Source organism: Duganella sp. GW821-FHT07F09, assembly GCF_059418705.1.
Genome location: NZ_JBWKQJ010000021.1, coordinates 1 through 57671, shown reverse-complemented (window position 1 = coordinate 57671; position 57671 = coordinate 1). Strand labels below are relative to the sequence as shown.

Sequence of the window (57671 nt, the reverse complement as noted above, 5' to 3'; positions counted from 1 at the left end):
GCGACAGCAGCGGCGGCGTCGCCCCGGGGATCGAATGGAGCCGCTGGCCGTGGCGCCCGCCCTGCGGCAGCGAGTCAAGCAGGCCCCGGGTATAGGGGTGCCGCGGCGCGCCGATCACCCGCGCCACCGGGCCGCGCTCGATGACGCGCCCCGCGTACATCACGCACAGCTCGTCGGCCAGGTCCTTGGCCACGCTGATGTCGTGCGTGATCCAGATCAGCGCCGTGCCGCTCTCGCGCGCCAGCTGCTTCATCTCGTACAGGATCTGCGCCTGGATCGTCACGTCGAGCGCCGTGGTCGGCTCGTCGGCGATGATCAGGTCCGGGCGGTTGATGATGGCGTTGGCGATCGCCACCCGCTGGCGCATGCCGCCCGACAGCTCGTGCGGATAGGCGCGCATGCGCTCCTCCGGCGCCGGGATGCCGACCCGTTTGAGCGCCGCGCACACCTGCCGCTCGATCTCCGCGCGCCCGGCCTTGCGGTGGATGGCGATCGTCTCGCCCAGCTGCGCGCCCACCCGCATGACCGGATTGAGCGACATCATCGGGTCCTGGAACACCATCGCGATGCGGTCGCCGCGCAGCGCGTTCCAGCGCCGCGCCGGGGCTTGGCGCAGGTCCTCGCCGTTGAAGCGGATCTCGCCGCCGGTGACGCGGCCCGGCTTGTCGATCAGGTTCATCAACGAAAACGCCGTGACCGACTTGCCCGACCCCGATTCGCCCACGATGCCCAGCACCTTGCCGCACTCGAGCGTGAACGAGACCCGGTCGAGCGCCTTGGCCACGCCGGCCTCGGTGTGGAATTCGGTGACCAGGTTCTTCACTTCCAACAATGCCATCATCGCCTCCTTTATGCGTCCAGCTTGGGATTGAGCACCACGCGCAACTGGTCGCCCACCAGGCTCACCGACACCACCAGCAACACCAGCGCGATCCCGGGAAACAGGCTGATCCAGTATTGGTTCGACAGCATGTAGTCGAAGCCGTTGGAGATCAGCAGGCCCAGCGAGGGCTTGGTCTGCGGCAGGCCGATGCCCAGGAAGCTCATCGTCGCCTCCAGCGTGATGGCGTTGGCCATCTGGTTGGTGGTGGTGACGATCAGCGGCGCCATGCAGTTGGGCAGCACGTGGCCGAACATGATGCGCCGCGCCGGCAGCCCCTGGCCCAGCGCCGCCTCGATGTATTCCTTGCCGCGCTCGACGAGCGCGGCGCCGCGCACGTTGCGCGCGAAGATCGCCCATTGCACCAGCACCAGCGCCATCAGCGTCTTGTCCACGCCCTGCCCCAGCACCGCCAGCAGCACCAGCGCGATCAGGATGGTGGGCACGCTGAGCTGGACGTCGACGACGCGCATCAGCAGGGCGTCGACCTTGCCGCCGAAATAGGCCGACGCCAGCCCGACGCAGGTGCCCAGGACCAGCGCCACCAGCGCGCTGGCCACGCCGATGCCCAGGCTGATGCGCAGCCCGTACAGGATCGCGCTCAACAGGTCGCGCCCGGCGCCGTCGGTGCCCAGCGCATACGTCATCGCCCCATCCGTGCTGGCCGCGCCGGGGGCGCGCTCGGCCTCCATGATCGACACCTTGGCCAGGTCGTACGGATCATGCGGCGCGATCAGCGGCGCCGCCAGCGCGGCCAGCGCCAGCACCAGCAGCAGCAACGCCGCCAGCGTGCCCACCCGGCTTTTGAAAAACCGCCGCCACAACAGCCGCAGCGGCGTCTCCACAGGGACCGCCGGCCCCGCCTCCGGCGGCACGGCCGCCCCCTTCGCCTGCTCCTGCAATGCGCGCGTATCGATATCGTTCATGATCATTTTTTTCTCCGCCCGGAGCCAGCTCCGGCCTTTCCCGCCCACGCGACCCGCCGCCGGCGCTTCCTGTTTCTTCCTGTCTTCCGGCCACGCCAGGCCACTCTCGCGCGCCGCTACGCCGCCTTGATCCGCAACCGCGGGTCCAGCACCAGGTACAGCACGTCGACCGCGAAGTTGATCACCACATACAGCAGCAGCACCACCATCAGGTACGCCACCACCACCGGCCGGTCCAGCTGCAGCACCGAGTCGATGATCAGCTTGCCCATGCCCGGCCAGGCGAAAATGGTTTCCGTGATCAACGAGAACGCGATCAGGTGGCCGAACTCGATGCCCATGACGGTGACGATCGGGATCATGACGTTGGGCGCGATATGGCGCAGCATCAGCCGCGCCGCGCCCACGCCCTTGGCGCGGGCGAACTTGACGTATTCCTGCACCGCCACCTCGCGCGTGCCGGCCTCGGTCATGCGCATGACCAGCGCCACGTTGTGCAGCGCCAGCGTGCAGGCCGGCAGCAACATGAACTTGGCGCCCTCCCAGCTCAGGAAGCTGACCTCCACGCCCAGCAGCGGAGTGGTGGCGCCGCGCCCGCCCGAGGGCAGCCAGCCCAGGTTCACCGAGAACACCAGGATCAGGATCAGCCCCAGCCAGAACACCGGAATGGTCACGCCCAGCACCGAGAACGCCATCGCGCCCTTGTGCAGCCAGCTGCCCGGACGCAGCCCCGACCACATGCCCAGCGGGATGCCGATCAGCCCCGACAGCAGCAGCGCCGCCACCGCCAGCTCCAGCGTGGCCGGCATGCGCTCGAAGATCAGGCCGATGGCCGAACGGCCGAACGCGAAGGAATTGCCCAGGTCGCCCTGCAGCGCGTGGCTCAGGAAGCGGCCGTACTGCCGGTACACCGGCAGGTCCAGCCCGAGCGCGTGCGAGGCGCGCTGGATCTCCTCGTACGAGGCGTCCGGCGCGACCAGCAAATGGATCGGATTGCCGACCAGGTTGATCCCGACGAACGCCAGGATCGACATCACAAACACCACCAGCACGCTTTGCAGCGCACGCCTCACCAGCATCTCAACCATCGCCACGCTCCGCCCGTCGACACCCATATCCCCGGACCGATCCCTGCTCCAGGGGAAAGCGCCCGCGCCCATCACACTCCGATCTTCCCGATCTATCGTGTATCAATGGTCGATACTATATATTATAGAACGATACGATGGCAAAAAAACTTAGGGGAACCTCGAATTACCGATGATCTCGGCCACGCACCGGGCATGCAGCGGCCCGAAGAGCGCCGGCGGCGCCAATCAGGTTGATGGCGGTTGTTTTGCGGTCAAGATCCCGGGCGTCAGAACGCCACGCCCCCCGCTCGCCTTCGACTAGACAAAGCGGCGCAAATTGCAAGTCGCCGCCTTCCAGTTCCGATGCAGCGCGGCGAGCGCCAGCGTCTATCGCAGCGGGGATCGGCGGCCACGTGTCGCTGCACATAGCCGCCACAAGATCTCACGGCCGCAAGCTCCGGCGTCATGTCATGAGAATGTCATGGAACAAGTTGGTTTCGTCATGATACTCATACTCGGGTTTGGCGAGATTGACGGTAAAACCGGCGCGCCGGCCTGTCCACAGGCCGGCGCAGCGGCGCAAAAAATCTCGAAAGGAACAGATAATATATGCATCATCTTAAAATCGGATCGGGCTCCTTCGATCCCGGGATGGAATCGCCGGTCCCGCCCACCCAAAAACCAGGCGCTCAAACCGTCTTTCCGACCTCTTCCAGCGGTACGGTTCGCCGTCCAGAAAATGCCGCACGCAGTTATGTGCTGGCGACATTGGAGCAACCGGCGCCGCATACATCCCGTCGCACCAAGCCCATACTGGCCAACGGCGTGAACTTGTGCCGGGAAACCGGCCGCATGCTTGGCACGGCGCGCCTGAGTGTCGATATACCGACGGTGATCGCCACCACCTATGGCGCCCGTATAACACATGACACCGCTGAAAACCTCGCCGCCAACCTGACGCTGGACCTCAACCTGATGTTCGAGGAAAAGTTGCAGCATGCGATAGAAAACGAGCCCTATTTCACGGCGGAGCTCAAGAAAGGAATCGAACTCATACACACGCAGCTCGGTATCGAATCCGTGATTGTCGATGAAAACCATCCGCTGGGCACCGAGCACCGCAATAAACGTATCGAATTTCTGTTCGATAAACTCAAGAATTACTACCCCGAACGGGCGCTCCGGACACTCATCGATCAGCAAGATGGAAGCGACGCGACCATCCAGAACTTCATCGCGAAACATCCGCTTGCGGACGAAGACGCCGACGAGAACGACAAAGCCAAAATCATCGGTTACGTGAAGCTGATCAAGCAACTGTTCGGCCAGCACCCCTATTTCGGCGGCTCGGTGGAGTACAAACAGGGAATCGACGACAGCATGGAATACTGGATTTACCACATGAGCACGCTAACCCGGGACCCGGACCGCTCAATTCCAGTTGGCAAAAATGGCTTCGGCCACCTGTTGCTCAAACCTCTGGCCGACTACGCGACAGCGGAGACCGGCATGATACCGCTAATGAACCAACGCAATCTAGGCACCGGCGTGGCCGAGGCGGAGTGGCGCGAGCTGTCGAAAGCGATGAAGAAATCGCTGAAAAACGGGGTAACCCGGTTTCGCGAACACCGCCTTCCGTATCGTCCAGAAAAACACATCCAGGACGAGAATTACAGCCAGAAGTTCGAGGCGTTGATGACCAAGGCTGCGCGCGCGCAAGGCAAACCGCAAGACCAGCTTGCCACCGAAGACATCTGGAACGCCGCCAACGAGGACGAACGCAAATTCCTGTACGGCGATATCGCCGAGATTCCCTGGTCCGACGCCCACCTGCACGGCGGGAAGAGTTTCGAACAGACGTACAACACCGACATCAATGCAGAGGAACTGGACTACCGCCATCCGCTCGTGACCAGGCAAAAGGATGTGGGATTGATGAACGTCGTTGGCGTACTAGGCAACATCCTGGAAAAACCCGAGGTCGCCTGCGACAAGTACATCAACGAAGTCCGCCGCAAGCTGAACATCCCCATGGGACAAAAGAATTTTCATATCCGCGACCTCGAATTCGGCATCGACTACTCTTCCGAGCTCCTGAAAAATGACTTCATCAGCAAGCAGCAAGCCTGGTATGACAACGCGTATGACAACCAGAAACCGATCATCGGCGGCATGAGCGGACACACGCTGGGCTACCTCAATCTGTATCGCTCGGCGGTAGACAAATGGACCTGGCAGGATCCGGGCAACAAGGAAGCGCTGGCGGCGTTTCCTTCGCTGGAGACCTTCCGCGGCATCATGTTGGCGGCGCTGGTCGGCAATAAACGTCACCACAGTTACGACGAAGTCATGGCGGCCAGCGTCGGGGCGAAATGCGCCGTCGACCACGGTCCGGGCTTGGCCTACAACGATCATGTCGGTTACCGCGACATCCTCGAGTCCACCGATCCGGTGTTGAGGCAATGCGCCCGGCGTGCCGCCTCGGAACTGGAAGAAAGTTATTTGTCGCTGAACTATGACACCGTCCTGAGCGCCATCGAGTTAAATCGTCCAGGCCTTCGTGCGGATCTCGAAGCGCCGATCAAAGGCTATTCCGAGGCCTTGTCCAGCGGCGATGCCGCGAAGGTCATTGCCGCCAAAAAGAACATCACCGAAGTGCTTGAGCAAAAACTCGGCAACGACTGATCCGCCCCGCTTGCCGATCAGGCCACACCGTGCGCCTTGCCGCCTGTGCCCGCCGTTCACCACGCCAGGCACAAGCGGACCCGACCGGATTTTTTTTCGCCCTTTTAAAAGTCGGTCTTCATGTTATTCCCATACGTGGAGGCTATAGATCCCAGAGAAATATCATGCACACCACTTTTCCTGTTTTACCCAATGCAGCCAGCTTGGCACTCGACAGCATCCACCCACCGATAGCTTCTCCGGAACATCAAGCGGGTGCCCATACACTGATAGACATCGATCCCGGCCCTCCCCCATCGCCTGTACAGCGCCGGGGAAGCAGCCCGATGCAACGGCAATTTCAGGAGGACAGGAAAGCCAAACTCAACAAAACACACCACGACATAATAATGCACACCAGCCATCGTCCGATTTCAGATGAGAATATGGCGCAAATTCGGGAAATCAACCAGTTGCTGCTCAAGCTGGACGTAACGACCCGAAGCAAGGAGGCGCTGCAATTCGTGGACCAGATCTTCGCGGCGCTTGGCGTCGATCCGAAAGCCGCGGCCAAGGAGCTAGCGCGAGAGTCGCTCACGCTCCAGGGCGCCGGCGCCGTCAACAACGCGATCGGCCTTGCGCCGACCTTGTACGGCGCCTTGGGGCCACACAGCAACGCCGCCGTCGTGTCTTTCGTGTGGTCGCTGCTGGCCCAGGTGTATCAACCCTATCTGGGTGTCCAGGTCTTTAACGCTGCTTTTTACCGCTTCGACTTTGCGCGCGATGCCGGGATTCCGGGACGAAGCAGGCAGCTGGAAAGCGCACAAACCCTTACGGCGACATCCGCCGAACTGATTGCCACCAGCAGGAATCTGAAGGAAGCGCTGGCAGAGACGGAGAAAACGCCCTTACCGCCGGAAGCCCGGGCGCAACTGGCACTGGCGCTGGCCGCCAGTGAAGAGGCGCAGGAGCAGCGCTACCGGCGCGAAGCGCATGACGATAGTTTCGACCACGGACGCTGGGCGCAATCGACGCTCTCGGCGATGAGGCAGGTCTTGCTGAATTTGACCCAGTATATCGCTTTTGCGCAAAACGAAAATTGCAAAGGGGGGAAATACGCATTCTATGTCCAGATGGGAACGACAGCCGTGGTGCAATTGCTGCAACTCGCCGCCGCGCCGATGGACCGGATGCGGGAGGGCCGATTGATTATGGCCGCGAACATTTCCTGTGGCCCCGTCCAAACCAAGGACGACATTCGCGACATGTTCAGGGCGCGGTATGTCCAGCAAATGTGGCTGATTAACGATGGCATTGAGAACCGTTGCGACGCCGAGCTTGAAAAACTCGCGAAACAGTTCAATGTCGGCGCCAAAACGATCAAGCAGTTTGACGCGGCAGGCGGTTTCAATCAGGCCAAGTTCTGCCAACCGCTTGACGCCGAGGCGCGGCAGCGCTGGGATGAGTTCAAGACCGGCTGCGAGGGGGCCGCCTTGGCGGGTTGCCAGGGCGCATTGCAAGAACTAGGGAAACTCGTGGTATTGGATGAGTTGCAAAAACTGCTGACGCTGGAGGGGGCCGCGGACCACGGCGCGCTTGCCGCCGAACATGACAACACGCTGGCGTCATTGCAAAAGAAATACGAGACCGACGCGCCGTATGAACAACTGCGCGACGCCTTGGGGCTGGACTCGCTTGACGCGGCGAAAACGCTTCGGGCAGGAGCGCTTCCGGTCCCGCTGGCCGATCAATTGACCGATCTGCAAGAAAAGTACGAGACCCGCGAGCTGCTGGGGCCGGATGATTTCGTCGATGTGACGAGGGAACAGATGCTGGAGTGGACCGACATGGCGCGCGCCGAAGGCGCTGAACTGACGCCGCTCGAACTGGCGGTGCGCACGCGTCTGGAGTCGAAAGCCAGAGGCAGCACGCTGAATATCGACGGCTGGAGGAATCCGCCCGAGTCGCGAAGCGGCGAGGAAGCCCAGGAAAACCGGGTGCGCCGAGACAAATCGCTGACCCCGTACGAGCATGCCCTGTTACAGACGCTCCGTGTGCGGCCGCACCTCGACGCGGCAGCCTCCGAAGAAGCGGGCCGGCCCACCACCAATCACGACCTGGCAGCCGAGAAACTGACCCAAGACCCGCAATCGCCGGCACAGGTGCAGGACCTGCTCAGGAACCTCCGGCACCATCAATTGGATAAGATCCTCTTGCCCTTCGACTACACGCGCCTGACCCCTGAGACGACGCAGTCCATCGCCAACGTGTTCCTGAATGAAAAAAGCCAGTTCGGCAATACGAAGGACGCGGTCGCGACGCGCTGGAAGATGCCGGGCTATACCGTCCCCGCACTCGTGGTGCAAATCGCGCGCGCCACCTTCATGGGGGTCGGCGGCACCGGTTTCTTTTTCCTGCTGCAGGCGGGAGCGGGCCTGGTTCGCCAAGCGAACCCCGAAACGTTCACCTGCACCCCCGGCAAGGGGCCGAACAACCATTCACTGACCTTCTCCTACGCGATGATGGGCACATCCACCCTCGCGCTCGGATTCGCACTGCTCGCCGCCTGGGGCGGGCCGCAAGCCGTCAACACGGCGCGCGTGCGGCGGGAATTTTTTACCAGGAAAGAAGGAAGGCCTTCATTTGTCGAAATGTTCAAAGAGCATTATCTTTATTCCGCCCGCAGGGCCGTCACCGACTATGCCGGAGCGCGGCTCTTCACCGGTCCGGGTATCAAGGCCGAGGCGAAAAGGCTGATCGCGCAAGCGCACACCCGTCTTAACGCGCTGGCCAACGTCGCGGTCCCGTTGTCGGGGGAGCCCGCCAACACCGCACCGATGACGGCGTAGCAACGACGACCGCGGAGCCGGACGGTCATACCGGTTCCGCTGCAAAACAACACCACCGGGGAAATCGCACAATGAACCATAAAGCTACTTTTGAAACTTTCGTCCACGCGCTGAGCCAGGAGATGGGCATGGAACTGGACCCCTCGCCAGGCCTGCTGAGGTTGGACTTGAACGGGGTGCCGTTCATGCTCGCGCATGATCCCGCGCAATGGGGGGAAGAAAACGTGGCCGTCGCCTGCGATTTCGGCGCGGTCCCGCAAGAGAACCGATGCGCCATCCTGGAGGCACTGCTGGCCGCCAACCGCGACATGCACGGGCTGCACTCCCCCGTCTTCACGATGGATCCCGACTCGGGTCATGTCCTTTCCATGTCGGCGCTGCCGCTGGAGGGGCTGGATCCGGGACAGGCGATGCTAACCATGATGAAGCACGTGGCCGTGGTCGACTGCTGGAGGCAGACGTATTTTCTGCCACCCGAAGCAGCCTGACATCGGCCGTGCGGACCGTCACCCCCGCGATGCCGATGCCGGAACGTCCATCGCTTCCGTCAGGAGCGTCACCGTGTCGGTCTCTGTGCGGTTGTCGGTGACGGCGACATAAAAGCGCTCGCCTCCCGGCATCACGCGCACCACCACGTGGCCATCATGACTGCGCAGGCGCTTCGTCAGCCGGCCGTTGGCCAGCAGGTTCTCGCGCATGACCGTGGTGGCGAACACGTCGCGCGGCCCCGGATACAGACGCTCGCTGAACATGCGTTCAAGTTGCAACACGTCCGGATGCGCGATGTGCCAGGACGGGATGACCCAGACGCGCGGCCGCAGGGTGCGGACGATGTCGCCGTTCAGGCCGTCGAACATGCCGTGGTGGTCGGCGGTCGCCACCGTCGCGGCGCCCGCCGCGCGCGTGGCCGGACCCAGCATGTCCTGCCAGGGCAAGGCGCCGTCGTTCGTATAGCTGGTCAGGTCGCCGGCCGTGAAATAGCTGAACGGTCCGTAGGCGATACGGAGCGCCAGCGAACACTGGTTCTCGGTTGGCCAGTCGCCGCGGGGGATGGATGCCAGGTCGGGGAATACCGCGCGCGACGATTCCCCCTGTCCGGTCCAGACCTCGCCGTTGGCCGCGACGTTGCGCACCGCGAAGCGGTGCGGCGTCGTTCGGTGGCCCCGGGCGGCGATCTGCCCCGCGCTGCCGACCTGGAAGCGTTCCACGGCCAGGCCGGCGCGGCACCGCGCCTCGACGAACGCGCGGTAGTTGTCGGCGAAAGGCGCGGCGAAACGCTGCGGAAAGTCGTAGTCCGGGAAGCCGCGGTCGATCAGCGTGTGGATCGGCATCAGTTCCGCCACGTCGGTCATGCCGCCGAGCCGGTACGAGCCCCGCACCGACAGTGGCGACTCCGCGTCGACGTCACCGATATGGTCGGGATGCAGGTGGGTCGCGAGCATGTAGTCCAGTTCGCCCTCGAGGTCCGCACGCGTCAACTGGCGGCGCACGTACCGCGCGATCCATTCGCCCGGACGACGGCTGGCGTCGGGGCGCGGCGCCACCGAGACATCCAGCCGGTTCAGCGAGGCACCGGCATCGATTTGCAGGCTGGTGCCGTCGGGCAGCAGCACGAACGTCGCATTGCCGCGTCCGGTTGCGATGTGGTGGATGTCCAGCCAACCCGGCTGCCAAGGGGCCAGCGGCCGGCCCGCGCGGTCTGGCATAGGCCTGTCGCCCTGGGTCGGGGCGGCCAGGGCCAGGCCGGCCGGCAATGCCAGCAGGGCGCCCAGCAGCAGGCGCCGCGTTTCGTTCGGCGCGGCCATCAGAAGCTCGCCCTCAGGCTCAGGCCGAAAGTGCGCGGTTCGCCGACATAACGAGCGCGCACGACCTGGGTTGAACGGGTCAGCAAATACGTGGTGTCGTTGGCGTTCTTGACCCACGCCATCAGCCGCCAACCGCGGTCGGGGGCTTCCAGTCCGGCCGACAGATTGGCCAGGCCATAGCCGGGCAGCTGGAGGTTGGGGTCATTGGCCGCGCCCGTGTTGTAGCTATCCTTCCACGCGTAGCTGGCCGCGCCCACCAGGTAGCCGTAGGAGACGGGATAGCTGAAGTTCGCCGCCACGCCAACCTGTCGGCGCGGCGAGTTCGACAACGGATTGCCGCTGTTGTTGACCGTGCCAACCACAAAGCGGTCGTAGCGGCCGTCCAGATAAGCGGCGTTGGCTGACAGGTCGAGCCAGCTTGCGGCCTTGTACGCGAGTTCCAATTCGCCGCCATCGACATTGGCCTTGGCGGCGTTGACGATGGTGAGAATGCCGGTCAGCGTATTGTTAACCAACTCCTGCTTATTGCGGTACTTCATGCGAAATGCCGCGGCGTTGAATCGCAGGCGGTTTTGCAGCCACTGCGATTTCAGGCCGAGTTCGAAGTTGTTCACCGTCTCGGGGTCGAAGGGGGTGCGGAAGGCCGCGGCGCTGGACGCGTCGGCGTTGTAGCCGCCGCTGGTGAAGCCGCGCGCCGCGCTCAAATAGGCCATGAGATTGGCGCGCGGTGTCCAGCTTAGTACCGCGCGCGGGGTAACTTCGTTCCAGTCGTGCGACAAACCGGTAACGCCGAAGCTGTTCGACGCGCGCAGCCGGTCGGTGCGCGCCAGGCTGGCGTCCTTGCTGTCGCGCGTGTAGCGCGCGCCCAACGTCAGGTCGAACGCCGCGGGAAGATGCAGGACGCCGTCGGCAAACACGGCGAGGCTGCGCGTGTCGACCGTTTGTTCGGCCAGCGTGGCGCCGGTCAGGGCGCCGGTCCGCGCCGCCAATCCGCACGTGCCGAGCTGGCGGTTGCCGTCCTCGTCCGCATAGTACAGGCCGGCCACGAAATCGCCGCCCGCCCATTTGGGGCTGGCATAGCGCAGCTCTTGCGAGAAAGTGGCGATCTGGTCGGCGTCGCGCGTGACGCTCTGGCTACCGCTGGTCAGGAAGGTATAGCTGGCGCCGACGCCTGAATAATCCTCACCGCTTTGCGATCTGCGATAAGCGCTGATCGAAGTGATTTCACCGGCCGGCAGGCGCCAGACCAGCTTGCCGGACACGCCCGAGATGATGCGTGCGTAGCGCTGGTCGATGCCGAGTTCCGACGTGCGCGCATTGCCATCGTTGCCCAAGGTGTCCGAGGACAGCGTGCGGCCGCCGTTGCGGTCATCGCTGTAATCGGCGCCCACGGTTACCGCCAGTGCCGGGGTGATGCGCATGTAGCCCTGCACGCGGAAGTTCTTGCTGTCGATGTCATCCTGCTCGCGACCGGTCAGGCGGTCGCGGCCAAGGCCGTCGCGCTCGCGCAGCGAGGCCGACAGCTTGATGGCGGCCTGCTCGCCGATCGGCATGTTGATCAGGCCCTTGGCTTGCCGTTCGCCATGGTTGCCGGCGGTGAGTTCGGCTTCGGCCGCGAAGTCCTTGGGATCGGGCTGGCGCGTATTGATGACGATGGCCCCACCGGTGACGTTGCGTCCGAACAGCGTGCCTTGCGGTCCTTTGAGGACGGCGATCGATTCGAGATCGAACAGTTCGAAGCTTGCTGCGCTGTTGCGGGGAATGAAGACATCGTCGACGAAGATGCCAACCGGTTTGTTCACGCCGATCTGGGAAAAGGTATTGCTGATGCCGCGGATGGCGATCGTCGGATTGGCCTGGCTGAAGGCGGAGACCAGCAGCCCCGGGGTCAGGCGCGCGACGTCCTGCAAGTTCTGCACCCGGTGCGCGTCCAGGGTCTTGGCCGACAGCGCCGTCATCGCAATCGGCACCGCCTGGGCGGACTGGGCCCGCTTCTGCGCGGTCACCGTGACCGTTGTCAGTTCCGTGTCGGAAGCTTGCGCGGATGCGCCGGGCTGCGCTGCTCGAAAGATGAGCACCGCGCCGCTGCCGTCCTTGCGCACGGCCAATCCCGTCCCGGCCAGCAAAGCGTCCAGCGCCCGGGCGGCATCCAACTGGCCGTTGGCGCCCGGAGTGGTGCGCTCGCGCACGTCATCCGCGCGGTACAGCAGTTGCACGCCGGTCTGCGCCGCGTATTGGTCGAGTGCCGTTTTCAGGTCGCCGGCCGGGATGTGCATGGTTGGGGCCTGGGCGTGAAGCGTGCCGCAGAATATCGAGGCGCACAGCGCGCCGAACAGTTTTGGATTCGCCATCGTCGTTTTTCCTTGCTTATGGGGGGCCTTACGGCTTGATTGGTGACTGCTGCCATGTAAGACGCTTGGACGGGAAAAATCCGGTACGCTGTCGAAAAAAAAATCAGCGCGAGATGACGATATCCTTGCCTTGCGGACGCGCGCGCAGCGCAAAGCCCTTTTCGAGCAGGCGCACGAAGCCGTCGACGTTGGTCGGGGCGAAGCTGCCGCCGATCGCGATGCCCGCCACGCTTGGATCGGCCAAGATGAGACGCCGTTCATTGTAGCGATTGAATTCCGCGGCCGCCTCGGCGAGCGTAGTCTGGTCAAATACGATGCGCCCCTCGCGCCAGGCGAGGCGCCGCCCGGTCTGCGCGTCGGTGTGCTCCGCGCGGACGATGCGGCCGTCCTGCGCCACCGCCTCCTCATTGCGCGCCAGTTCGACCGAGGAGCCATGCCCCGCCAGCCTGACGCGCCCCTGGGCGACCAGCACGCGCACGCCGGCGCCCACACGGCGCACCGTGAAACGGGTGCCTAGCACCGTCACGCGGTTATCGCCGGCCACCACGACAAACGGATGGGCGGGGTCATGGACAATGTCGAAATACGCTTCACCACGATCGAGCAAGACGGTGCGGGCCGATGCCGCCGGCGCGCGCAAGCGACTATCCGTGTTGAGCGTAACGCGCGAGCCGTCGCTGAGCGCGACGATGCGGTTTTCTCCGACGCGCGTTTCGTACGGCGCCTGGTCGCGCCCCGCCATCCAGGCCAGTTGCGCGCCCAATGCGACGGCCATCGCGATACCGGCCGCGATCCGCCACGATGAAAAGCGCGGCCATGTCCTCGGCGGCCGGGCCTTCCCGACACTCCGCGCGGCCAACGCATCCGCCTGTTGCCACGCGGCGCGCAGGCGCAGGTACGCGACACGATGGCGGGTATCGGCGTTTAGCCAGGCGTCGAAGTCCCGCTGCAGGGCGATAGTCAAGGCGCCGTCGTCCTGACGTGCCAACCATTGGGCGGCTTCCACCCCCACCGTTTCCGCGTCTCTCCCGCTTTCTCTCATGTCCTTACCTGCCTTGTTTGCGCAACTTGCGTTCCAACTTGACGATGCCAGCCCCGATGCCGCGGGCGCCCAAGGCATCGGCCAGGGCGCGCATGCCTTTGGCGATCTGCTTTTCCACCGTATCTTCCGCGATTCCCATCTCTGCCGCAACCTCGCGCTGGGACAGGCCATCCACCTTGCGCAGCACGACGACTTGCCGGCACCGCGGCGGCAGGGCTTCCAGCGCCTCGACCAGCACCCCCAACTCCATTCTGCCGCTCGCATGCCGCTCCGGCGTCAGTTCGTCGATGGCGAGGTGCTCCAGTTCCGCGTACGCGTCGATCGACACGACCTGGCTCCTGCGGGCCCGGTCGATTAATAAATTACGGGCGGTGGTCATGACGAAGGCGGCTGGATGCTCGGGCAGTCCCAAGCGCGCCGCGTCGTACACGCGTGCGTAAACTTCCTGGCGCAGGTCGGCCCATTCGTCGGCATCGCGCCAGTTGCGTCGAAGGTAGCCCATCAGGACGGGCTCGATAGGGAGGATCTCGCGGATGAACAAATCGTCCAGGTTGTTGGGCATGCGGTTTAGGTATGGACGAATGGCGGAAAGAAATCCGGTATCACGACGGGCAAGGCAATCGGTTAGTGTATCAATCGTACGTGACACGATCATGACACGCCCTGGCTGTATGCGGGCGCTTCGGCGCCAGCTGACGGCCAACGCTCTCCGGCGCCATTTCAACGCGCTTTTGCCACTTTCGCGTCCAGAACGCCATCGCAGAGCGATACCGGTCAGCAGCAGGATACGTGCCAGCGCTTGCCGCCACGTTCGAAATGCATGGGCCGGAGGCGATGACAGCCGCCGCACCAAATAAAGCCGTCGTTGCGCCCGCGTGGTGCAAACGGCAGATACCCAAATGTGCGACAGAACAGATTCCATATGGCAATATTACTTAATTGTCATTTCCGTTCCGCCAGCGTGTGGCCATGCCGTTGATGGAACCGGACGCCAACCCACCTCACTTACTATCGAACTTCCGCATCGATCCGGTGTTTCAATCGGACCGCGCCGCAATGCCCGTCCACGTCGCCACGCCGCGTGATCCATGTGCGGAAGTTTTCACGCCGGCCACGCGCTTGGCACATCGTCCACCCGGAACCATGCGGCGAGCCGCTTATGGCCAGCACGTTCCCGCACGCATTCCAATCTCGCCAGACGGCATGGGCCGATGAATGAGAGGAATGGCGTGCCAACACAGAATTCAAGGAAACAGAACATGATCAACATCCCGTCTACCCAACCGCTCCCTGCGCCATATGGCGAGGATCAACTGGCGCTGCCGCTGCTGCAGAAAAAAGAGCCGCCATCGGCATCCGATCCGGCCGCGGCGGCCTCCGCCGCAAGCACGGAGACCTAATCCGGCACCCGCGCCATGACGCCCAACCGTATCCACGCGGATCGCACCAGGCTGCTGCAAACGCTGACCGGCGAAAATGCCGCGACGGGCGCGAGCCCGGAGATCGAGGAGCACGACGCGCCGCCGCCCGCCAGCCCTCGGTCCGGCGGCGACGCCGGCGGTTCCAGCGCCGCCCATGCATGGCCGGAGCTGCGGTGCACGCTCATGATCTCCCCGCATACCGGCGAAGTGGCGTGGGCCGGCGCGGACGCGGACCGCCAAAGCGCGCGGCGCGAGGACGCGGCGGCGCTGGGCGGCCTGTTCGCGGAACTCAACGGCAGCGCGGCCTTCAGGGAAAACATGAAAGCAATCGCGGCGCGGCTGCCCGAGGGCCAGCGCTTCGAGATCGCCTACCAGATGGGGGAATCGATGGATCGGCTGTACAACACGCTCCGTTCCCGCTTCGCCGTCGAGACAGCACATTTGTGGAAGGACGCGGATCATGCCGCGCAACGGCGTCATGCCGCGCCGACGGACCTGGAGGCGCGGGAGGACGACTATGTCGAGCACGACCTGAAAGGAATGAGCGTCCTGAGCACTGCGCTGTGCGGTATCGCCAAACAGGGGCGCGCCTGGGATGAAAAAACCGGCGGCCGCGACTATGCCAGCATGACCGAAGTCACGGCCGATATCGCCATCAGCGTGCCGCTCGACAAGGGCGATGCCGGCATCGGACAACCGGCCACCGAGGCGCCACGGGCGGCGCACGAGATCCAGGCGGCGATGGCGGAGGAATTGCGACACGACAGCCATGCCGCGTTTCGCGCCGGCCAGGCCAACATCCATGCCCGTTACCAGGCCGGGAACATCGAGCTTAACTGGGGGGCGCTGGCCGGCAGCATGATCGGTGGCGGCGTCTATTCGCTTGGCATGATGATGTTGAACAATCAGATCAACCGGAGCATGATTCCGGACGAGCTGCGGAAAGAACTCGGATTGGACGAACAATCCGAAATCCGGAAGTTGTTCGGCGATGTGTCGGAAGACTTGCTGTCGGTGGCCACCCCATGGCAAAAATTCCTGATGACGTTCAATCCCAGCTGGCAACTCGGCAGTTGGGAAATTTTCGACAACGTGATCCTGGACGCGGTATTGGGCGGAGACGAAGAGGAAGAGGCCGACGACGCGGCGTCGACGCATGCCGACGCCCCATCCGTTGCGGGCGGGGACGACCCGGCCCAACGTTCGTGGACGGCCGCGTTGTGGCAAGCCCAGGAAAAAACGCGCGCCGCGCTGTCGGAGTTGTCGGTCGAGAAGGTGAGATCCGGACTGACGTCGGCGGCCCTGGGCGTGTCGAAAATGGCGGAACAGATGGTGTCGTCGGCGCTCTTCGCGGTGCCGGCCGGCGTGATCTCGGGCGCGTTTTCCTGGCCCGACAAAGCCATCGAAATCTGGAAACCGGGTCCGTCCGGCGTACCGTTCAAGGCCGGCTTCAAGCTTGCGGTGACCTCGCCCATGTCCAGCCTGGCTTGCAGTTCGGGCTTCTTCCTGAAAATGGGCGAAGTCGCGGCCGAAACGGAGGCTGCCGTCTTGCAGGCGTTGGAGGACAAGCGCTTGGCGTGGCCGCAACACAATCCGTTCGACGCCTCCCGGGAATTCGACCCGGGCGACCTGGAGCAGGTAAAGCGGGCCGTCTGGGACATGACGCAAGACCAGTTGAACAATGAACCGGATTCCCTGGCGGTGCGCTTGTCGGTGCCGATGGAATTCCTGTCCGGCGTGATGCAAGGAGGCATCTCGCTGATCCCGGGCATGAACCAGGCCATTTCCTTCGCCTTGGACACGCTATTCTTCGGTCCGGGGGAATTGCTTTGGATGACCATCACCGGCCTCGCGTCCAATCATGCCAACGAACGGGAATTGCGCGCGAAACTGGCCGAAGTCGAGCAGCAATGCAGCGAAAGCAATGCGTCGCCGAAAGAGGTCCGGCGCGCGGTTCTGCAGTATTTACTGGACAACAAACTCATCTCGGAAGACGCGCTCCAGCAATGGCGGCAACAAACCATGTCGATGCTGGGCGGTGCGATGATCCACCAGGTCTACGAAAAGAGCGCCGACCTGAAGAACGCGGGCCGCATCGGCATGCGTACCCTGCTGGTCGACGCGCCCCGCGGCATCGACGCCGCCCTGCCGCAACCGGTGCGGGCGCTGACAGCGGAAACGGGCAGGCTCGCGGGCGAGACCGGCAAGCACATCGGCGCATACGCCGGCAAGGCGGTCGACACCGTGGTGGCGGCGGGCGTCCATGCCGTCCAGTCCTCCATGCAATACTTCAAGGGCGACGACTACGTGCGCGACGAGCAAACCGCCGCGCGCTACGCCGAGGCGCTCAAAGCCATGCCAACGAATGCCGCCGTTGCGATCGCCGATATGCTGACGCCGGCAGAAAACAACCTGCGCATACGGGCCCGCTTGCCTTACGAGAGGGTGCTTGAACTTTCAAGGTAGCCGGTAACTCAACGGCGTTATTGCGCGGCCCGCTCGCGATCTCTGTAAGCGTGCGCCGCGCATTCGTTGGCGATCCAATCATCCCAGCCGCGTAGCGGTTGAATAGTGATCGACCACGAATACTTATCAGCACTCGTGGCCTACCCGATGTCAAATTCCACACGGAACGGCATGGGACCGAAATTTTCGCTTACTTTCGTAGATGGAAGATGGAACCATTAAGGGCGCGGCATCAACTATTCAAAGGAGCAGTTGTGCATCTACTTGTGAATTTCCCAACAGACTTGAAAGTGTTGAAATGCCGAAAAGACTAGAATCGAGCGAACCACCCCTCACGTCATTGCCGCTTCAGGTTTTCCCGGATGACGAACCGGTATCGACACCCGCGGCACACCAAGTTGGCGCTTCTTCAATGTCATCCGCGACGTCTTCTTCTCATCTGCCAAAAGGAACAGCAAGGGCTAGGCAATTACGCGACCAATATCTGACAGATAATGCCAAGATTTGGTTGGATAGACTACGCCGGGAAGGCCACATTCCACTGCTACTGTTATGCAACAGGATTATAGATTTCAAAAACAAGGCGATAGACCAATTCGGTCAACTCAACGAGACGTATAAAGACCAGCGGCACGGGCAGAAACTGGATGAATACGTCGAAAAACTCGGAGTGACACGGGAAGTATTAACAAAAGAAATTGACTGCTCAGCCCAGGACATTTTTGACACAACACGCAAGGCAAAATTATGCCTCGATGAATTCGATGCCTTATCGGAAAAAACCAAGACCGGCCTGATACGCGCCCAAGAAGGAAATTATGACCTGAACGACATTGTCTCGGGCACAAAATGGTTTTTGTCACATCATCATTTTGAAAAAATATCCGCGCTAAATACCATAGGTGAAATCGATCTTCAAATCGCCAGTCAGAAGCTATTAATGCTCCAGGCGGAGCAAGCTGTATTGGAAGAAAAAATGTCCGCGCCAGAGGTTTCCTATGAAGTGTTAGCGGATGTCGACAGGATGATTGGCAGGCTTGGCAACTTGCGCATTCATTGCAAAGAGGCCGCAGATAAACAAGCCGATACGATCCTGGAGTGTGAGTTCTTGCTGAGTTGGAAAAATTTGAAGACCCTGAATGGTCGAGATAAAAGAAACGAATTTTCCCAAAATATCCGGCAACACCTAACAAAGGGGGCGAGGATACACTCGCTTCTCCTTTTCTACTACGTCGCGAATAATATTGTCGAGACCTTGCGCTTACTTATACTGCTGACCATGCACAAAAGTGGAGCAGACGAGGATATACGCCTGAGGAATTGGTGCGATATTACAGACTCCTTAATCGGTTCTGATCTTTCCAACACCCATAGGGGGCTCACCGCCCTGGATGAGCTGGAAAGTACATTGCTCGATGCCAAGAAATTATCCACAGAATGGACAAGGGAAGAATTCTCCATGCTGTTGCAGTTGTCCAGCCAAGTGCTGAATCAATTAGAAAAACTCGTCAGAAGCTGCGCTATCAGCATCAATGAATATGAAAAGCTCGAAGGCATCGCCAAGGATGGGAGGATGGTCCCATCGCTGAAGGCGTTGGCCGAAACGCTCTCTCTCTCCACTGACAGCCATAAGCGTATTGTGCAATTCTGGGCCGGCAAGCTGCAGGAGCTGGAGGATAGGGATTCTTTCTTGCCACCAAACGAGCGGGCGCGGCGGCAACGATCGCCAATGCCATCAATTTTGCCGCAAGACATACACGAAACGGCCGATGGTCTGGTGGTCGGTCAAATCAAACAAGACGGAAAACTTGAACGTCTGGGCAGAAAGGGAGAGGTCACAGACGCGTATTTCAAGGATGACAGCGGGCATTGGATCAGAGACTACGAAGAGCCCGCGCCAATACAACCTACGCCTGCTATTCTCACGACCAAGGCTACGGCGAGCGACAAGACAGAAAAGCTGATGGAGAAAGCTGGCAGGATCGCGGACACGTCCTTGCAGTCCTCCGTGCGGGCTCGCGCCGCGGTCAAGGAAATTGACGCCTTGGGCGACGATTACATGACGCGATTTGACAAGAAGTTCGAGATTTTAAACCGGGCCTCATCCCGTCAAAGCAGGGCCATCAATCAATTGGCAGAGATTCTGGCCGATCTATTGGTCATGCGGGCGCAAGACGAAGACACCCCTGGAGAAAATGCGAAAACCGTCGCGCAGAATCACCTGATACGCTTGAAAGAGGACAGAAAAAGCGTAAGAAGCCTGTTCAAACAGGTAAAGGACGAGCAGGATATCCATGCCCGAAAAATGCGAAACCCGAATGAGGCAGATCTCCGTTTCCTGCTGGGAGAGGATCAGGTGAAGTCGATCAAGAGAGTCTTCCAGCATCGCCAAAATCGAGCCGAAGGAAAAGAGATGGATTGGCTTGATCGTTATATTGTCTTTGTCAAGCCTGGCCCGCAGGGCGAACAATACAAACCTTGGATCGTCCACGCGCATTTCGATTCCAATGCCTCCGGAGCCAAACCAGTACATATACATATGAAGCGCGATGAGGAAAAGGATTGGGGCCCGGATAAGAAACCCTATCACTCTCTTCCACTCAGTCAGAATACTTTCGATATAATACAAAAGGAGGCGCAGAAAGAGGAGCCGCAGAAACAGCCGGCCGCATCGACAAAAAAGAGAGGTGGAAGACGTCGTTAGACTGTAGTCGAGTAACGCGCCAGGGGCAGTACTGAAGCAGGCAAGTTCTGCGCTGGAGCCAGCAATGCGCCTCCGCTCACCGCCACCAGCGGCAAGATCATGCCAAGCCAGGCATTGGCGCGGCCCGCCGCTGCCTTGAACGGCGCCATGGCGCGGCGTCTTGGCCGCAGGACTGGTGAATCGGGTGGGCGCGGACAAATAACATAAAAGCGCGGCGAAGGCGGCGGCAGACCCGGCGCCACAGCAGACAAACGGCCCTGCCAGCGCCATCGCGCTGATCCACGAAGAACAGCGCGACAAACACCACGATGAGTTCCCCTGCCGAATACAGGTCGTACACAATGGCCCGTGCGCACACCCCGCCCCCCCCCCTGTAGCGCACGGCAGAATACCAGGCCGGCCAATTCCGTGGCGAAAAAACAGCCGGCCGACGCCATGACAAACAACAGCAAGCCCGCCAGCAAGGCTGGGCGCCGGCCGCGGCGATCGGCCAGATTCCCCCACAAGACCTGGGTTGCGCCAAAGCCGAGTATCAACGCGGAAAAGCCCATTGGCGCGCCGCGCCATCCCACATAGCCAGCAACGGCAAGGTTGGCAGGATCAGCGCGCGGCTCAAGGCATGCATCGACAGCGGCGGCACCAGCAGGATGCGCACGGTCGCTGTCGCCAGTTCCCGCGCCATACTTAGCGCGTGGGCCGCAGGGCGGCGCGTGATGAACTGTCGCGTACCACCAGGCCGGCAGGGAAAACTTGCTGAACCGGCTTGCCGTCGGCACCCAGTATCCGGTCCAGCAACATTTGTACACTGGCCCGCGCCATCTCCAGCACCGGCGAATGGACGCTGGAAAGCGGCGGAATGCTGTAGTCATCGTAGTGCATATTATCGAAGCCGACCACGCTGACCTCGCGCGGCACGCCGACGCCCAGCTCATGCAAGCCCTTCAGCGCACCCAGCGCCATGCGGTCGCTGGCGAAGATGAGCGCGTCCGGCCGGTCGGCGCCGACGCACAACTGGCGTGCAATGCGATGGCCGCTGGCCAGGGACCAGTCGCCGTTGAGCGCCCACGGCATGTGCTCCGACAGGCCGTGACGCGCCATCGCTCCCAGGTAACCGCGATGGCGCTCCTCGATATCCTCGTTGATATGGCCATCGCGCTGGCCACCGATGAACGCGATGCGGCGGCAGCCCCCGGCATACAGGTGATCGACCACCTCGGCGGTCACCGTGTCGTTATTTTGCGCGACGTAGGAAAATGCCGGATCGCGCGTACCGAACACCACGAACGGCAGCCCGTCTTGCTGCAACCGCTCCAGCACCGGATGGCCCGTGCGCTCGACCACCGCCACCACGCCGTCGATGCGGCCAGCCAGATACATATCGCGCACGCAGGCGTAGGCGGCGGCATCGTCACCGATCTGGCTGCGCTGCATCAGCGCATAGCCGTGGCTATCGGCCACCCGGCTCAGCACCTGGACCACGTTGTTCCAATAGGTGTCCTGAATTTGAAACGAGCGGTTGTCGTAGGCGGCACGTTCGCCGAAAAAAACACAGGCCAGCGTATTGGTGCGGATGGCCCGCATCGAGCGGGCCGCCATGCTCGGCACGAAATTGAGCGCGGAAATCACTTCCCGCACCTTCTTCAGTGTTTTATCGGCCACCATTTCAGGATGGTTGAGCACCAGCGACACCGTCTGGTAGCTCACCCCGGCTATCCTCGCGACGTCCTTGATGGTCACCCGCTTCATCTTCGTTTCAACAGTCAAATTGGCTACCCCGGGATGCGCTGTCGCCCCCGTCCCACCCGGAACTGGGTGTCGAATGCGAACATATCGTAGAAAACGCAAAACGCGGGCGCGCCGATCTCAATGACCGGCATCCGCTTTTGCAGCATGCTGAAACAGTCGGATTGTACCGCGATATAGTCGCTTTCCTGCCGCGGCGCCATCCAATCGACCAGATAGGCCAGCGAGATATGGAAGCCATAACTATCATGGTCCGGGGCGCGCAATCGCAAGCGTTCGGCCAGGCGGTCACGCAGACGCCGCAGCTTGCGATTCTCGGCCTCGTCCGCCGGCAGCAGGCGCAGCGTGGCGCCGGGATCGCGGCGGACGCTGAATTCGTCGAGCCGCATGCGCAGCGGCAGCGCGGTTTCCAGCGCAAAGCCTTCCAGCTTGCGTTCCAGATGACGGTGGCTGGCCGCCAGCGGCGCATCCCGCGCCAGGTCGGCCGGCCAGATGCCGGCGCCGCGGCTGCTCTCGGTCACCCCTTCAAACACCGTCATGTGATAGCTCGACGGCGGCAGCAAGGCCAGGCAAGGCGCGAAGCTGCCGGCGGCCAGCGTGTCGCGCACGCTGGTGAGCGCGTCCGATAGCGCCGTTCCCAGCGGGATGTGGCTGACGATGGTGTTGCCGGGGAAGCGGAACGGGCTACCGTCGACGTTGAACTTGCGCCCCACCGACGGCGGCGGCTTGCGCGCGACGTTGCCGGGCGCGTCCTGCGGTTGGGCGGCGCCGGCGCCGGCCGCGACGGCGGTCAGCGAGGCGTTGAGGATAAAGGCACGGCGGGACGTGGACATCGACAAGGTTCTCCTCTGATTATAGTTTGACATTCAGGCCGACCAGCACCGACGGGTACAGTTTCCAGGCCGACTGCAGATACTGCTGGCCCGGTCCAAAGTTGTACTGCTGCCCCTGCGACGTGGCGTTGAGCACATCGAGCGAAATCGTCATCCGCTTATTGATATCGTAGGCCAACTGGATATCGATATTGTCGGTCGCCTACTGATAACGGTTGAAGACGAAACCGGCGGGCGTGAAATTGGCAAAGCGGCTGTCCCACAAGCGGCCCAGATGGCTCCATGCCAACGTGGCGTGCAGCGGGCCTTTTTCGTAGTACAGCGCGGCGTTCCAGATCTGCCTCGCTTGCTGCTGCAAGGCGTCGAGCACCACGCGGCTGCCATCGGACAAAGTCACCGGATAGTGAGCGCGGCTGAAGCTGCCGTTCACGCTGGCGCCCAGGCCGTTGAACGGCGCGGGGAGGAACGTGAAATCCTTGGTGATGCCGAACTCGATGCCCGTCAGGCGCGTCTGCTCGGCCGTGTTGCGGGCCTGGGTCACCAACACCTGGGTCGGCGCGCCATTGACGGTCAGCGATTGCATCTGCCCATAATTGAAAATCTCATCCTTGATACGCTTGTGGAACAGCGCCAGCGAGACGATGCCGCGGCCCTCGTCCAGATACCATTCGTGGCCCAGGTCCAGGTTGGTCGACAGCCTTGGCTTCAAATCCGGATTACCGGTCGACAGCGATGGCACGGCGCCGGTGGTGTTGAGCGCACCGCCATGCATGGCGATCTGGTCGAAGCGTGGCCGCCCGAGGTTTTGCGAAAGGCCGACGCGCAGCTTGCTGTCGGCGCCGGTCTCGGGCACGCCCGACAGCGATGGCAGCACCCGGCTGTGGGAACTGGCGGTCGACACGGGTACGTACGCTCCATTGGTGGCCAGGTAGCCGTCGCTGTCGAAGCGGGCCCGCTCCAGCCGCAGGCCGCTGACCAGCAACCAACCGTCGGTTCGGAACCGCGCCTGGACATACGCCGCATCGACGTGCTCGCGGATGGCGTAGGTATTGCCGTATTGCGAGGCCAGGTCGACCGTGGTCTTGGCGCTCGGGCCATACTTGGCAAACGCGGCATCGGCCAGCGCGAAGTCGATCACCGGAATGCGGCCGTTGCAGGCCACCGCGCACAAGCCGTCACCGCCGACCACGTCGGCCAGCGTGGTCGGCGAACCGCTGTAGTCGGTGCGCGAGAAGGCCGTTGCCGAATCGGTCAGCAAGACCCGTGCGCCGACCGCGCCGCCCCAGCCTCGGCCGCCCTCGCCCATGTTGTACCGCAGATTGGTCTGCACATCCTTGACGGTGGCGTGGTAGCCGGTGTCCTCGGCGCGAGGATACTGCAGCGCGTAACGGCCCGGATCGGCGGCATTGGGCGAGACCGGCGTAAACACCGGGTATTTGCCGCTCCAGTCATAATTGAAGGCCAGGCCAGGCTGGACGAAGCGCTCCCAGGTTTGCGGATTGTCGACGGTCGACTTGGACAGGCTGGCGCGCAGGTCGGCCGTCAGCAGCGGCTGCAGTTCCAGATTGAGTTCACCGTTGGCGCCGTACAGCGCGCGGTCCCAGCGCAACCGGCCGACATCGGCCGTCTGCGACGCCGAACCGATAGTGCCGCCCGTCGCGCTCTGGCCGGTGACCTTGGCCGAGGCATCGACCGAGGCCAGCAAGCCGTAGCGGTCCGAATATTCCTTCTGGCGGAAATCGTAAACGCTCACATAGGCGCCCATGCCATTTTCCGGATGCCAGTCCAGCCGCGCGGTCAGGCCGGTGCGGGTGCGGGTGTTATCGTAGTTATACCAGCGGCGCTCGGCCGGCACCGCGTAGCCGTTGCCACCGCCGAACGCGGCGCTGCGGACGCCCGCATCGGTATAGCTGTTCAGGGTGCTACCGGATTCGATCTGCGGCACGTTGATCGCGCGTGTCCAGTAACTGGCCGTGGTCATCAGGCAGAAGCTGTCGTTGGGGCCGAAGCGCGTGGCCCAGCGCCCTTGCGCCTCGCCGATCGGCCGCGGCCCGCCCGATGACGACTTGCCGAAGTTCTGGCCGGCCTTAGCGGAAAAATCGCGCAGGTCGGCGCGGTAATTGAACGCCCCGCCGCCGACCAGGTTGACCACGCCGCCGATGGCCCCGCCGTCGGTTTCCGGCAACGCACTCTTAGTGACGTCGACCCGCCGCACAAAGTTCGACGGCAGCACCTCCATATACACCTGACGCCCGCCGACATCGGCTGTCGCCATCGATCAAGGTGGTGTTGTAGTTAGCGTTCAGACCGCGCACGACGACAAATCGCGGCTCGCCCTGGTAGCTCAGGGTGGCCACGCCGGTCACCCGCTTGAGCACGTCGCCGACGTTAAAATCGGGCAGCCTGCCGATTTCGTCGGCGGCAACGCTGTCGACCACGGCGACCGAATCGCGCTTGGTGGCGATGGTTTTGGCGTTCGACGAACGCACGCCCTTGATTTCTATGGTTTGCGGGACCGCTGCGGCGCCATCGCCGAGCACGTCGTCCATTACGGTGTCGCGGGCATGGGCTGGAACGTTCTAATTTCAGTAAAATCGTAATTGGAACGTTCTAATGATAATGGCACGATATGACGCGCGGATGACAGGATAGGGGAAATTTTTCCGCATGGTCAGGACCAGGGGAGCAAGCGCGTGATGCGTTCTGCAAACTCGGCCAGCGTCCGCACATCCTCATGCTCAACGTAGTAGCCATATTCCCAGGCTATACGGCATCGCTCTTCGTCCACCGCCATGACGCCCATGCGGTCAATATCGCACATTGTTCCCAGCCTTTGAAGATCAAAGGGCTCTTTTGAGCGCGCCGCAGCATCCTTCTTCGCTTTCTCCAGATATGCCATCCTGTCGGCGGTATGGCTACGTTTGAGCCGCTCGTACAAGGCAAGCGCTTTTTCACCGCTTAGCGATATCATTGAGTTTCTTCCATTGAAAGCGGCCGAAAATATGGCCTCGAGTACGCTATTCAGACTGGGCGCTGTGCGTGTCAAGCGCCTGCATCCAGCTCATGCCGACATACCTGGCAAGCGCATCGCGGGCGTGCGGTGCTCTTTGCGTATCCAACTCTTTCGTCAAAGCATCAATCGACGGCTCATCGATTATTTTATTTCCCATCCGGGTGGAAACATTGTCCTGCATTGCAATCAGCTCGGAAAACAAATCCGTGTCGTAGACCGCCAGTTCTCCATGTTCTACGCCGGCAACCCGGATCTTGTCGCCGCCGGCGGCGGTTCCATACAGGGTATACGAGCCAAGTTCCGGATTGTCGAGGAAGGTATCGATGACGGCAATGCGATTGCTGCGGATGGCCGAGAATCCGTCGCACACCGCCCGATACGGCGGAACCGGATGCGCGCCATCCGGATCGCGTTCCAACACGCCGATCAGCGATTTCTCCAGCGCGGCGTCTATGTCGCAGAGCACAAGCTTGCGCTTGGAACCTTTGGCCATACCGGCGTAGCGCTCGATTTCGTTTGCGCCGGCAAGCCTTTTATCCACCAAAATACTCACCGAAGCGCCATCAGCGGTTTTGAGAGGAAGTAATGTGTCCTCCAATTGGTCCGATAACATGCATGATTCGGCATGCACCTGGGCCGAACTCAATTTGCCATTTTCACGCAGACGGCCTTTAAATATATCCGGATTGATGGATACGCCTTCGCTGTCCCTCAAAGCCTGCGCAAGCAGCGGAATCGCTGTTATCGCCGTGCGAGTTTTTCCCACAGCGGTGTTGCCGCGCATGGCATAAATTGCCGGCTCTGTTCCTTCATGTCGATGCACGGCTTCGGCAAATCGCAATGCCTTCACGGTCGCTTCCGCTATCAGAACCTTGTGCAATTCACGTCGCGTTTTCTGCCAATGCCGGGAGTCCGAGAGGTATTGCCAGCGCGTCGGCCCTTTGGGCGGAAGGGGGGCAACACCGTATAGCTCATCACTGGTTTTCCGAAGAGCCCGCCAATGGGCGGTCGTGGATATATTTTTCTGATGGATACCAAAGTGAACGGCTCTGCCGCCGAAAATTTCCGCTGTAGCTTGAAGGTGGATCTCCACAAGAAGCGCTTTTTGTATGGCACTCATTCTTGGATTCGACAATCCAGGTTTTTTTGTGGCACCCCGTTGGGAAACGCGCGGGAATCCGCGCCGCCCTGATCGGCAGTGCCGTTTACCAACGCACCGATTGATCCGGGGAGAACGGCATCCATGTTGTACGGCATGGATGATCCCGAGCGAAAATAATCCAGTCTTTGCGGCGAAAAAAAATGTCTCATTTTGATCAATAAATTCGTTTGATCTATTAAAGTGGCCGTGAACTTGAACGAAGTTCCGTTCATTCATCCATGCCCACTTCGCGGCGTTAGCCGGGTGTCCAGTCGCGTGAAGCGGTTGAGAATGGCGACGCGCACCTACAACTCGGCCACCTGCCGGTCGAAGTCGCGCGCCATCACCTGCTCGCCGAGCAGCTTGAAGCAGCGCTTTGGGGTTTCAACCAGGCTGCGCCGACGCTGGCGATCGCCTCGTCCACGCCAATCTGTTCCAACCAGCACGGCAGCATGGGCGCGTCGCCGGTGGCGTTGTCCCTATGAGGAAACATGGCTTTACTTTCTAGAAAGTTAGTAACAGCCACATCGCGCCGACTGTTACCCATAAACGTCGGCAGGACAAGGATGGATTTATGCAACAATACCAATTTTCAATGGAAAGATACCGGACAGTTTCTACATAGAGAGCCAATAGTTGGTCAACCCATCCTTCTCTGGATTTTTGAAATCCCTACGAATCATGTAACCCCCAGTACAGCCATCGGAACTGAAAGAAATTACGGTAACATTCGCACCTCCAATTAAATCTTGCCGTCCATCTACCCAGGAACTGGTTTTAACGCTGGAAAGTTTACGGCAGGCGGTAAACGGGTAACCGAACGAGTCAACAGTGGAGATATAGATAGATCTCATCTGAGGACTAATCTTTACCATCAAATGATGGTTTACAGACCCTGCCTGCGCGGATGAAGTGAGCAGAGTGAAAAAACAGACAACGCCTGACAACAACAAACTACGCGGGCGCGACTGAAACAATGAAGATTTACGCATGATCATTCTCTTTGTTAAAAATAAGATACTGTATGACGCATGAGAACAAGTAACCCCTTAATGCCTGTTTTTGAGGGCCTAGATCAGCCGCTGGGCATCAATTGCTTATGAGTAAAGAAATCAGGGACAGAGTTCCACAACACAGTCCGATTTATCGGTAACTATTCAGCCCGAGATGGTTACTTCCCAAACATACTGCAAACGCATGGGTTTCGATCATCATCGCGGGATGGTCAGTTCGACAACGGTCAGACTCCCAGGTAGTCCCGCACCGATCGATAGTCGTAGAGTTCATCCTTCATGGCGGAGATGGTGTCCGCCCGTTCACCGGGCGCGGCCTTCTTCTCCAGCCCGGAGCGCGCGAGTTCGTCGAGCGCCCGCCGTAGCGCTTTGCGCGCAAGGGTGATTTCGCCTTGTGGTCCGCCTTTCGCGCGCATCAGATTCATCAGTCCGACGGGGCCGCTGGTCAGCCCGTGCTTGACCGCTTTTCCCAGCAGCCCGAACTCCTGCCGCCTGGTGTAGGTGTGGCGACGATAGCCGGCGGTGGGCCGCAGGTCGACCTGGCGCCCGGCCGCCTGAAAAGACCATTCAGGGCTATCCACGCGTGGCGCTTGCGCGGCGGCAGGCGGCCGGCCCGAGAGTATTTTCTTGTTGTCCGCCTTGCTCATCCTGACTTCGCCGGTCGCCGCCGTGAAGACCGCCCCGCCCGTCACGCCAGCGGCGACCGCCAGCGCCAGCGGAGCCGGCCGCAGCGCCTCGTGGGAATCGCCATGTTCATGCATGGTGTCGATCGACGTGATGGCATCGGCAATCGGCAGGCTCGTCCCCGTCGACACGCCCGCCTGAAAAGCCTGCACATAGCGCTGCACGATCTGCGCCGACTCGCCCGGCTTGCGCATGCGGGCGCGCCGGTCCGCTTTTTCGAGCGCTTTCAAATCGTCCAGGCATTTTCCGATCATGCTGTCCTCGGGGATCTGGCGCCAGCGCGCCGCCTCGAAGGACTCGAAATCGTCGGCCTGTCGCTTGGCAAGCGTGAGTTTCTCGACGAGCTCGACAATTTGATGGCGCATGGGCTGGACCGTGTGGGCCGGCGCGCCGTCGCGTTCGGCGGCGGCGATCTTGCTTTCGGTGTCCAGGTACTCCCGTACCAGGTCACCGATGGCGTCTTCGTAGACTTCCCGAACGGCCGCGATACGGACTTCCGCCTGCGTCATGAACGACTGCCGCAACGCCGGTTCGGACACGTGCTCGGGTCCCAGGTTTCGGAAGTCCATGCGCGCCGCGTCTGCGACCAGGAAGTCGGCCCATTTCATGTTGGCGCGAAAATTGTACCGATGCTTATTGCGCCGTTCGTCAAGATAGCCGGCCACCCACTGCAAGGGAATGGTCGCGCCGATCATGGCGGGGCCGACAATCTGGCCGACCACCGGCACGGTCGCCGACACCACGGCCCCGGTCACGCCCACGCCGTTGACCGCCATGCCCCACCCTTTGCTGTAGGTCTGGGTCCGGTTCAGGCCTATCCGTCGCCGATAATGCCGGTCGACAGTTTCATGAAGGGAAAGAAACGCATCCACAACACCGGCGAGGGCCTGGTCGTCGCCGGGCGCAAAACGCGCAAGCGCTTCGTCCAGCCGGCCGCGCCTGGCGCGGGCGGTACGGACGATCTCCCCCATGTCGGGACTCTTGTCGATCTGCGGCATCACCACGGGTTGCCCGCCCACCCGCAGGAACGATTCCTTGACATCGGTAACCGTGCGCAGTTTTCCCGTCAACAGCGGATTGACTATGTTGGGCGGCAATTCGTGGGACAGTATCTTGACGGCTTTGCCCACCGCTTTCAAGACGTGCCCGCTCCCCGGTATCTCGGAAACGCCCAAGCTGACCCCGGCCGCGGCCGAGCTGACGACGCGCCCCGCCACGCTGTGCAGGCCTTCGTACAAAGCCGCGTGATGGATGCCTTGCTTATACTTTTCGATATCGATGTTCAATGCCGCGATCATATGCGCCGATGCGACATCGGTCAGCAAAGTCCTGGAATAACGTTGCGGATGCGCTTGCACGTCGGCGATCAGTCGATCCACCGGCATGGTCAGCAGGTCCGCCAGACGCGATCGGGCAGGTTCCGACCGCGGCGGACGCGGCATGAATTTCGCCAGGTTATTTTTGGGACAATAAACTTCGGCCGCCCTGCGCAGCTTGATGGCGGCGACGGCGCCCTCGGGGTCGAGCGGCCGTTGCTTGGCCCACATGTAGTCGGCCAGCAGGGTCTCCCTTCGCGCGAAGGGGCCGGGGATTGCGTCGCCGGCGACAAGATGTTCATCGCGCCCAGACACCTGATACGAGATGTGGCTGTCGCTGCGTTCCACCTGGCTGCCGATCAGCGATGCCGTGTCTCTTTCCTGGTGCTCCGGCAGCGCCAGTCTGGCCGACCCGAACCGGGCGGCGCGGCCCGTCGGTTCCGGCAGCCTTCCCTGCGGGAGCGGCGCGGACAGCGTCCTGCTTACCGTCGAGAATAACGCCAAAGCGGCGCGCCGATCCGACGACCGCCGCTCGGAACGACAGGCCGCGCCGCCGTTGTCGCCGACGGTCGGGGGGGCTGGTGTCGCGCCGCCATGCGCGGCCTCGCCCCGGGATGGTTCAGGCCAATCGTGCAAGGACGATAGGCTGGTATTGATATCTGTTTTCATTGGAATATTGAAATGAGTCCGTGAGAATGTCAGTCGAACCATGCGTGCCCCCCGTTCCCCGCGGAACCCAGAATAATTCCAGATATCCAAACTCCATATCGGTATAAATACAGCTATCTGCCGCCCATCCACACAAATATTTTCCATCGGAAAGAACGGCAGAAGGAACCTGCCCGCCCGCCGCCGCCACATACATCCGGACAGTGGTGACATCTTGCCGAAAGGTCGTATCGGTGCGGACCACTTGGCATTCCCGTCAACGCCGGCAATTTTGCAACGCTGTCCCCGCTGCACCCCATTCCGATCATGGCCGTCATCCCGCCATCGCGCGTGACGGCCATGCAAACACTTAATATTTTTCAAGAAGAAAATTTCATGCTAAGAATTACCTCAGGCCCGGATCTTTCCCTGCCAATTTCCGCCACCGAAGTGCCGGTGGCCACCGCAAACCGCGCCCAAGCGGAAGAAGTCTCCTCGCCGACAGCCAACGTCCCTTCGCCTCGCACCGATAACCCGGCCGCCAAGCGCGCCCGCCTGTCGGTCCTGATTCCGTCGCTCAATCCCGAAGTCGTGATGGCAACGTCCCGCACCTGGCCCGCAGGCCGGGTCGACATGGCCGAGCATCTGGGACGCAGCGGCGGCGTGACACGGGACGCGGCCGCCGCGTCATCGACGCCGGAGGCGCCGCTATCGACAGTCGGCCGCCCGCTGCCGCCGGTGAATCCGCAATCGGTCGGCCGCTATTTCAGCGCGCCCGCCGGGCAATGGCCTGGCGAGCGCGAGCAACTTGCCGACGCCGTGACCCGCAACCTGAACACGCTGGCCGACGGACCGCTGCGCGAACAACACCACCTTGAAATCACCCTGCATTGGCACTGCCTGTGCGAAGCGGAGAAACGCGAGGTCCTTGAATCGCTGGGCACGCGGCATGCCCAACTGCTGGGCGACGTCACGCTCGCATCGACGCGCGATGTCGTCCAGCCGCCGGCGCGCGACTGGCTCGAACACACCGCCGTGTTCATGAAACCGGAAGAGGCCGATCGTCTGCTCCAGTCCTGCAGCCCGGCCGCCCGGAAAAACCTCGCGACCGCGTTCAAGGCGGCGGGCGACCAGGGCGAACTCCAGGCCGTGCTCAAGGAACGCTTCGCCGGCCTACGCATGACCATGCCCCTCGATCACATGTACGACTACACCGGCTTCTGGTGGGACAACAAGCGCAAGGTGGGCGAATTGCCGCCGGGCGTGGCCGAGAATCTCAAGGTGTGCGTGGTCGGCGCCGGCCCGGCCGGCATCATGGCGGCCGACGGTTTGAACCGCCTCGGCGTCAAGCCGGTCGTGCTGGAGCAGGCCGACAAGATCGGCGGACGCATCGCCGCCGAACGATGGGAACGGGAAGACGGCTCCATGAGCCCGACGCCGCTGCATCCGGGCGGCATGCGCTTCCACACCACCCGCGGCAACGTCTACTGGAGTCTGGCCAAGCACTACCAATTGCAACACGTGCCGTTCCCCAACTCCAGTTCGGTCCCGACGTCTTACATCATCGGCAACGACGTGCATGAAGCCGAACCCGGCAAACCGGCCTCGAATCCGGTGATGCAAAAGGTCGCCCAGGACGTCTTGCGCGCCATGACGGAACCGTTGCTGGCGCCCCTGCGCGCGGCGCGCGACGCCGCCGACACCGCCCTGTTCCGCGAGCTGAGCGACGCCGCCAAGAAGAAATTCGACAGCCATACGTTCCGTTCGGGATTGCAGACCCTGCTCAAGGAAAAGGGCATCGACTGGGATCGCAAGGAATGGCAGACCTTCGGCGCCACCGGCATCGGCGTCGGCGGCTACGAAGGCTACTACGGCACCGGCTTCCTGGAAGAGATGCGCTTCCTGGTCGACGAACGCCTGGAAGGCCACGTGGCGCTGGTCGATGGCGCCGACGCGCCGCTCTACGCCACGCTCAAGGATGAGGAGGACTTGCCCGCGGGCGCGCAATCGCTCGAGCAACAGCAAGCGATCAAGCTGGGCGTCGAGGTCACGGGCATCAAGAAAATCGACGGCAAGTACCACGTCAGCTCCCTTGACAAGGCAACACAGCAAGTCGCCACCCAGACCTATGACGAGCTGTTCTTCGCCGGCGGCCCGCGCGAGGCCATGCGCCTGGGGCTGACCGGTCCCCAGGACGGTTCCGAACCGCTGATGCCGGAGGAATTCGCCAACGCCATGGAGCAAGCGAATGTCGTCGGCGCCACCAAGATGGCCATCAAGATCGCCAAGGATCTGATGACCGGCGTCGAGCTGCCCGGCAACGTCCAGGCGAGCAAGCTGTTCCAGCAATCGTACCTGGTGCCGCCCATGCCCGGCAGCGACAACGCCGTGTTCTACCCCAGCTACACGCTGGGCGACAATGCCACCAAGGTCGGCGGCATGAGCGGCGAGGAACAACTGAACAACTACATCCGGACGCTGCGCGACATGGCGTCGCAGGAGCCCGGCAATCCGGTCCACCAAAAACTCAAGAACCTGGCAGACGTGGTGGAACAAAGCAAGGACCGCATCTCGTACACCCACTGGAGCCTGGCCAAGCACCAGTACGGCGCCTTCAAGATGGACGCGCCCAATCAGCTGGACAACACCCGGGTGCTGTTCGGCGCCCTGCTCAAGATGAGCGACGGCGCGATCTTCATCAACGAGGAAAACACCGCCGAGGGCGGCTTCGCCAGCGGCGCGATCGCCGCCGCGATCAACGGTTTGCAGCAGATGGTGCTGCGCCGCGGCGGCACGGTGCCGCCTAACTCGCCGTTCCATCAAGAACTGCTGTAAGCGCCCCCTCCGCTAGCCCCCATGCAGGCGTTCGCGCGCCGGCATGGGGGCGTCCATCGTTCCGGCCGTGGACGGATTTCCAACAGATTTCGACTTAGTTTATACAATTTACTTGACGCCGCCGTTGCGCAGGATGATACTGGTTTCATACCTTATTTGCTTCGTTGCAAATTTTGGTGTGGCGCATCCTCGCTGGACGAGCGTGCGCACTGGATACACGGTTATGGCAGCAATACTGCTGCTTCACATATACCGGGCTATAAAGCCCCCGATTTGCGCCTAGGCGCATCGGGGGCTTTTTTTTGCGTTTTTTTCGTGTCGAGGGTAGTTATGGCTGCGCAAATATCAAGTGACGGATCGGTGAGGATCGCGTGCATACAGATGGAGCCGCATATCGGCGACGTCGCCGAAAACCGGGCCGCGGCCGCGCGCTTCATCGACGCGGCGGCGCGCCAGGGCGCGCGGCTGATCGTCCTGCCGGAGCTGTGCAATTCCGGCTACATGTTCCACAGCCGGGAAGAGGCGCTGGCCCTGGCGGAAGAGATTCCCGCCGGCCCCACCTGCCAGGAATGGAGCGCCCTCGCCCGCCGGCTGCGGGTGTACATCGTGGCCGGCATCGCCGAGCGCGACGGCGCGGCCTTATACAACAGCGCCGTCGTTATCGGACCGGACGGCTATATCGGCAAATACCGCAAGCTCCACCTGTGGAACGAGGAAAACCGCTACTTCACGCCGGGCAACCTCGGGGTGCCGGTGTTCGACACGCCATTCGGCCGGATCGGCGTCGCGGTCTGCTACGACGGCTGGTTCCCGGAAGTGTACCGGTTGGGCATGCTCCAGGGCGCCGACCTGATTTGCGTGCCCACCAACTGGGTGCCGATGCCGGACCAGCCGCCCGGCCAGCATCCGATGGCGGTCACGCTGGCCATGGCGTCGGCCCATTCGAACGCCTTGTTCATCGCCTGCGCCGACCGGGTCGGCGTCGAGCGCGACCAGGCCTTCATCGGCGGCAGCGTGATTGTCCATTGCAGCGGCTGGCCGATGGCCGGGCCGGCCGGCCGGAACGACGAGGCCATCATCTATGCGGACCTGGATCTGTCGGAGGCGCGCGGCCAGCGGCGCCTGAACGAATTTAATCAGCTGCTGAGCGACCGCCGCGGCGACGTGTACGGCAATTGCGACGGGCTGGCGAAATAACCGGGCGATGACGATCGCCCGGGCAGTAACCGGCGGCACGTGCCAAGGCGCGGGCAGGTACCACCGGGTGAGGCGGGCCCATGACACCGGGATTTTTTCATATCAAAGAAAGCAAAGAAAGGGATGAGAGCAATGAAAAATTTCACACGACCAGGACGCACCGGAGGGTGCGCCGCGCTGGCGCTGGCGCTGGCGGCGCTGGGGGCGCCGGCGCGCGCGCAAAGCAACGTCACCTTTTACGGCAACCTGGATATGGCCATCGGCAAATCCAGCGACGCGCCGCTGACCATGGGACCGGGATATTTCAACTGGCTGGGACTGGCCGGCACGGAGGACCTGGGCGGCGGCCTGAAAGGCGTGTTCAACCTGCAGATGCGGTTCAATCCCGACACCGGCGGCCTGTCCAATCCCGGCACGTTCTGGCAGGGCGAATCGACCGTCGGCTTGAAGAGCGCGTCGTTCGGCACGCTGCGCCTGGGCCGCGCCATGTCGGCCGCGTGGCAGTCCCTGTGGCGCCTGGAGCCGTGGGGCAACGGCGCCACCTTCGCCACCCTGTCGGGCTACCAGACCGGCAGCTACAGCGCCGACGGCACCAACGACGTGGCGCTGAACTATGCCACGTTCGCCCGCATCAACAACGCCGTGTTCTACGACACGCCCAGCTGGAACGGCGCCAACCTCACCCTCGCCGGCGAGGCCGAACTGGCGCCCGGCGCGCGCCAACGCAACCGCGGCGCGGCGTTTAACTATGAAAGCGGGCCGGTGCTGGCGGTGCTGTCCTATGAGAAGAACCACCGCGACGATTCCATCGCCTACGCCGGCGGCACCTATACCGCCGGCAACTTGAAAGTGTTCGCCAGCTACGCGCACACCAAGGTGCTCGACCTGCGGGCGGAAAACCTCTACCTGTTGGCCGCCACCTACGGCTTGAACGCGCACGACTCGCTGCGCGGCGGCTACGGCGCCAACAAGGGGCTGGACAGCCACAAGGTCAGCGTCGGCTACGTGCACGCCTTCTCCAAACGCACCAGCGTCTACGCCGACACCTGGACCGAACACCTGCGCGAGACCGTGCACGGCTACGCGCTCGGCATCAGCCATTCGTTCTGAACACCTACCCGGAGGATAAAAAATGCCTAAACTAATACAATTGAACGCGATGGCGCTGGCCCTCGCCTGCGCCGGTGCGGCGATGGCGGCCGAGCCGATCAAGATCGGCGTGCCGATCGGTTTGTCCGGCGCCAACAGCGTGGTGGCGCCCGGCGTGGTGCAGTCGGCGCAGCTGGCGGTCGACGAGATCAACGCCGCCGGCGGCGTGCTCGGCCGCCAGCTGCGGCTGGAAATCGCCGACGACGGCTCGGGCGCGGTGGGCGCGCAAAAAGCCTTCGACTCGCTGGTGTTCCGCAAAAAGGTGGACGTGATCATTTCGATGGAAACCAGCGCCGCCCGCAACGCCGGCCTGCCCATCGTCAACAAGGGCAAGATCCCGTATATCTACACCTCGTTCTACGAGGGCCGCTCGTGCAGCCCCTGGCTGTTCGTCAACGCCTGGGTGCCGGAACAGCAGGTGCCGCCCATCGTCAAATATTTCATGCGCAACCTGAAGGCCAAGTCCTTCTTCCTGATCGGCAGCGACTACTCGTTCGGACGCGGCATGCTGGCCTTCACCCGCCAGTTCATCGAAAGCGAGGGCGGCAAGGTGGTCGGCGAGGAATACCTGCCGATGGACGCCACCGACTGGACGGCGGTCCTGAGCAAGCTGCGCGCCAGCAAGGCCGACGCGCTGATCACGTCGACCGCCGGCGGCGCGCCCAACGTCTCGCTGACCAAGCAGTTGCGCGCCACCGGCCTGAATCTGCCGTACGGTAACCTGGCGGTGGACGAGGGCACCGCCAAAAGCCTGGGCGCCGACGGCCAGGGCCTGTATATTTCCGCCTCGTACGTGACCGGCATCGACAGCCCGGAGAACCACAAATACCTGGCCGACATGGGCAAGAAATTCGGCGCCGCCCTGAAGGTGCCGAACGATCTGTCGGTGCCGCAATACGAGGCAATCTACCTGTACAAGGCGGCCGTCGAGAAGGCCGGCGACACCGCGCCGGAGAAGGTCCGGCTGGCGCTGTCCGAAGTGGCGCACGACGGTCCGCGCGGCCGTGTGCGGATGTCCAAGCAACACCATGCGCCGCTGAAGATGTATCTGGGACAGGCGCAGGCCGACGGCAGCGTCAAGGTAATCCAGAGCTTCAACAGCATCAGCCCGGGAGAGCAATGTCCGGCTAACTAGGCCCCTGGCGTACGCAGCAAGGAGCCGGGCGACGCCCGGCTTCCGATGCAACAAGTAGAACGAGGAGATGAAATGTCGTTGTTTTTGGATGTGATAAGTTCGGCCGCCATCCTGTATCTGGTGGCGGCGGGGCTGCTGATGATCTTCGGGGTCATGAAGATCATCAACTTTGCGCATGGTGCCTTCCTGACCATCGGCGCCTATGCCAGCCTGGTGGTCACCCAGCTGGGACTGAACCCCTGGATCGCCTTGCCGGCGGCGATGGCGGCCGGCTGGATCTGCGGCATGGCGATCGAGTACCTCATCGTGCGCCCGCTGTACGCACGCCCGCTGGACGCGATCCTGGCCACCTGGGGTCTGGGCATCGTGATCGCCCAGCTGATCACGCTGGGCTTCGGGCGCGAGGCGCAATTCGCCACCAGCCCGCTGTCCGGGCCGCTGACGGTACTGGGCACCGAATATTCCGCCTACCGCATCGTGCTGACCGGCTTTGCCGCCGCGCTGGCGCTGGCCTTGAGCGTGCTGCTGAGCAAAACCCGCTTCGGCCTGGTCACGCGCGCCGTCATCATGAACGAGGAGCTGGCGCGCGGCTTGGGCATTCATTCGGGCCGGGTGCGCTTCTTCACCTTCAGCCTGGGTGCGGGCCTGGGCTGCCTGGCCGGGGCCCTGATCACGCCGCTCTCCAGCGTCGATCCCAACATGGGGATTCCGTGGCTGATCAACGCCTTCATGCTGGTCATGGTGGCCGGCTCGTCCATGTTCGGCCTGGTCGCGGCGGCCCTGCTGTTCGGCGGCATCCAGGTATTGCTGAGTACTTTTGTGAGTCCGATACTGGGCGGCATCGCCATTGTGCTGCTGTCGGCGATCACGCTGCGCATCCGTCCGAAGGGATTTTCTCATGATTAATACATCACACCGCGGCAACCCGGCGCCGCGCGCCAACAAATCCCTAGCGCCGGTGTTCGGCGTCACCTTGGCGGCGCTGCTGATGGTCGCGCTGATGCCGTCGCTGCTCGACACCTATCTGCTCAACATCGTCATCCGCGCCTGCTGTTTCGCCATGGTGGCGCTGACCGTCGACATCCTGTGGGGCCGCGCCGGCATCCTGACGTTCGGCCAGTCGGCCTTCTTCGGCATCGGTGCCTATGCCGCCGGCCTGGTGTTTACCCATGTCGGCTTCGGCGCCGGCCCGGCCTGGCTGGCGCTGGGTCTGGCCCTGGCCGGCGCCGCGCTGGTGGCGCTGCTGGTCGGCTGGCTGTCGTTCTACCAGGGCGCCACGCCCCTGTACGCCTCGGTGATCTCGCTGGTGCTGCCCATCGTCATGACGCAGCTGCTGTTCTCCGGCGGCACGTTCACCGGCTCGAGTTCCGGCCTGACCGGCTACACCACGGTCGACCTGCCGCTGGACGCCTGGTTCTGGATCGTCGGCGGCACGCTGGTGCTGCTGACCTGCGCCGCCTGGATCTTCGTCCACAGCGACGCCGGCCAGGTGCTGGTCGGCATCCGCGACAATGAATCGCGCTGCGAATACCTCGGCATCAATCCGTCGCGGGTCAAGATCGCCCTGCTGGTCGTCACCGCGCTGGTGGCCAGCGCGGCCGGCTTCGGCTACGCCGCCTTCAGCGGCGTGGTGGCGCCGGAGCTGTCGGGCTTTGTGTTCGGCACCGAAATCATCATCTGGGTGGCGCTGGGCGGCCGCGGCACACTGCTCGGCCCCGTGCTCGGCGCGATCCTGATCGAAACCGCCAGCGCCTATCTGAGCGGCAGCCTGCCCTTCCTATGGAAACTGCTGGTCGGCATCGCGTTCGTGCTGGTCATCATTCTGCTGCCGCAGGGGCTGATGCCGCTGGCGCTCAAGCTGCGCCGCTTCTTGCCGCGCCGCGCCGGCCCGGCCGCCGTGCCGACGCTGGCGACGGCGCCTGACCGCCAGCGCGGCCGCATCGACCGCGCCATCCCCGCCATGGAACTGGCCGGCGTAGCCAAACACTTCGGCAGCCTGAAGGTGCTGGAGGGCATAGACCTGAGCGCCTATCCCGGCGAGCTGGTCAGCCTGATCGGCCCCAACGGCGCTGGCAAAACCACGCTGATGCGCTGCATGAGCGACGGCGCCGAGCGCAGCGCGGGCGCCATCCACATCGACCGCAACGACCTCCGGCAACTGCCGCCGAGCCGCTGCGTCGGCTTCGGCATCGGCAGGAAATTCCAAACCGCGAACGTGTTCGAATCGCTGACCGTGGCCGAGTGCCTGCGCATCGCCCGCGCGCGCATCGAGACGCCGTCGCTGACGCGGGAACGTAACACCCTGTCGCTGCCGGCCTACGCGTTGGCGGTGCTGCGCGCCACCGAACTGGACACCAAGCTCGGGCGCGTCTGCCGCGACCTGTCGCACGGCGAACAGCAGGCGCTGGAGCTGGCGATGGTGCTGGCGCTGGAACCGCGCGTGATTCTGCTGGACGAGCCGACCGCCGGGCTGACCAAGGCCGAGCGCACTAAGATCGGCCACATCCTAATCGAGCTGTCGCGGGACTACGGCATGTGCTGCCTGCTGGTCGAGCACGACCTCGACTTCGTGCGCGAGATCTCGTCGCGCGTGGTCGTGCTGCATCAGGGGAAAATCGTCATGCAGGGCACGGTCGACGAGGTGGTGGCGTCCCAGCTGGTGCAATCGGTGTACTCCGGCCACGCCGTCCCCGAGGCTGAACCCAACAACGCCACACAGGAGACCATGTCATGAGCAACGCCGCATTGGCATTACACGACGTTTCCAGCGGTTACAAGGACGCCATCGTGGTGCGCCACGTCAGCCTGTCGATCCAACCCGGCGAGATCGTCGCGCTGGTCGGCAAGAACGGCATGGGCAAGACCACGCTGCTGAAATCGATCATGGGCTACCTGCCCAAGCGCGGCGGCTCGGTGGCGCTGTTCGGCAAGGACGTGACGCGCCAGCCGGCGCACCGCGTGGCGCGCGAACGGATCGCCTACGCGCCCCAGTCGCGTTCGCTGTTCCACGACTTGAGCGTGCGCGACAACCTGCGCCTGGGGTTGGCCAAGGACAGTCTGTTCGACCCGCGTTTTGCGGAAGTCGAACACCTGTTCCCCTTCCTCAAGGGACGCATGGCGCAACGCGCCGGCACGCTGTCGGGCGGCGAGCAGAAAATGCTGCTGATCGCGCGCGCGCTGATGGTGCGGCCGGCCCTGATCCTGATCGACGAAGTCACCGAGGGCATGCAGCCGTCGGTGATCGACCGGGTCGCGGCGGCGCTGCTGCACCAGCGCGCCACGCACGGCACGGCCATCCTGTTGGTCGAACAGAACGTGCAGTTCGCCACCACGGTGGCGGACCGCTACGCGCTGCTCAAGCTCGGCGAGATCGTCGCCGGCGGCGACACCGGCGGCGCCGACGCCCGGCGCGACATCATGCGCCACCTGAGCGTATAAGGAGGAACACCATGCATCCACTCTCCGGCGCGCGGCTCGTGCGCCAGATCGCGCTGGGCGAGATCGGCCGCCACGACGTCATGCTCGCCGCCATCGGCCGCATCGCCGCCCTGGATGGCGACACCCAGGCCTTCGTCTCGGTGCTCGATCCGGCCGCCGCGCTGGCGCAGGCCGGCCGGGCGCGCGGCCCGCTGGCCGGCCTGCCGGTGGCGGTCAAGGACATCTTCGACACGGCCGCGCTGCCGACGGCCTACGGCTCGCCCATCTACGCCGGCCACCAGCCGGCCGGCGACGCCGCCATCGTCTCGCTGATCCGCCGCGCCGGCGGCGTCGTGGTCGGCAAGACGGTCACCAGCGAGTTCGCCTACATGGCCCCGACCCCGACCCGGAATCCGGCCGACCCGCGGCGCACGGCCGGCGGTTCGTCCTCCGGCTCGGCGGCGGCGGTGGCGGCCGGCATGGTGCCGTTCGCCATCGGCACGCAGACCGGCGGCTCCACCATCCGGCCGGCGTCGTTCTGCGGCGTGGCCGGCTACAAGCCGACCTTCGACATGTTTCCCACGCCGGGCATGAAGTGTTTTTCCTGGTCGCTGGACACGGTCGGCCTGTTCGCCGCCGGCGTCACCGACGTCGCCTGGTTCGCCGAAACGCTGATCGGCCGGCCCCTGCTGCCGGCGGCGGACGACGATCCGCGCGGACTGGTGGTCGGGGTGCCGGCGGCGTATCCGTGGGCGGCGCCGTCGGCCGGCGCCGCCGCCGCCGTGCGCCGGGCCGCCGACGCCGTCGCGGCGCGCGGCGCCACCGTGCGCGCGATCGCGCTGCCGGCGTGGTTCGACGCGCTGTACGCCGCCCACGCGACCTTGCAGCAGTACGAGGCCAGCCAGTCGCTGGCGTTCGAATTCGACGTGCACGGCGCGCGGCTGTCGCCGCTGCTGGGCGACTTCCTGCGCGGCGCGGCCCTGGTCACGGCCGCGCGCTACGACGCCGCGCGCCGGCTGGTCGCCGCCGCCCGCCGGCGCGCCGCCGAGCTGTTCGAGGGCGTCGACGTGCTGATGACGCCCAGCGCGCCGGACGAGGCGCCGCTCGGCTGGGCCTCCACCGGCGAGCCGACCTTCAACAAGGTGTGGACGCTGCTCGGCACGCCCTGCGTCAGCGTGCCGGGCCTGAGCGGCGCCAGCGGCGCCCCGATGGGGATACAACTGATCGGCCAGCCGTGGCAGGACCGGCGCTGCCTGGCGGCCGCCGCGCAGGTGGAGGCGGCGCTGCGGGCCGCCGCGCCCCGGCGCGGCCCATGAACCGCCCCACAAGCGCCTTGCGCGACGGCCGTTCCATCACGTACCATAAGCGGCACCACCAGTGAGCGATCGACATGACGGCTATCCATAGCGCAGCAGAACCAGGCAACGAGACGTGGCGGGTCGGGATTTTATTTTCCCGCTCCGGGGTGACCGCCGTCACCGAATCCGAACACTTCTTTGGCACCGTGCTGGCCATCGAGGAAATCAACGCCCGCGGCGGCGTGCGCGGCCGCCTGCTCGATCCGGTGGTGTTCGATCCCCAGGGCGATCTGGGCGCCTACCGCAGGCGGGCCGGCCAGATGCTTGCGCGCGAGGGCGTGAACGTGATTTTCGGCTGCTCGACCTCGTCCAGCCGCAAGGCCGTGCTGCCCGAGCTGGAGCGCCGCAACGGCCTGCTGTGGTACTGCTCGCTGTACGAGGGCTTCGAATACTCGCCCAATGTCATCTACACCGGCGCGGTGCCGAATCAAAACAGCCTGCAGCTGGCGGCGTATCTGCTGAAGAACCGCGGCAAGCGCCTGTACCTGATCGGCTCGGACTACATCTACCCGCGCGAATCGAACCGCATCATGCGCGATTTCTTCGAGCGCCACGGCGGCGAGATCGTCGACGAGATCTACCTGCCCTTCGACGTTTGCCACGACCAGATCGAGGCGGCCGTCGACGACCTGCTGCGCAGCCGCCCGGAGGCGGTGTTCTCCACCGTGATCGGGCGCCCGGCGCGCGACTTCTACCGCGTGCTGCACGACGCCGACCGCGCCGAACACCGCCTGCCGGTGGCCAGCCTGACGCTGGGCGAGACCGAATTGAAGCTGATCGGCCCGCAATTCTGCGCCGGCCACATCGTCTCGGCGACCTATTTCAGCTCGCTGCGCTCGGCGCGCAACCAGCACTTCCTGGCCTCGTACCGGCGCCGCTTCGGCGCCGACGCCACCGTCAGCGCCTGGGGCCAGGCGGCCTACAACCAGGTGTACCTGTTCGCCGGCGCGCTGGAGCGGGCCGGCTCGATGGACACGCAAGCGCTGGTCGAGGCGGTGTACGGGGAGCGCTTCGAGGCGCCGGAGGGCGCGATCGCCGTCGACCGCGAAAACCACCACGTCTGGCTGCAGCCCAAGATCGGCGTGGCCCGCGACGACGGCAATTTCGACGTGGTCTGGCAGGCGGCGGAGCCGGTCAAGCCCGACCCCTACCTGACCACGTACGAGTTTTCCGAATTCTGGCTAAAGTAGGAACCCGAGATGAGCAGACTCTTCGACGACTTGCGCCATTTGCGCGTGGCCGTGATTCATCCGCCGGGTGAGGACCGCGACATCCTGCAGGGGCAGCTCAAGCGCATCGGCTGCCAGGTGCGCTGGATCTGGCCGTTCTGCCTGACCCGGCCGCCCGACGCCGACGTCATTTTCTTCATGGTCGACCGCGAGCAGAGCCCCAGCGCCGACTGGTGCCAGACCGAGACCGAGGCGGCGCTGATCGCGCTGATCGACTATGAGAATCCCACCGTGCTCGGCGCGCTGCTCGAAACCAACGCCAGCGCCGTCATCTCCAAGCCGTTCCGCTCGTTCGGCATCCTGAGCACGCTCGTGCTGGCGCGCTCGTCGAACGATTACAAGAAACGCCTGAACAACAAGGTCAAACGGCTCGAGGACACGCTGCGCTCGCGCCGGGAGATCGAGAAGGCCGTCCATATCCTGGCCGAACGCAAGGGCGTCGGCGCCAGCGAGGCCTACGAGGCCATCCGCCGGCAGGCGACGGCGCAACGGGTGCCGGTGGTGCAGGTGGCCACCGAGCTGATCCGCGCCACCGAGGCCTTCAGCAAGATGGGCTTGTAGCGGACGGGCCGGCCCCGGGCCGCCCTATTTGGAACGGATGTCCATCGCCCTGGTGAAGGCGTCGGCGCGCGGCGTGATGGCGATATTCTTCTTCATGGCCCAGGCCGCGTTCAGATGCAGCAGCGGAACGATGGCGCCGTCGTTCAACGCCATTTGGGCCGCCTGCCGCTGCAGGTCGGCGCGCGCCGCCTCGTCGGTCGTGGCCGACGCCTTGTCGATCAGGGCATCGACCTCCTGGTTGCCATAGCGGCCGTAATTGCTCACGCCGGTCGCCGACGCCTTGTTGAACGAGTGGATGGTCGACACCAGGCCGGTCAGCGAATCGCCGGTGACCGCGCCATTGCCGACCAGGAACACGCTGAACTCCAGCTCGCCGTTCGGTCCGCCGCCGAAGGCGCGGGTCTGGAACACCGCGTACGGCATCCTCGCCACCTCGGTCTTGACGCCGATCTGGCTGAAGACCTGCGCCACCGCCTCGCACAGTTTGGCGTCGTTGATATAGCGGTTGTTGGGACAGTGGATGGTGAGCTGGAATCCGTTCGGGTAACCAGCCTCGCCCAGCAGGGCCTTGGCCTTGCCCAGGTCGTAGGCGGGCAATTTCAGCGCCGGGTCATAGCCCAGGAAACCTTTCGGCACCAGTTGTTCGGCGGCGGTGGCGTCGCCCTTCATCAGGAACTTGATGATGGCCTCGCGGTTGATGGCGGTCATCAGGGCCTGGCGGACCTTGAGCTCCTTCAACGGATTCTTCTTCAGCGGCGCGCCGCCCGCGTCCTTGATGAAGGGCGAGCTGTCGCGGAACTGGTCCAGCGCCAGATAGTTGAGCATGTAGGAGGTCACCGAGGCGATCTGGTAGTTGCCCCGGAACGAACCCTCCATGTTGGCGGTGATGTCGTTGATGATATCCACCGACCCCGACAACAGCGCCGCCGCCCGCGCCGGCTCGCGCGGAATGAACTGGAACGTCACCGTGTCCCACGGCTCCTTCTCGCCCCAATAGGAAGGATTTTTCTTCAACACCAGTTTCTGGCCATGGGCCCAAGCGGCGAACATATAGGGGCCGGTGCCGATCGCCGACTTGCCGTTGGCAAAACTGTCCTCGCTGACGTTGCCGCCCAGCGATTTCGGCAGGATGGCGATCAGGCCGAGGTTGTCCGGCAGCGTAGGGCTGACATGCTTGGTTTTCACCTGGATGGTCAGCGGATCGCTGACGCTGACCGCCTCCACGTCCCTCAGGTAGGAGCGGAAAGTGCGGGGGCCGGACAGGCCCAGCGCGCGCTCGATGGAATACTTGACGTCGTCGGCCGTCATGGCCGCGCCGTTCTGGAACTTGACGTTGGGACGCAACTTGAATTCCCAGGTGGTCGGGTTGAGCATGCGCCATGACAACGCCAGACCCGGCCTGGGACGCAGCTGGGAGTCCTGGTCCACCAGCGAATCGTAGACATGCGCCCATATATTGCGGTTCGCGCTGTTGAGCACATGCGGATCGGCCGACGTGACCTCCGCCTTGAAGCCGATTTTCAAATCGGCCGCCTGCGCCACCGCGCCGCACACACCAACGGCCAGACACGCCGCGGCAAAGACCTTCCTCACGACCTTAAACATTCCATCCCCTCCTCATAGGCTTCATTAAAAACATATTCATAGAAAAGCCGGGTATCCGGACCGCCTCAACGATATCCCAGGTTCAAGGACAATTCCCGCGCCGCCTTGACGACCAGTCCCCTCATTCCTTCAATTTCATGCTTCCTGACGCGGCTGGCCGGGCCGGCGATGCTGATCGCGGCGATGACATCGGCATTGGCGTTGAAGACCGGCGCCGCCACCGCCACCGCCTCGACCGACATTTCGCCATGGGACACCGCGTACCCCGCGCGCAGGATTTTACCCATCGACTGCTTCAGGCTGCTTCGGCTGACGAGGGTCGCGCTGGTATAACGCATACGCTCGGTATTGAGCACGTGGTCCTTGATGTCGTCCGGAGCGAACGCCAGCAGGATCTTGCCCGAAGCGCCGACGTACAAGGGGCGGCGATTACCCAGTTCGGTCTGCACACGCACATGATGGGTGGACTCCCAGCGGGCGATGCAGACCGATTCGATGCCATCGCGGATGCGCAGCTGTACATTTTCGTTGCAGGCGACGCCGACTTCCCGCAAATAATTCTTGGCCAGCCTGGCAAGACTGATCTGCCCCTCCGCCGCGACGCCGAGATACAAGGCGTTGTAGCCCAGCGAATAGGTCGGCGTATGGCCGTCCCGAAACAGCAGGCCGCTTTTCTCAAGCGTGTGGAGCATGCGAAACGCCCGCGCCTTGGTGACGCCGGACCGCAGGGCCAATTCCGTCACGCCCAGCCCCGGCGTCTTGGCAACGATCAGAAGCAAGCCCAGGGCCTCTTCGACGGCGTCGATCGTGTAATCAGTCATACATGTCACATCCCGGCATAAGGTCATCTCACCAGTTGGAAGCACCGGACATTCGCCCAGAAAAAAGCCAATCCCGGACACGGGATTGGCAAGCAAGAAACCCCGGACTACCCGACAGGCTCAAAAACGATGCAAGATGCCCAGCGCCAAGGCGTTTTGCGTATTATCGATGCCCGGCGTGCCATTGCTGGTCAGCCCCGGGCTATACATGTCCGCCACGCGCATGTTGGCGATCATGCCGTACAAGGCCGTGCGCTTGGACAGGTTGTAGTCCGCGCCGAGCACCAGCTCGGCCAGCTTGCCCCGGGTGGAGGCGCCGACGAAGTCGTAGCGCGAGTAGATGATGCTTCCCTTGAGCAGCCAGTTGCCGATCCGGTGGTCGGCGCCGACGTCGAGGATGTCGGCCCGGGAGTTGTTGATGCCGCCGGCGGCGAAGGCCGCCACACCGGGGGCGGCCGTGAAGGCGGCCGCGAAATTGGGCGCCGCGCCCGACGACGCGTTCACCAACGGCTGTTTGACCAGGGAATACGTGCCGCGCAACGTCAGATCGCCGAAACGGTAGCTGCTGCCCAGCATCCAGACCTTGGTGCAGATATCGCCGGTGTTGCCGAGCGTGGCCGTGTTGCAGCCGGCATTGCTGGCCGCGCCCTGGTCGCTGCTGGTGTTGGTCGCCACCGAGCCGACGGTGGCGGCCTTCTTCGATTGCCAATACGCGAAGCCGACGCCCAGCGGACCGCGCTCGTAATTGCCGCCCAGGCCCAGCGACTGGCCGGCGCCGGTCGAATCGGCCCGCTCGCCGAACGCGTAGGTGAGGTTCGCCTGGAAGCCGCCGACATTCGGCGACAGGTAATACACCATGTTGTTGGCCCGTTCGCCGGTCGAGCGATCGAGGTTGTTGGCGTGCGCCTTGCCGGTGAAGACCAGCATGCGCGAAGCGGTCGCGTAGCGCCTGGCGATGAAGTCGGTGTAGTCCTTGCGACGGCCCAGCTGCACCTCGCCGAGGGCGCCGCTCAACCCGATGGTGGTGCGGCGGCCGAACGTCGCGCCGTTCTGCCCGGAGGCGCCGTTGTCGATGGTAAAACCGCTCTCGATCACAAAATCAGCTTTCAGGCCGCCGCCCAGGTCTTCGACCCCGCGAAACCCGAGCCGCGATTGCGTGTATTGGCCCGAATCGAGGCCGACGCGGTTGCCGGTGTCGCGGCCGGTGGTGGCTATCTTATCGACATACCCCACGCCGCCGGTCATGATGCCATACACCTCGACGTTGCTTTGGGCGTGCGCCGCGCAGCAGGCCCCCAGACACAACAGCCCGAATGCTGATTTCCTCATTTTGCTCTCCCCGATGCAAGTCTTGCGGTAGTTAGTTGGACAAACCCTTATATCATCTTATTAGCCTCTTATCGTATCACTGTGCAAACCAATGTAACGATAGACAATATGGTAAACAGCAATGCCGGGGTCGTCAACAATGTTTCATCAAAAAATATCACGTATTACCTGACGATACAAATATAGATCTTACGGGGGAGTCCTTGGTCGGCGCGACGCCCCGCCGGCGGCGCCGGACATGGCGACGGACGGGCCTAGCGACGCTCCGGTCCGTCCTCGCCGAGGCCGGCCTCACGGTCGTCGATCATGCCGCCGCGGACCGCCGCGATGCGCTCGTGGTCGATCTTCGGTTTGCCGGCCAGGAACTCATCGATGCGTTGCCGCACATTGTCCTGGTTCAGCCGGGTATCGACCGTGGCGCCCGCCGGCAGGCCTATTTCGTAGCCCGAATGCCCGCGTTCCAGTTGCTCGTCGTCGAGCATGGCCAGCGCCTCCTCGTCCGGCTGGTCGGTCAGCAGGTTCTCGGCCTCGTTGCGGAAAGCCCCTGCGGTGCCGCGGCGGGCGTCGAATTCCTTGTCGGGCACCGGCTTGATGCCGCCGTGGACGTCCCACGTGAAATACCGCTTGTTGTGCGAGAAGTCCTCGTAGCGGTAAGAGCCCGAGAAAGGAATCCTGGCGTAGGCGCTGGACGGATCGCGCAGCCCCGCGCGGATGATGCCCATCGCCCGGCCTTCCGGCTTCCCCTTGTCGGTCTGGACCGCCTCGACGACGACCGGATGCAGGCCGCGCCAGCTGTTCAGCCATCCAAGCCCCGCGTCCGCCATCTGCCGCGGCGTCACCTTGGCCGGATCGATTTTTTCACCCAGCGGATTGGGCAGGAAGTACCCGAGCATATCGGTGTCGCGCAGGAAGGCCTCGCTCAGGATGGGCACCAGGTTGATGTCCTTGAGGTCGGCGAGCAGTTGCCGACGCCGCCCGCGGTCGGCCGGATCGGAAGGATGGATGCCGTAGCGCTGCTGCAGGTTGCCCACCAGCTGATCGAAGCCGCCGGCGTAGGTGCGGCCATACAGCTTGACGCCCGCCATGGGACGGAATTCCGGGTTGTCGACCAGCAGGGCGATGGCGACGTCCGGCGTCGACTCCTTGCAATCGAGGAAGACGGACATGCCGGGATTGTTCTCGAGCACATGGCGCAGCGCGGCCTCGACACTCGGCACCTTCTCGCCGGTGACCACGAAGTCGCCCGTGTCCGGGCGGCGTATCACCAGATTGCGGTTCAGGATGTCGGCCGACTGGAGGTCGCCGACCAGGCGGTTGTCGCCGTCGGCGGTCATGCGGCCGGCCGTGAAGTCGTGCATAAGGACGGGCACGCCGTCGGCGGTCACCTGCACGTCGATTTCGATACCGAAAAAACCTTTCTTGTAGGCCGAATCGATGGCGGCGATGGAGTTTTCAGGCACGCCATTGCGGTTATCGATCATGCCGCGATGGATGATGAACTCCCTGCGCTCGACATTCCCGCCATCCGTGTTGGCCAGGTAGTTCGCGTGGCTGAAGGCGGCGCGGTGGCGCGCCGCGCGCGCGGCCAGGTCGGCAATGCCGTGATGCTTGTTGGGCAGGTAGAAGTCGGCGCCGGCGGTCTGCGACGCTATCCGCTTGCCGCCGTAGGCATAGTCCAGGTACAGCTTGTTGCGGCGGCGGATGGGACGCGGCTCCTGCTCCGCGTCGGCGGCCTTGGCGTCCGCGGCCGGCCGGGATTGGGCCAGCCGGCGGGCCGGTTTCAACGCCCGCGGCGCGGCGGCGGGCAGCCATTCGGCGTCATCCAGTCCCGCCGCGCGGGTGCGCAGCGCCCGGGCCAGCCCCTCGCGGGCGCCGGCGCTGAGCCGGTCTCCGGGCAGGAAAGCGCGCGCCAGGTCGACCACCAGCGTACCGCTTTTGGAGTCGACAAAGACGGGATAGCGGGCCGGATCGCCGAGCGGTTCGCCGCCGCCGGCGAGCACCTTGAAGTGGGCGCTATCGACGTAGGCGTGATCGAGCTTGCCGGCGGCGAACCGCGCCAGCGGATGCCCGCCCGGCAGCAGGCCCACGCGTTCATCGCCGCGCAGCCCGGATTGGATCGCCTCCAGCACGACGCGGCGGGCCGTGAGCGTCGCTTCGCTCTCCGCCGAGACCTCGCTGTCCAGCGCCACCAGGGTCTGGCTGCCTGCATGCCCGAACAGGCCGCCCAGCCAGGCCGGACGCTGCAGCGCGCCCGAAGGGTAGGGAGCCAGGGGCCGGGCGTCCTTGGGCGCCTCGGCCGGTGGCGCGCCAGGCGTGCCGGCGGCCGGCGCGGGCCCGCAGGCGGGGGACGGGGAAGCGAGCGTGGCGGTTAAAAGGGAATGGGACAGGGGTGCGATGCTGGTCATCGGCGTTCTCCAAGAGCTAGACGTACCGGCGCCGCCGGGTGTCCGATCTGTGGCATGGCGGGCTGCGGAGTTCCAGGGCCGCGCCATGTGGGATAACACCGAAATACAAACCAGCGCGCGCCGCTCAGCGCAAGGCGCCGCGGCGGCGCGGCCTCAACGGCTCTCGACGTGACCGAGCAAGCCGGAAAACCGCGTGGCGGCGTGCGTGATGATCTTGACGTATTTTCCCAGGCTGTCCTTGGACACCCTGCTCGCCGGCGCCGTCATGGCCAACGACGCCACCACGGCGTCGCTGGCGTCGCGCACGGGCGCGGCGACGGCCACCATGTCCGCCGTCTTTTCCGAGAAAGAAATGCTGAAGCCGTCGGCGAGGATGGTCTTCAATTCTTTCTTGAGTTCGCCTTGCTTGATGATCGTGTTGGCGGTGAATTTTTCCAGTTTGCCCGTCAGGATGGCGCTTTGCGTTTCCTGCGGGGCATAGGCCAGCAACAATTTTCCGGAAGCGCCGGCGAACAGGGGGCGGCGGTCCCCCAGCTGGCTGTGCACGCGGATCGCGTGGGGCGCGTCCCACCACGCCACGCACACCGTCTCGGCGCCGTCGCGGATGCGCACCAGCACGCTTTCATTGCACTCCTTGCCGATGTCTTCCAATATATTGTTGGCCACGTTGATCAGGCTTAACTGGCTTTGCGCCGCCGTGCCCAGGATCAAGGTGCGATAGCCCAGGCTATAGGTCGCCATCGGCAACTGGCGGCGCACCAGCCCGCACTCTTCCAGCGTGGTCAGCAAACGGTAGGCGCGTGCCTTGGTGTTGCCCGAGCGCTTGGCCAGCTCGGTCACGCCATTGCCGCCTTCTTCGGCCACAAGAAACAGCAATTCAATCGCTTTGCTGACGGCGTCGACGGTATAACTCATTAATAACTTCCTTATTTTTCACCGGGATGTGGGGGGCGTCATTTTCGCAGAAAAGCTCGGCGCTTGCCCGCGGGGACGCGCTGTATCGACTTGGCGGCGATGCCACCGGGGATGTCAAGCCGCCGGCGAAACGCGGCGGACGGGCGCGGCATCTCGGGATGCCATCGAGAAACTGCCATGTATCGATAGCCTCGCTTCAACACGCAAAACGATACACTGTTTTTACAAAAGAAACAATCGCGGGCATCGCCGCCCCCGCCGCCGAACTTTTCCGCCGCCGCGCGCCACTGATAAGCGATTTCCCGCCGCTACCACATGCCGGCGGCCAGCAGGCAGCAATGGGAGCGATCAACCATGCAGAAATTTTCCGTCCGTGTCAGAACAGAATTCCAAAGCTATGAATACGCCGCGCTGGTCCGGTGTAGCATCGACGCGATCGACGCCGCCACCGAACGCTTCGGCCTGTGCGGCGTGACCGTCGTGCCGATACCCGAATCGGCCATCCTTGCGTCGCCCTCGCTGTCATTCTCCTGAAATATTGCGGCAATACAATTAGAACGTTCTAATTTATGTGCCGCCCCGGGTTGGCCTCCAAAAAAAATTAGAACGTTCTAATTTTATTGATATTCCATCATGGAGAAGTTAATGTCGACACGCCCCCGCCCTCCACTTGTCTTCCGCATCCCGCTGACCGCCATCGCGATGGGCGCGGCGCTGCTCACCGGCGCCCTCGACGCGGCGGCGCAGGAGGAACCGCAAACGGTTGAAATCAAGGGCGTGCGCTCGTCGAACGCCAAGACCATCGCCACCAAGCGCGACGCGGTCGCCATGGTCGATACCATCGCCGCCGACGAAATCGGCAAACTTCCCGACTTCAACGTGGGCGATGTGCTCAAGCGGGTGACCGGCGTGGCCACGCTCAGCTATCAGGGCGAACCGCGCTTCGTCGTCGTCCGCGGCCTGAACGCCAACTACAACACCACGTTGATCGACGGCTTCACGCTGGCCACCGCCGACGTCGGGGGGCGCCAACTCTACATGGAGGTGCTGCCGTCCAACTTCGTGCGCAGGGTCGACGTGACCAAGAGCCCCCTGCCCGAGACCGACGGCGGCGCCATCGGCGGCGTGGTCAACCTGGTCGGCGGCGGCGCCTTCAACTACCGCGAGGGCCTGCTCAATTTTTCCGCCAAGGCGGGCAAGAATTTCGGCCGGTCCCAGTCCGGCGGCGCGCGCCCCATCGGCGAAGCGCAAGGCCGTTGGGCCACGCGCTTCGGCCCGAACAACAGCTTCGGCCTGATGACCACGGCCAGCTACTGGAGCCGCGAGATCAACGTGCCGCAAATCGAGAGCGGCGGCGCCTTGGCCAGCTACGGCGACACGGGCGCGCGCAGCGCCGTCTTCGGTGGCGGCAACGGCTATGCGGTGCCCGCCGAGCGGCGCTGGTACAACTACGACAATACCCGCACCCGCACCGGCCTGACCGCGCGGCTGGACTGGCGGCCGCAAGACGCGGTGAGCGCCTACGTCGGCGCCTACGACTTCCGCCAGAAGGAATACTCGGACCGCTACGGGCTGCTGGCCGCGGTCGACGGCTCGGCCAGGGCCAGCAACCAGAGCGCCACCGGCGGCACCCTCGGTCCCGTCTCGCAGACGGCGGACGTCGGGCGGCTGCGCTGGAACCGGGGTCTGTACGGCGCCAATGGCGAGTTCAAAATCGACCTGCGGCCGCAACTGACGGCCGACGTCCGCGCCAGCCTGTCCAAATCGACGGTCGACAACCCGCAGACCTGGGAACGATTCATCCAGCCCGGCCTGGCCTTCAACTACGACTGGAGCGGCAAGTACCCCGTGTTCACGGCGGTGTCGCCCAACGCCGCCGATCCGCGCCGCTACGCGCTGCAATACCACCGGGTCGAAGGCACGTTTTACGAGGCCAGCGTCAAGGATGCGCAGACCAACCTCAAATACAACATGGGCGACGACAGCCGGGGCTGGGGCGGCGCCGTCGGCGCGCGCGCCCTGCTGACCGATTCCGCCACCTCGTTCCACCGCACCGACTACGGCGGCGCGCCGTACACGCTGGCCGATGTCGTCGTCGGCGGCGGCTTGTGCGCGGTGGCCTGCAACACCCGTATTCCCGTGATCGATTTCGGGCTGGCCGACGCCGCCTTCGCCCGGTATGGCGCCACCGAAAAAACCAGCGTCGATCTGGCCTCGCAATACGGCAACACCTACGACCTGCGCGAACACGTCGACGCCGCGTACGCGCAGGCCCAGTTCCGCACCGACGGCTGGCTGGTGGTCGGCGGCCTGCGCCTGGAGCGCACGCGCTTCGACAGCGGCGGCTACCAAGCCACCAACGGCGTCTACGCGCCGGCGTCGACGTCGAGCGCCTACAGCAATCTGCTGCCGTCGGTGACCGCGGTGATGGAGACGGGACCGGAGAGCAAACTGCGCATCGGCGCGTCGCAAACCGTGGGGCGCCCGCGTTTCGACCAGATCGCGACCCACGGCGGCGCGCTCAACACCAGCGCCGGCGTGACGACGCTTTCGACCGGCAACCCGGATCTGAAACCGCGCCTGTCGACCAACCTCGATCTTGGCCACGAATGGTATTTGGACGGAGGGCGCGGCATCGTCTCGATGGCGCTGTTCCACAAACGCATCAGGGATGAAATCTTCAATTTCGGCCAGATGCGAACGATGCCGGTCAACGGCGTGCCGACCCAGGTACTGGTGACGCAGGCGCGCAACACGCCGGACCAGACCCGCCTGACCGGCCTCGAATTCGGCGTGACCAAGGATCTGAACTTCCTGCCGGCGCCGTTCGACGGCCTTGGCGTCAGCGCCAACGGCAGTTTCAGCCGCGCGCACTACCCGGTGACGCTGTCCGACGGATCGAAGCTGGCGCTGGACGCGCTGCAGCAGCAGCCCAGGCAGATCTGGAACGCGGCCCTGTATTACGAAAAGGGACCGGTGCACGCCAAACTGGCCTGGAGCCACCTGGGCAAGCTGTGGGACAGCCGCTTCCCCAACTTCACGCCGTCCGGCTTCATCTTCAACCGCTATCAGGCGCCCACCGACAACGTCGATATCCAACTGGCGTACGACATTTCCAAGCGGGCGACGCTATCGCTGGACGTGCTGAACGCCACCTCGCAGGGGCAACAGTACAATTTCGGCAGCGGCCAGCTGCAGTCGGCCTGGAAGCTGTACCCGTCGGTCCTGGTGGGCCTCAACCTCAAACTGTGATCGAAGGAGTCCGTATATGACGACCAACCCGCGCCGCGCCTTTATGCTGAACGCCTCGCTGGCCGCGATCGCGGCCGGCGCCGCCCAGGCCACCAACGCCCGCCCGGCCGAAGCGCCGGCCGCGCCCGGCGCCGCCCAGCGCAAGCCGCCGGCGGTCGGCCGCAAATTCAACGCCGACGGCAGTCCGTTCCCCTTTCCGGGCAACACCATCATCAGCCACATCCCGATGGCGACGCCGCTGTCGGACGCGCTGACCGGCGTGCGCGACACGCTGGCGGCGGGCAGCTATGCGCCTTGTCTGGCGCTGTTGCCGCCGTCGAGCTATCACATGACGGTGTTCGAAGGCGTGACCGAGAGCAGCCGCCGCAACGGCATCTGGCCGGCCGGCCTGCCGATCGACGCGCCGCTGGCCGTCTCGCACCGGTATCTGGAACGCCGGCTCGAAGGCTTCGAGCTGGACTGCCCGCTGCCGCTGCGCATGCGGCTCGACGAGTTCAGCCTGCGCCGCGATCCCGGCGCCACCATCCGCCTGCTGCCGCTGGACGGGCAGGAGAACCGCAAGCTGCGGCGTCTGCGCGACCGGCTGTCGGCACGGCTGCAACTGCGCGCGCCCGACCACGACGACTATGGCTTCCATATCTCGCTCGCCTATCTGGTCGACTGGATGACGCCGGAGCAGCAGCGCGAGTATATCGCGGTACAATCCGACTGCTTCAAGATGCTGCAAAAGCGGGTGCCGGTGATCGAACTGGGCGCGCCCGAGTTTTGCGTTTTCTACGACATGTTCGCTTTCGATACCCAGTTCCTGGTGGGAGAGGGGCGGCGGCGAATCCCGAGGTAACCGCTTTGACCCTTGAAAGAACCATCAAACGCGTGACCATCAAGGACGTGGCCAAAATGGCTGGCGTCAGCTATCAGACGTGTCCCTGGTGTTGAACCATCCCGACATGGTGGCGGAGAAAACGCTGAAAAAAGTGCGGGAGGCGATCGCCGTGCTCAATTTCGTACCGAGCATGGCGGCCCGCTCGATGCGGGCGATCCGCACCAACACGCTGGCCTGCATCTTTTTCGGCGCGCGCGCCACCTATGACAACCGCTCCTTCCAGATCCAGGACACCTATTGGAACAATGTGGTGCAGGTGCTCAGCCGCGTGGCCGACGTCCACGGCTACACGCTGATGCAGCGCAGCCAGATCGGCGACGACGCGGCGGCCTACGCCACCGTGCGCGACCTGTTCCTGGCCGGGCGCGTCGACGGCGTGGTGGCGGTGGTCGAGCGGACCGGCCACCCGGTGCTGGAGCGGCTCAAGCGCGACGGTTTGCCGTTCGTGGTGTTCGGCACGCGCGATCCGGCGTTCCCCCATGTGGCGCAGAACAACGAGGCGGTGACGGCCGAGGTGGTCGCGCACCTGCACGCTGGCGGCTGCCGGCGCGTCGCCTTCATCGGCGGCGAGCGCGATGGCCGCGGCAACGAGGACGTCGAGGAGCGCCAGCGCGGCTATGCGCGCGCGATGCGCGAGCACGGCCTGGAGATCCACGCCCGCTGGGCGCTCAGCGGCGACTGGTCGCTGGCCAGCGGCCACCGCATCGCCCGCGAGCTGTGCGCCGGCGTCGACCGGCCCGACGCGCTGATCTTCGCCAGCGACCGCATGGCGCTCGGCGCGCTCAAAGGCCTGCATGAACTGGGCGTACGCGTGCCGGCCGACGTCAGCGTGGTCGGTTTCGATAATATGCACTACGACGACTACAGCATTCCTCCGCTATCGAGCGTGCATTCGCCGGTGCTGGAAATGGCGCAGGCCGGCGTGCGCATGCTGCTGGATCAAATCCTCGGCGCCGGCGCAGCAGGTGTTCCCGGCCGGCTTGGTGGTGCGCGAGAGTTCGTCGCGCGGCGGCGTCGAACCCGCGCGACGTTGACGGTCAGGCGTCCGGCGGCGGCGTCTCCTGGTCGGTGCCGCTTGGGCCGGCGCCGCGCACGATGTCCTTCAGCTTGCCGTCGAGCGCGGCGCGGCTGGTATCGATCTTGAACTGTGCGTTGAGGCGTTTGGCCTCGTGATAACTCTTGATTTCCCGCATCCTCGGCGTATCCGCCTGCCGGCTCGCCCATCTCACCTTGCGGCCATGACGCAGGCTCGACATGCGCGGTTCCAGATTGGCCAGCGCGACATACACGGCGGCGATTTTTCGGCTCTTGGTTCTTCCCGCGCCTTCCTGACCGCCAAAGTAGTCGTCCATCTTGCGTGCCGAATAGCGCGTCTTGGCCGGCGCCGCGCCGGACGGGGCCGCGACCTCCTGGTAACCGGCGGCGGCCAGCGAGACGCCGCGCTTATCGGCCTGCTCCTGGCGGATCTGGTCGAATTCGTCGACAAACGCCTGGTTGCCCTGCAGCGCGGCGCTGTTCAAGCGTCGGGCGTCGCGGGCGCGTCCGGCATGGCGCAGGAAGGAGTTGCGCTCCTCGCTGTCGCGCGGCGCCATCCCGGCGGCGGCCGCATACAATCCCTGCCGGACCAGCTGCACGCCGCTGGACAAGCCGATCGCGCCGTATTGCCCGGCGCGCTTGAGCGCCCTCTCGAGTCCCGTCACGCCGTTCTCATACTGGCGGCTGCCCATCCCGGCGACCTTGCGCGCCACCAATGGCAGCTTTTGGTCGGCGGTGCGTACGCGGTGGCCGTTCGCATGCCGCATGAAAACGGGAACATTTCTTTGCGGAGCGATCGCCGACAGGTTCTCCAGCGGCACGTATTTCATCTCCCGCAAACGCTGCTGGAATTGCGTGCCGGCCGTTGCGATGACCGCCGCCATCTCGCCCGGTGCGGCCGCATTGATCTTGACTTTCCAATCGAGCCGCATTTTCTTTAATTCGGCGCGCTCCTTGATGTGACCGAGTTTTTGGTCCCGTCGCTGCGCCACTTGGAGCTTTGCCGACCGGTCGTCGAACACCTTGACCTTGTCGATGGTCGCGCCGAGCCGGACGCCGAGGCGCTGCACTCCGCTCGACGCGCCGCCGACCACGCGACGCGTGGCCAGGTCGGCCTTGCGCAGCGACTTCAAGCCGGCGCCGATCTTTTGGAGCTTGCCATTGTCCTTGCTCAGGAACCAGTTCGATATCTTGTTGCCGGCGCTAGCCTGGAATGTGCTGCGCTGGGCCGTCTTCAATTGGGTATCATCGTCCTCGTGACGAAAGTAGCCGTTGTTGCCAACACCAGAAATGCCATGGGCCATTCTGATTCTCCTTGATTGTGATTGAGTGGGGGCGGGGACCGCGCCATCAGGCGGCCCCGCCCAGAAAATAATGCCGTCGCCATTCGTGCGCGCGGCCGGCGACGCCGATACACAAATGCATCAGCTTTTCCGCCGTCACCTCCTTGAGGCGATAGTGGTAGGCCAGCGCCACGTGCTGGTCGGGTGACAGCATGAATGCCGGAGGATGGCTGCCGTACATCGCCATATTGACTTCCAGCAGGGCTTGGTAGGCGTCGAGCCTGCGCTCCGCCGGCGGCATGCCGAAGTCGGCGTAGACCAGCAGATGGTCGGGCTCCTCCCCTTCGTCGTAGACCAGGTAGAAATCCACGCCGTCGACTTCGACGGCGTTGCCTTCCAGTAGCCGCTTCGGCTCCGGCAGCCCCGCCAATTGGCAGAACTTGTCGCCCAACTGGACGAACAACGCGTTTGACATGGCCGATCCCCTGGTGGATGAAACTGTTCGAATGCCCATATGTAGGCCAAGGAAGCGCGCGAGTTCCGCGCTACTTTTCGGGTTTCCCGGCGACCGCCGGCAAACGGCGCGGCGGGACGCCGCCACCGCCGCGCGTCAGGTGTGGTTCGAATCGTTGAGATGGCAGGCCGACCAGTGTCCCGGCGCCAGCTCGGCCAGGGCCGGGCGCTGTTGCGCGC

The 57671-nt window shown here is 63.7% G+C and carries 45 protein-coding genes and 1 pseudogene (1 of these 46 running past the window's edge); 20 read left to right on the top strand and 26 right to left on the bottom strand.

The features are described from left to right. From AC07P1_RS32090 to AC07P1_RS32080, 3 genes are all read right to left on the bottom strand, one after another. On the bottom strand, positions 1-838 hold the 5' portion of the coding sequence (locus AC07P1_RS32090; RefSeq protein ID WP_494699652.1) for an ABC transporter ATP-binding protein. The gene continues 125 nt to the left of window position 1, outside the view; only the first 838 of its 963 coding nucleotides appear in the window; its start codon is at positions 836-838; the stop codon falls past the left edge of the window. Between the two features lie 11 nt (positions 839-849). Then, the gene (locus AC07P1_RS32085; protein WP_494699651.1) at positions 850-1812 is read right to left on the bottom strand and encodes an ABC transporter permease; all 963 of its coding nucleotides are present in this window, start codon (positions 1810-1812) and stop codon (positions 850-852) included. A 110-nt stretch (positions 1813-1922) separates the two neighbouring features. Next, positions 1923-2894 carry an ABC transporter permease gene (locus tag AC07P1_RS32080; RefSeq protein WP_494699650.1) on the bottom strand — a complete coding sequence of 324 codons (972 nt, stop codon included), beginning with the start codon at positions 2892-2894 and terminating at the stop codon, positions 1923-1925. Between the two features lie 591 nt (positions 2895-3485). Between AC07P1_RS32080 and AC07P1_RS32075 the strand changes: the two genes are divergently transcribed. The 3 genes from AC07P1_RS32075 to AC07P1_RS32065 all read left to right on the top strand — a co-directional run bounded on the left by AC07P1_RS32075 (position 3486) and on the right by AC07P1_RS32065 (position 8877). After that, positions 3486-5561, top strand: coding sequence for a hypothetical protein (locus AC07P1_RS32075; RefSeq protein WP_494699649.1), 2076 nt, complete (start codon positions 3486-3488; stop codon positions 5559-5561). 164 nt (positions 5562-5725) lie between these two features. Further along, positions 5726-8389, top strand: coding sequence for a hypothetical protein (locus AC07P1_RS32070; RefSeq protein ID WP_494699648.1), 2664 nt, complete (start codon positions 5726-5728; stop codon positions 8387-8389). Positions 8390-8460: 71 nt separating this feature from the next. Then, complete coding sequence (locus tag AC07P1_RS32065) at positions 8461-8877, top strand: CesT family type III secretion system chaperone (protein WP_494699647.1); 417 nt, start codon at positions 8461-8463, stop codon at positions 8875-8877. A gap of 18 nt (positions 8878-8895) precedes the next feature. On the opposite strand, the gene AC07P1_RS32060 is transcribed toward AC07P1_RS32065, so the two are convergent. The 4 genes from AC07P1_RS32060 to AC07P1_RS32045 form a co-directional block, all read right to left on the bottom strand. Beyond that, positions 8896-10194, bottom strand: coding sequence for a ComEC/Rec2 family competence protein (locus AC07P1_RS32060; protein WP_494699646.1), 1299 nt, complete (start codon positions 10192-10194; stop codon positions 8896-8898). Further along, complete coding sequence (locus AC07P1_RS32055) at positions 10194-12545, bottom strand: TonB-dependent receptor (RefSeq protein ID WP_494699645.1); 2352 nt, start codon at positions 12543-12545, stop codon at positions 10194-10196. The genes AC07P1_RS32060 and AC07P1_RS32055 overlap by 1 nt, the downstream gene beginning before the upstream one ends. 103 nt (positions 12546-12648) lie before the next feature. After that, positions 12649-13551: a FecR family protein gene (locus AC07P1_RS32050; RefSeq protein ID WP_494699644.1), complete on the bottom strand. Its 903-nt coding sequence runs from the start codon at positions 13549-13551 to the stop codon at positions 12649-12651. A 40-nt stretch (positions 13552-13591) separates the two neighbouring features. Further along, positions 13592-14242: an RNA polymerase sigma factor gene (locus AC07P1_RS32045; protein WP_494699643.1), complete on the bottom strand. Its 651-nt coding sequence runs from the start codon at positions 14240-14242 to the stop codon at positions 13592-13594. Between the two features lie 604 nt (positions 14243-14846). On the opposite strand from AC07P1_RS32045, the gene AC07P1_RS32040 reads away from it, so the two are divergent. The 3 genes from AC07P1_RS32040 to AC07P1_RS32030 all read left to right on the top strand — a co-directional run bounded on the left by AC07P1_RS32040 (position 14847) and on the right by AC07P1_RS32030 (position 20178). Next, the gene (locus AC07P1_RS32040) at positions 14847-14987 is read left to right on the top strand and encodes a hypothetical protein (RefSeq protein ID WP_494699642.1); all 141 of its coding nucleotides are present in this window, start codon (positions 14847-14849) and stop codon (positions 14985-14987) included. 15 nt (positions 14988-15002) lie between these two features. After that, entirely contained in the window at positions 15003-17474 is a 2472-nt protein-coding gene (locus tag AC07P1_RS32035) for a hypothetical protein (RefSeq protein WP_494699641.1), read from the top strand. 298 nt (positions 17475-17772) lie between these two features. Continuing rightward, a complete protein-coding gene (locus AC07P1_RS32030) occupies positions 17773-20178 on the top strand; it encodes a hypothetical protein (protein ID WP_494699640.1) in 2406 nt (801 codons plus the stop codon). On the opposite strand, the gene AC07P1_RS32025 is transcribed toward AC07P1_RS32030, so the two are convergent. The 12 genes and pseudogenes from AC07P1_RS32025 to AC07P1_RS31970 form a co-directional block, all read right to left on the bottom strand. After that, the gene (locus AC07P1_RS32025; RefSeq protein WP_494699639.1) at positions 20175-20729 is read right to left on the bottom strand and encodes an MFS transporter; all 555 of its coding nucleotides are present in this window, start codon (positions 20727-20729) and stop codon (positions 20175-20177) included. The two genes, AC07P1_RS32030 and AC07P1_RS32025, sit on opposite strands and share 4 nt — an antisense overlap. Beyond that, entirely contained in the window at positions 20711-20860 is a 150-nt protein-coding gene (locus AC07P1_RS32020) for a hypothetical protein (RefSeq protein WP_494699638.1), read from the bottom strand. Before AC07P1_RS32020 ends, AC07P1_RS32025 begins: the two co-directional genes overlap by 19 nt. Before the next feature lie 2 nt (positions 20861-20862). Next, positions 20863-21924, bottom strand: a complete 1062-nt coding sequence (locus AC07P1_RS32015) for a LacI family DNA-binding transcriptional regulator (protein ID WP_494699637.1) — start codon at positions 21922-21924, stop codon at positions 20863-20865. Positions 21925-21947: 23 nt separating this feature from the next. Continuing rightward, positions 21948-22754 carry a DUF1868 domain-containing protein gene (locus AC07P1_RS32010; protein WP_494699636.1) on the bottom strand — a complete coding sequence of 269 codons (807 nt, stop codon included), beginning with the start codon at positions 22752-22754 and terminating at the stop codon, positions 21948-21950. Positions 22755-22773: 19 nt separating this feature from the next. Continuing rightward, entirely contained in the window at positions 22774-22908 is a 135-nt protein-coding gene (locus AC07P1_RS32005; RefSeq protein WP_494699635.1) for a hypothetical protein, read from the bottom strand. 48 nt (positions 22909-22956) lie between these two features. Further along, the gene (locus AC07P1_RS32000; protein WP_494699634.1) at positions 22957-25029 is read right to left on the bottom strand and encodes a TonB-dependent receptor; all 2073 of its coding nucleotides are present in this window, start codon (positions 25027-25029) and stop codon (positions 22957-22959) included. Further along, a complete protein-coding gene (locus AC07P1_RS31995; RefSeq protein WP_494699633.1) occupies positions 24947-25303 on the bottom strand; it encodes a TonB-dependent receptor plug domain-containing protein in 357 nt (118 codons plus the stop codon). The genes AC07P1_RS32000 and AC07P1_RS31995 overlap by 83 nt, the downstream gene beginning before the upstream one ends. 122 nt (positions 25304-25425) lie before the next feature. Continuing rightward, on the bottom strand, positions 25426-25725 hold the full coding sequence (locus tag AC07P1_RS31990) for a hypothetical protein (protein WP_494699632.1): 300 nt from the start codon (positions 25723-25725) through the stop codon (positions 25426-25428). A gap of 46 nt (positions 25726-25771) precedes the next feature. Further along, positions 25772-26887: a XopAJ/AvrRxo1 family type III secretion system effector zeta toxin gene (xopAJ, locus tag AC07P1_RS31985; RefSeq protein WP_494699631.1), complete on the bottom strand. Its 1116-nt coding sequence runs from the start codon at positions 26885-26887 to the stop codon at positions 25772-25774. Then, on the bottom strand, positions 26884-27141 hold the full coding sequence (locus AC07P1_RS31980) for a hypothetical protein (RefSeq protein WP_494699630.1): 258 nt from the start codon (positions 27139-27141) through the stop codon (positions 26884-26886). Before AC07P1_RS31980 ends, xopAJ begins: the two co-directional genes overlap by 4 nt. Next, positions 27142-27309 (bottom strand): annotated as a pseudogene (locus tag AC07P1_RS31975) (IS5/IS1182 family transposase); the annotation flags it as partial. An 839-nt stretch (positions 27310-28148) separates the two neighbouring features. Further along, positions 28149-30590: a hypothetical protein gene (locus AC07P1_RS31970; protein WP_494699629.1), complete on the bottom strand. Its 2442-nt coding sequence runs from the start codon at positions 30588-30590 to the stop codon at positions 28149-28151. Positions 30591-30965: 375 nt separating this feature from the next. Here AC07P1_RS31970 and AC07P1_RS31965 point away from each other — a divergent pair, with 375 nt between their 5' ends. The 10 genes from AC07P1_RS31965 (at position 30966) to AC07P1_RS31920 (ending at position 43450) form a co-directional block, all read left to right on the top strand. Further along, on the top strand, positions 30966-33404 hold the full coding sequence (locus AC07P1_RS31965; protein WP_494699628.1) for an FAD-dependent oxidoreductase: 2439 nt from the start codon (positions 30966-30968) through the stop codon (positions 33402-33404). Positions 33405-33734: 330 nt separating this feature from the next. Next, positions 33735-34601, top strand: a complete 867-nt coding sequence (locus AC07P1_RS31960; protein ID WP_494699627.1) for a nitrilase family protein — start codon at positions 33735-33737, stop codon at positions 34599-34601. A 132-nt stretch (positions 34602-34733) separates the two neighbouring features. Further along, on the top strand, positions 34734-35711 hold the full coding sequence (locus AC07P1_RS31955) for a porin (protein WP_494699626.1): 978 nt from the start codon (positions 34734-34736) through the stop codon (positions 35709-35711). A gap of 22 nt (positions 35712-35733) precedes the next feature. Continuing rightward, positions 35734-36885: a substrate-binding protein gene (locus AC07P1_RS31950; RefSeq protein ID WP_494699625.1), complete on the top strand. Its 1152-nt coding sequence runs from the start codon at positions 35734-35736 to the stop codon at positions 36883-36885. A 72-nt stretch (positions 36886-36957) separates the two neighbouring features. Next, positions 36958-37791: a branched-chain amino acid ABC transporter permease gene (locus AC07P1_RS31945; protein ID WP_494699624.1), complete on the top strand. Its 834-nt coding sequence runs from the start codon at positions 36958-36960 to the stop codon at positions 37789-37791. Continuing rightward, a complete protein-coding gene (locus AC07P1_RS31940) occupies positions 37784-39619 on the top strand; it encodes an ABC transporter permease subunit (protein WP_494699623.1) in 1836 nt (611 codons plus the stop codon). The genes AC07P1_RS31945 and AC07P1_RS31940 overlap by 8 nt, the downstream gene beginning before the upstream one ends. Next, positions 39616-40323, top strand: a complete 708-nt coding sequence (locus AC07P1_RS31935; RefSeq protein WP_494699622.1) for an ABC transporter ATP-binding protein — start codon at positions 39616-39618, stop codon at positions 40321-40323. Before AC07P1_RS31940 ends, AC07P1_RS31935 begins: the two co-directional genes overlap by 4 nt. An 11-nt stretch (positions 40324-40334) precedes the next feature. Next, complete coding sequence (locus AC07P1_RS31930; RefSeq protein ID WP_494699621.1) at positions 40335-41618, top strand: amidase; 1284 nt, start codon at positions 40335-40337, stop codon at positions 41616-41618. A gap of 74 nt (positions 41619-41692) precedes the next feature. Beyond that, positions 41693-42850: a transporter substrate-binding domain-containing protein gene (locus AC07P1_RS31925; RefSeq protein WP_494699620.1), complete on the top strand. Its 1158-nt coding sequence runs from the start codon at positions 41693-41695 to the stop codon at positions 42848-42850. A 9-nt stretch (positions 42851-42859) separates the two neighbouring features. Further along, positions 42860-43450, top strand: a complete 591-nt coding sequence (locus AC07P1_RS31920) for an ANTAR domain-containing response regulator (RefSeq protein ID WP_494699619.1) — start codon at positions 42860-42862, stop codon at positions 43448-43450. A gap of 24 nt (positions 43451-43474) precedes the next feature. On the opposite strand, the gene AC07P1_RS31915 is transcribed toward AC07P1_RS31920, so the two are convergent. The 5 genes from AC07P1_RS31915 to AC07P1_RS31895 form a co-directional block, all read right to left on the bottom strand. Then, positions 43475-45055 carry an ABC transporter substrate-binding protein gene (locus AC07P1_RS31915; protein WP_494699618.1) on the bottom strand — a complete coding sequence of 527 codons (1581 nt, stop codon included), beginning with the start codon at positions 45053-45055 and terminating at the stop codon, positions 43475-43477. A 65-nt stretch (positions 45056-45120) separates the two neighbouring features. Continuing rightward, on the bottom strand, positions 45121-45876 hold the full coding sequence (locus AC07P1_RS31910; protein ID WP_494699617.1) for an IclR family transcriptional regulator: 756 nt from the start codon (positions 45874-45876) through the stop codon (positions 45121-45123). 120 nt (positions 45877-45996) lie between these two features. Beyond that, on the bottom strand, positions 45997-47205 hold the full coding sequence (locus AC07P1_RS31905; RefSeq protein WP_494699616.1) for a porin: 1209 nt from the start codon (positions 47203-47205) through the stop codon (positions 45997-45999). Between the two features lie 254 nt (positions 47206-47459). Then, on the bottom strand, positions 47460-49610 hold the full coding sequence (locus AC07P1_RS31900) for a glycerophosphodiester phosphodiesterase family protein (RefSeq protein ID WP_494699615.1): 2151 nt from the start codon (positions 49608-49610) through the stop codon (positions 47460-47462). Positions 49611-49763: 153 nt separating this feature from the next. Further along, positions 49764-50525, bottom strand: coding sequence for an IclR family transcriptional regulator (locus AC07P1_RS31895; protein ID WP_494699614.1), 762 nt, complete (start codon positions 50523-50525; stop codon positions 49764-49766). Between the two features lie 354 nt (positions 50526-50879). Between AC07P1_RS31895 and AC07P1_RS31890 the strand changes: the two genes are divergently transcribed. The 4 genes from AC07P1_RS31890 to AC07P1_RS31875 all read left to right on the top strand — a co-directional run bounded on the left by AC07P1_RS31890 (position 50880) and on the right by AC07P1_RS31875 (position 55804). Continuing rightward, complete coding sequence (locus tag AC07P1_RS31890) at positions 50880-51059, top strand: hypothetical protein (protein WP_494699613.1); 180 nt, start codon at positions 50880-50882, stop codon at positions 51057-51059. Between the two features lie 111 nt (positions 51060-51170). Beyond that, positions 51171-53777, top strand: coding sequence for a TonB-dependent receptor (locus AC07P1_RS31885; RefSeq protein ID WP_494699612.1), 2607 nt, complete (start codon positions 51171-51173; stop codon positions 53775-53777). Positions 53778-53793: 16 nt separating this feature from the next. Then, the gene (locus AC07P1_RS31880) at positions 53794-54618 is read left to right on the top strand and encodes a DUF1868 domain-containing protein (RefSeq protein WP_494699611.1); all 825 of its coding nucleotides are present in this window, start codon (positions 53794-53796) and stop codon (positions 54616-54618) included. Positions 54619-54706: 88 nt separating this feature from the next. Further along, positions 54707-55804, top strand: a complete 1098-nt coding sequence (locus AC07P1_RS31875) for a LacI family DNA-binding transcriptional regulator (RefSeq protein WP_494699610.1) — start codon at positions 54707-54709, stop codon at positions 55802-55804. On the opposite strand, the gene AC07P1_RS31870 is transcribed toward AC07P1_RS31875, so the two are convergent. Both AC07P1_RS31870 and AC07P1_RS31865 read right to left on the bottom strand, forming a co-directional pair. Then, positions 55698-56999, bottom strand: a complete 1302-nt coding sequence (locus tag AC07P1_RS31870) for a hypothetical protein (RefSeq protein WP_494699609.1) — start codon at positions 56997-56999, stop codon at positions 55698-55700. The genes AC07P1_RS31875 and AC07P1_RS31870 overlap by 107 nt on opposite strands. Positions 57000-57045: 46 nt before the next feature. Then, positions 57046-57453, bottom strand: coding sequence for a CesT family type III secretion system chaperone (locus tag AC07P1_RS31865; RefSeq protein ID WP_494699608.1), 408 nt, complete (start codon positions 57451-57453; stop codon positions 57046-57048). Between the last annotated feature and the right edge of the window lie 218 nt (positions 57454-57671).

Coding starts and splice junctions, on each gene's coding strand:
- AC07P1_RS32085 (WP_494699651.1), bottom strand. CDS start 1,812: ATGATCATGAACGATATCGATACGCGCGCATTGCAGGAGCAGGCGAAG.
- AC07P1_RS32080 (WP_494699650.1), bottom strand. CDS start 2,894: ATGGTTGAGATGCTGGTGAGGCGTGCGCTGCAAAGCGTGCTGGTGGTG.
- AC07P1_RS32075 (WP_494699649.1), top strand. CDS start 3,486: ATGCATCATCTTAAAATCGGATCGGGCTCCTTCGATCCCGGGATGGAA.
- AC07P1_RS32070 (WP_494699648.1), top strand. CDS start 5,726: ATGCACACCACTTTTCCTGTTTTACCCAATGCAGCCAGCTTGGCACTC.
- AC07P1_RS32065 (WP_494699647.1), top strand. CDS start 8,461: ATGAACCATAAAGCTACTTTTGAAACTTTCGTCCACGCGCTGAGCCAG.
- AC07P1_RS32060 (WP_494699646.1), bottom strand. CDS start 10,194: ATGGCCGCGCCGAACGAAACGCGGCGCCTGCTGCTGGGCGCCCTGCTG.
- AC07P1_RS32055 (WP_494699645.1), bottom strand. CDS start 12,545: ATGGCGAATCCAAAACTGTTCGGCGCGCTGTGCGCCTCGATATTCTGC.
- AC07P1_RS32045 (WP_494699643.1), bottom strand. CDS start 14,242: ATGATCGTGTCACGTACGATTGATACACTAACCGATTGCCTTGCCCGT.
- AC07P1_RS32040 (WP_494699642.1), top strand. CDS start 14,847: ATGATCAACATCCCGTCTACCCAACCGCTCCCTGCGCCATATGGCGAG.
- AC07P1_RS32035 (WP_494699641.1), top strand. CDS start 15,003: ATGACGCCCAACCGTATCCACGCGGATCGCACCAGGCTGCTGCAAACG.
- AC07P1_RS32030 (WP_494699640.1), top strand. CDS start 17,773: ATGCCGAAAAGACTAGAATCGAGCGAACCACCCCTCACGTCATTGCCG.
- AC07P1_RS32025 (WP_494699639.1), bottom strand. CDS start 20,729: ATGGGCTTTTCCGCGTTGATACTCGGCTTTGGCGCAACCCAGGTCTTG.
- AC07P1_RS32020 (WP_494699638.1), bottom strand. CDS start 20,860: ATGGCGCGGGAACTGGCGACAGCGACCGTGCGCATCCTGCTGGTGCCG.
- AC07P1_RS32015 (WP_494699637.1), bottom strand. CDS start 21,924: ATGAAGCGGGTGACCATCAAGGACGTCGCGAGGATAGCCGGGGTGAGC.
- AC07P1_RS32010 (WP_494699636.1), bottom strand. CDS start 22,754: ATGTCCACGTCCCGCCGTGCCTTTATCCTCAACGCCTCGCTGACCGCC.
- AC07P1_RS32005 (WP_494699635.1), bottom strand. CDS start 22,908: ATGACGATTTCGCTCGATGTGCTCAACGCCACGTCGCAGGGGCAGCAG.
- AC07P1_RS32000 (WP_494699634.1), bottom strand. CDS start 25,029: ATGGCGACAGCCGATGTCGGCGGGCGTCAGGTGTATATGGAGGTGCTG.
- AC07P1_RS31995 (WP_494699633.1), bottom strand. CDS start 25,303: ATGGACGACGTGCTCGGCGATGGCGCCGCAGCGGTCCCGCAAACCATA.
- AC07P1_RS31990 (WP_494699632.1), bottom strand. CDS start 25,725: ATGATATCGCTAAGCGGTGAAAAAGCGCTTGCCTTGTACGAGCGGCTC.
- xopAJ (WP_494699631.1), bottom strand. CDS start 26,887: ATGAGTGCCATACAAAAAGCGCTTCTTGTGGAGATCCACCTTCAAGCT.
- AC07P1_RS31980 (WP_494699630.1), bottom strand. CDS start 27,141: ATGAACGGAACTTCGTTCAAGTTCACGGCCACTTTAATAGATCAAACG.
- AC07P1_RS31970 (WP_494699629.1), bottom strand. CDS start 30,590: ATGAAAACAGATATCAATACCAGCCTATCGTCCTTGCACGATTGGCCT.
- AC07P1_RS31965 (WP_494699628.1), top strand. CDS start 30,966: ATGCTAAGAATTACCTCAGGCCCGGATCTTTCCCTGCCAATTTCCGCC.
- AC07P1_RS31960 (WP_494699627.1), top strand. CDS start 33,735: ATGGCTGCGCAAATATCAAGTGACGGATCGGTGAGGATCGCGTGCATA.
- AC07P1_RS31955 (WP_494699626.1), top strand. CDS start 34,734: ATGAAAAATTTCACACGACCAGGACGCACCGGAGGGTGCGCCGCGCTG.
- AC07P1_RS31950 (WP_494699625.1), top strand. CDS start 35,734: ATGCCTAAACTAATACAATTGAACGCGATGGCGCTGGCCCTCGCCTGC.
- AC07P1_RS31945 (WP_494699624.1), top strand. CDS start 36,958: ATGTCGTTGTTTTTGGATGTGATAAGTTCGGCCGCCATCCTGTATCTG.
- AC07P1_RS31940 (WP_494699623.1), top strand. CDS start 37,784: ATGATTAATACATCACACCGCGGCAACCCGGCGCCGCGCGCCAACAAA.
- AC07P1_RS31935 (WP_494699622.1), top strand. CDS start 39,616: ATGAGCAACGCCGCATTGGCATTACACGACGTTTCCAGCGGTTACAAG.
- AC07P1_RS31930 (WP_494699621.1), top strand. CDS start 40,335: ATGCATCCACTCTCCGGCGCGCGGCTCGTGCGCCAGATCGCGCTGGGC.
- AC07P1_RS31925 (WP_494699620.1), top strand. CDS start 41,693: ATGACGGCTATCCATAGCGCAGCAGAACCAGGCAACGAGACGTGGCGG.
- AC07P1_RS31920 (WP_494699619.1), top strand. CDS start 42,860: ATGAGCAGACTCTTCGACGACTTGCGCCATTTGCGCGTGGCCGTGATT.
- AC07P1_RS31915 (WP_494699618.1), bottom strand. CDS start 45,055: ATGTTTAAGGTCGTGAGGAAGGTCTTTGCCGCGGCGTGTCTGGCCGTT.
- AC07P1_RS31910 (WP_494699617.1), bottom strand. CDS start 45,876: ATGACTGATTACACGATCGACGCCGTCGAAGAGGCCCTGGGCTTGCTT.
- AC07P1_RS31905 (WP_494699616.1), bottom strand. CDS start 47,205: ATGAGGAAATCAGCATTCGGGCTGTTGTGTCTGGGGGCCTGCTGCGCG.
- AC07P1_RS31900 (WP_494699615.1), bottom strand. CDS start 49,610: ATGACCAGCATCGCACCCCTGTCCCATTCCCTTTTAACCGCCACGCTC.
- AC07P1_RS31895 (WP_494699614.1), bottom strand. CDS start 50,525: ATGAGTTATACCGTCGACGCCGTCAGCAAAGCGATTGAATTGCTGTTT.
- AC07P1_RS31890 (WP_494699613.1), top strand. CDS start 50,880: ATGCAGAAATTTTCCGTCCGTGTCAGAACAGAATTCCAAAGCTATGAA.
- AC07P1_RS31885 (WP_494699612.1), top strand. CDS start 51,171: ATGTCGACACGCCCCCGCCCTCCACTTGTCTTCCGCATCCCGCTGACC.
- AC07P1_RS31880 (WP_494699611.1), top strand. CDS start 53,794: ATGACGACCAACCCGCGCCGCGCCTTTATGCTGAACGCCTCGCTGGCC.
- AC07P1_RS31870 (WP_494699609.1), bottom strand. CDS start 56,999: ATGGCCCATGGCATTTCTGGTGTTGGCAACAACGGCTACTTTCGTCAC.
- AC07P1_RS31865 (WP_494699608.1), bottom strand. CDS start 57,453: ATGTCAAACGCGTTGTTCGTCCAGTTGGGCGACAAGTTCTGCCAATTG.